Raw genomic sequence first — 56,003 nt, 5'->3', positions numbered from 1 at the left:
CGTGCGCGTCGCGATCGACGACGACACTTATGAGGATTCCTGGGCCAAGGGCATTGCCGTGATGCTGACGGCGCATCCGCGCATCATCCGCGCCGCGCTGCCTTACCTGCGCAAATCGAATTGCCCGCGCATCGTCAACATCGCCTCGACCGAGGCGCTCGGCGCCACCGCATTGCACAGCCCCTATTCCGCTGCGAAGGGCGGCGTTGCGAGCCTCACCCGCTCGCTCGCCGTCGAACTCGGCCGCGAGGGCATCACCGTCAACTGCATCTGCCCGGGTCCGATCCGCACCGCCATCACCGACCGCATCTCGGAAGAGCACAAGACGACCTATGCCAGACGCCGCACCGCACTCGGCCGCTACGGCGATCCCGAGGAGGTCGCGCATATGACGCTGAGCCTGTGCCTGCCGGCGGCCTCGTTCCTTACCGGCGCGGTGATCCCGGTCGACGGCGGGTTGATGGCGCGGAATGCGTAGCATGGGAGCGTAGCCCGGTCAGCCATGCGCGGCGAGCGTTGACAAGTACGAGCGCGGGAGTAGTTTTTTCGTCGACAGAGCGGGACCAACCGCTCGCGGCACGCGGGAGAAAACGTCATGACGATCGCCATCCGGCAGCTTCAGAAGCATTTTGTCGGCGAGGTTTCCGGCCTCGATTTGCGAAAGCCCCTCACCGAGGCCGAGGCGCGCGAGGTCGAGGCCGCGATGGACACATACGCGGTGCTTGTTTTCCACGACCAGGACATCACCGACGAGCAGCAGATGGCCTTCGCGCTGAACTTCGGTCAGCGTGAGGATGCCCGTGGCGGCAACATCACCAAGGCCAGCGAATACCGCCTCAGTTCGGGCTTGAACGATGTCTCCAACCTCGGCAAGGACGGCAAGCCGCTGCCGAAGGACAGCCGCGCCAATCTGTTCAATCTCGGCAATTGCCTGTGGCACTCCGACAGCTCGTTCCGGCCGATCCCTGCAAAATTCTCGCTGCTGTCGGCGCGCGTGGTGAACCCGAAGGGCGGCAACACCGAATTCGCCGACATGCGCGCCGCCTATGATGCGCTCGACGACGAGACCAAGGCGGAGATCGATGACCTCGTCTGCGAGCACTCGCTGATGTATTCGCGGGGATCGCTCGGCTTCACCGAATACACCGACGAAGAGAAGGAGATGTTCAAGCCGGTGCTGCAGCGGCTGGTGCGGACGCACCCCGTGCATCGCCGCAAGTCGCTGTATCTCTCATCCCATGCCGGCAAGATCGTCGGCATGAGCGTGCCCGAGGGCCGGCTGCTGCTGCGCGACCTCAACGAGCACGCGACGCAGCCAGAGTTCGTCTACGTCCACAAATGGAAGCTGCATGACCTCGTGATGTGGGACAACCGCCAGACCATGCACCGCGTCCGCCGCTACGACCAATCGCAGCCCCGCGACATGCGCCGTGCCACGGTAGCAGGGACGGAGCCGACGGTGCAGCAGCAGGCGGCGGAGTAGCCGGGGACAGGCTCCTCTGCAACCGGTCATCGCCCGGCTCGACCGGGCGATCCAGTAATCTGAGACGGTGTTGATTGTGTCGATCGGCTGCAGCCTACTGGATGCCCCGGTCAAGCCGGGGCATGACAGCGGTGGGTGCGGCGAAGACCGCCGCAGCCAACGCTACGCGTGCCCGGCCTCGTTCGAGAGCATGCCGGGATCGATGCCGATCTTGCGCAGGGCGCGTCCGTACTTGTCGTCGACGTCGTCACCGAAGATCAGATCCGCGTCCGCATCGCAGTGCAGCCAGCCGTTGCTCTGGATCTCGGTCTCGAGCTGGCCTGGCGCCCAGCCGGCATAGCCAAGCGCGAGGATGGCATGCTTGGGACCCGAGCCGTTGGCGATCGCGCGCAGGATATCGACCGTCGCCGTGAGACAGACACCGTCGTCGATCCGCAGCGTCGCGTTTTCGATATAGAAGTCGCTTGAATGGAGCACGAAGCCGCGGCCGGTATCGACGGGGCCGCCGCGCAGCACTTTCATGCTTTCGGCATTCTCAGGCAGCCTGATGTGCTCGCCCTTCTTGATGATGCCGAGCTGCTGCAACAGCTCGGGAAAATCAATGCTGCCGGCCGGATGGTTCACGATGATACCCATCGCCCCCTCCGCCGAATGGGCGCAGAGATAGATGACCGAACGTTCGAAGCGGGAGTCGCCCATGACGGGCATTGCGATCAGCAGCCGGCCGTCGAGATAACCGGCTGAACTGGGCAGCGCGGGCCCCTCGCCGCGGGTGCTTTCGCCCGTTCTTTTGCCTGTGGGAGCCATCGGTGAAGCACTCCGGTTTCAATTCCTATCCTGATGTCGGGCCGGGCTGCTGTCAAATCAAGGCTTGCAGGGGCGCGATTCAGATGGCTCCATCACAAGCAATTCAATGGTTTGCCCAGGGGTGACCCTGTAAAGACGTATCATGCTCACAAGAGTTCCCCTGCGTGCGGCGATTGGCGTCGCGACAACCCTGCTTGCGTCGTCGCTTGCCATCGCAGCTCGCGCCGATGACGCTTCGCCTTGGCAGCGCGACGGACATTCCGCGGTGCGATTGCTCGCGGGATCGCGCAGCGGCGCAGTCCTGCTCGGCGGTATTGCATTCCAGATCCAGCCAGGGTGGAAAACCTACTGGCGCATGCCCGGCGATTCCGGCGTCCCACCGCGGTTCGACTTCTCCAAATCGGACAACGTCGAGGCAGTGACGGTGATGTGGCCTGCACCGCAGAAATTCGACGACGGCGCCGGCGGTCATTCGATCGGCTATCACGACCAGATCGTGCTGCCCCTGCGCATCGTCGCCAAGGCGGCCGACAAGCCGGTGACGCTGCGCGCCGAAATCAATTATGCGGTGTGCGAAAAACTCTGCATTCCGGTCGAGGCCAGCGTCGAGCTCGGCTTCAACAGCGTTGCCTCGACCGAGGACGCGAATTTGCGTGCAGCACTCGACACGGTGCCCAAGCCCGCCAATATCGGCGATCCCAATCCGCTCACCATCCGCGACGTCAAGCGCGACGGGCCCAAGACCGTGCTGGTGGACGTCGTTGTGCCCGACAGCGGCAATGTCAATTTATACGTGGAAGGACCCACGCCCGATTGGGCACTGCCGATTCCGGAGCCGGTCAAGGACAGCCCGGCTGGCGTGAAGCGTTTCTCGTTCGAGCTTGACGGGCTGCCGCCGGGCGCCAAGCCCGATGGCGCCGCGCTAAAATTCACGCTGGTCGGGCCCGAGAAGTCGTACGAGTTCAATACGAATCTGGAGTGAGAGCGAGCCGTCGTTCCCGTGACTGTCAGGACGACGGCGAGTGAGTTGCGCTGCTGGTGCCTCACATTCAGCTGTCGTCCCGGGGCGCGCAAAGCGCGAGCCCGGGACCCATAGCCACCGGCCGCGGTTTGGCGAAGACTCGCGGTTACCAGCATGCGTTACGACTTCTCCTTGGGGTTATGGATCCCCGCCTTCGCGGGAGGACCCACTGAGTGTGGCGCGGCATTGCCGGCCCACCCAACCGAATCTTAACGAATGGTTGCTAATTCCCGAGTTGCCGCTGCCTGGGGATATTAGAATTGGCCGTGATGGATGCAGAACCCGCAACGCCCGGACCGGCCGCGCTGATCGCGCGGCTGCGGGCCAGGCTGACGGGCGGCTCGAGCGAGGCGTCACTGACGCGGCGACTGGCCGGCACAATCTTCATTATCCGCGTCATCAGCGCAGGCCTTGCCTATGTCTCGCAGGTGCTGCTGGCGCGCTGGATGGGCACGTCCGACTACGGCATCTATGTCTATGTCTGGACCTGGGTGCTGCTGCTCGGCAGCATGATGGATTTCGGCATCTCGGCCTCGGCGCAGAAAATCATTCCGGAATATCGCGCCAGCGGCGAGCAGGCGTTGCTGCGCGGCTTTCTCTCCGGCAGCCGCTGGCTGACTTTTGCGGTGTCGACACTGGTCTCGCTCGCCCTTGCCGGCATCGTCAGGCTGCTGTCGCTTTGGATCGACCCGGCCGAGGAGCTCCCGCTCTATATCGGCTGCATGACCCTGCCCGCCTTCGTCGTTGCCAACACCCAGGACGGCATCGCGCGCTCGCATGACTGGATGCAGCTCGGCCTGATGCCACAATTCATCATCCGCCAGGGACTGATCATCGGCATCACGGGCGCTGCCTTCCTGCTCGGCTACCATCTCGGCGCGGTCGCGGCGATGGTTGCGAGCGCCGGCGCGGTCTGGATCGCGATGTCCGGGCAGATGGTGGTGCTGAACCGCAAGCTCGCCAACCATATCGAGCCCGGTCCCAAGACCTATGACATCGGCGGCTGGCTCGCCGTCTCGCTGCCGATCCTGCTGGTCGAGAGCTTCTACCTGCTGCTGTCCTACACCGACGTGCTCGTGCTGCAGCAATTCCGCCCCTCCGACGAGGTCGGCGTCTACTTCGCGGTGGTGAAGACGCTGGCGCTGGTCTCGTTCATCCACTACGCGATGTCGGCGACCACGGCGCACCGCTTTGCCGAATACAACGCAAGCGGCGACAAGGCCCGGCTGTCGGCCTATGTCGCGCACGCCATCAACTGGACGTTCTGGCCGTCGCTGGCCGCGACCATCGTGCTGCTCGCGCTCGGCAAGCCGCTGCTCTGGCTGTTCGGGCCGCAATTCGTGACCGGCTACGACATCATGTTCGTCGCCGCGATCGGACTCGTGGTGCGCTCCGCGATCGGGCCGGTCGAGCGGCTGCTCAACATGCTCGGCCAGCAGAAGATCTGCGCGCTCGCTTATGCACTGGCCTTCGTCATGAACCTCGTGCTCTGCATCGCCCTGGTGCCGCGCTACGGCGGCCACGGTGCGGCGGCCGCGACCTCGATCTCGCTCAGCTTCGAGACGGTGCTCTTGTTCTGGATCGTGCGGCGGCGGCTTGGGCTGCACGTGCTGGCGTTTGGCAAATAGGCAAGTCGGATCGGCCCTTGCTTGTCCCCTTGGGGGAACGACTGTTTTGCAGCGCGCCCGGGAACAATCTGAAACACCTGTCCATTTCCGACGCGCAGTAGATTTTTTCTTATTCGGCACAAACGGTTGCGCCCGAGGGAAGGTTTATTCTACGTCGTATTGCCCAACCGACGAGATCAACCTAAGATTCCCCGGATATGTTCGATCCACTCTACGTCGCTTCCGGATTCGGCGTCGGCCTCCTTGTCGGGATGACCGGCGTGGGCGGCGGTTCGTTGATGACGCCGCTGCTGATCCTGCTGTTCGGTGTTCATCCCTCGACTGCGGTCGGCACCGATCTGCTCTATGCCGCCGCTACCAAGACCGGCGGCAGCGTGGTGCACGGCTGGGCGCGCAGCGTGTACTGGCCGGCGGTGCTGCGGCTCGCCTGCGGCAGCATTCCCGCGAGCGCGCTGACGCTGCTGGTGCTGTGGAAGCTCGATCTCAGAAGCGATTCCGAGCGCAGCCTGATCAATCTGGTGCTGTGCTTCGCGCTGCTGCTAACCGCGACCTCGCTGATCTTCCGCAAGTCCATCATGGAGCGCTATCGCGGCCGGCTCGAACAGGTCGACGCGCGCACCACAGGGATTGCGACGGTCGTCACCGGCATCGTGCTCGGCGTGCTGGTGTCGATTTCGTCCGTCGGCGCCGGTGCGGTTGGCGTCACGGTGCTGCTGCTGCTCTACCCGCGCCTGCCGATGGCAACCATCGTCGGCTCCGACATTGCCCATGCGGTGCCGTTGACGCTGGTCGCCGGCATCGGGCACTGGGCGCTCGGCGACGTCGATTGGGCGCTGATGGGCGTGCTGCTGATGGGCTCGCTGCCCGGCATCATCCTCGGCAGTTACAGCGCAACGCGGGTGCCGGAGACGGTGCTGCGGCTGACGCTCGCCAGCGTGCTGTTCGTGGTCGCCGGCAAGATCATGTTTGCGGAGCTGGACCTGTCGTCGGCGTTCGTGACCGCGCTGGCCTGGACGCATTGAGCGGAGCGGCCGGCGCCTCGGTCTCGGTCTCAGTCCCAGTCTCGGTGGGCACAGCGAAGCGTGCCCACGCCTTTCTCGTTTTGCAGGGAAGTGGTGGGCACGGCGCTTTCGCGTCTTTGCCCACCCGACCGCACCCCGTTTCCGGCCTCTACTCCGCCGTCCAGCCGCCGTCGATCGAGAGATTGGTGCCGGTGATCTGGGCGGCATCATCGCCGCACAGGAACAGTGCCAAGGCCGCCACCTGCTCGGATGTCACGAATTCCTTGGTCGGCTGCGCGTCGAGCAGCACGTCGTTAATGACCTGGTCGCGCGTCAGATTGCGCGCTTTCATCGTGTCGGGGATCTGCTTCTCCACCAGCGGCGTCCAGACGTAGCCGGGGCTGATGCAGTTGCAGGTGATCTTGTGGGTCGCAACCTCCAGCGCCACGGTCTTGGTGAGACCGGCGATGCCGTGCTTGGCCGAGACGTAGGCCGACTTGAAGGGCGAGGCGACCAGCGAATGCGCCGATGCGGTATTGATGATGCGGCCCCAACCCTTCTTCTTCATGCCGGGCACCGCTGCGCGGATGGCGTGAAAGGCCGAGGACAGGTTGATGGCAATGATCTGGTCCCACTTCTCGAGCGGAAACTCCTCGATCGGCGAGACGAACTGGATGCCGGCATTGTTGACGAGGATGTCGACCGAGCCGAACGTCTTCTCGCCGAGCGCGATCATGCCGGCGATTTCGGCCGGCTTGGTCATGTCGGCCGGCGAATAGATCGCCTTGACGCCGAACTCGGACTCGATCTTGGAGCGTTCCTTCTCGATGTCCTCCGGCGAGCCGAAGCCGTTGATGACGACATTGGCGCCGGCGGCGGCGAAGGCGCGTGCGTAAGCGAGCCCGATGCCACTGGTGGACCCGGTCACGACGGCGTTCTTGCCTGACAGACTACCCATTCTATTCGCTCCTTTTTGCCGGGGGCGCGGAGACGTCCCCCGTGAGATCGTAGGTCACCATGGTCTCGCCGGATTGCGGCCGTTCGAGCCAATCCTTGTGGCGCATCGACAGATGCACGTCGTGCACGCCGGCTTCCCAATGCTCGACCATGGCGACATGCGAGAAGTCGTAATCCTTGGACGAGGATTCGTAGTTCTTGCTGCGGTAGATCAGATGCACCACGGTGACGGTGCTTTCACGCGATACCTTCGCGAGGAATTCGACGGAAGGGTCGTTCTTCAGATAATCGGGCAGTTTGGAAATCAGGTCGCGCACGGCCCGGCGGGCATTGTGCAACTGCCTGTTCTTGTCGGTGTTCATCCGCGTACGGCTGGAGAAGCGAATGTCCTTTTCACGCTCGGTGGCCTCGAGCAGCGAGGTCGGCAGATCGCCACGGGCGGAGAACAGGTCGACTTGGAAGATCAGCATGTCGCGATCCACCTCGGCATCGAGCACATAGTCGAGCGGCGTGTTGGAGGCGATGCCGCCGTCCCAGTAATGCTCGCCGTCGATCACGACGGAGGGAAAGCCCGGCGGCAGCGCGCCGGAGGCCATGATGTGCTCGGGGCCTATGGTCTTGCCGAGCTTCTTGAACTCGTAGTTGTCGAAATATTTGAAGTTGCCAGAGGTGACGCTGACCGCGCCGACCGACAGACGCGTCTTGAGGTCATTGATGCGATCAAAATCGACCAGACGCTCCAGCGTCTTCTTCAGGGGCGCGGTGTCGTAATAGCTCTCGGCCTGCGGACTGCCGGGCGGCCAGAGCGGCGCCGGCGGTATCCGCGGCGTGAAGAAGCCGGGCACGCCGAAGGTCGCAATCAGCGCAGCGCTGGTGGAGTTGAACAGTTCGCGGCTGTGGTCGCTCTTGCCGATCGGTTTCCACGGCACCGGCGCGGAAACCATCTCCCAGAATTCCTTGAGCCGCTTGACGCGCGTCGGGCCATCATTGCCGGCGATGATGGCGGCGTTGACCGCGCCGATCGAGATGCCGGCGACCCATTCCGGCTCGAAGCCCTGGCCGCACAGCGCCTGATAGGCGCCGGCCTGATAGGAGCCAAGCGCGCCGCCGCCCTGCAGGACCAGGACGCGTTGGGCATTGGCGGGGATGCTGGCGAATTCCGGGCTATGATCAGTCATAAGGGAACAATAGCAAATGGCGCGCCACCGTGGCGACCCTCCGCCGCGGCGTCAATGCATGCCGGGATCAAGTCTGGCTTACCGTTCCGTCGAGGCCAGGATCATGGTCCAGAACACCTTGTATTTGGTGCCGGGAGCATAGCTCGCCGCGATGCCCAATTTTGTGACACCGCTCTTGAGCATATTGGCGCGGTGGGGCGGCGAGTCGCGCCAGCCTGAGAACGCTTCCGCCAGCGTATGATAGCCGGCCGAGATGTTCTCGACCGCCACGGTCGCGGGATAGCCGCCGGCGGCAAGGCGCTTGGCCAGCGGTGCGCGGACGTCGTGGTCCATTTTGTTGGCTGCCGCCATGGCATTGGACTGGGATTCGGCAAGCCGCATCAGGTCGGGGTCGATGACGACGGTGCCGAGCGCGTTGTTCTGGCGGTATTGCGAGATCATGATCGCGGCCGCCTGCGCATCGAGCTTGGAGCCCGGGACCGCCATATCGGCATACATGGACGGCTGCTGCTGGATCGGCGTCTCGTTGCCGGCACAGCTGGCGAGAAGCAAAGCAATGAGTATTGCGGCCGCAGCGCGCATAGAAGAGCCCCCGAATGAGGGGCCGTTGTTGCATACCAACCGTGGCTGAAAGGTGAATTTTGATGAAAATTCGACCTGCCCCGGCGGCTCAGGCGCCCGCAAATATCCGGTAACGACGGGGCTCGAGGCCGACAGTGTCGCCGGCGCGCAGTTCCTTGTCGCGGGGGGCGTCGATCTCGATGGTCTCGCCGCCGGACAATGCGACCTCGGCACGCTGCACGGGACCGAAATTGCGGACGTGTCGCACGGCGCCTTCAAAGGCGCCGCTGCCGGGGGGCCCGACCAGCATATCATGCCGCCGAACGAACAGCTTTGACGCGCCAGGCGCAAGCCCGTCCGCCGCCAGCCGAAGCGGCCGGTCGCCGAGCCTGATCACGCCGCCTTCGACCTGGACCGGCAGCTCGATGGATTCGCCGATGAAGCCGTGAACGAACGCGCTTGCCGGGCTTTCATAGACGTCGCCGGGCGAGCCGATCTGCTCGATCCTGCCCTTGTCCATGACGACGACGCGGTTGGCGACTTCGAGCGCCTCCTCCTGGTCGTGGGTGACGAAGATCGAGGTGACGTTGATCTCGTGATGCAGCGAGCGCAGCCATTTGCGCAATTCCTTGCGCACCTTGGCGTCGAGCGCGCCGAAGGGCTCGTCGAGCAGGAGGATGCGCGGCTCGATCGCGAGCGCACGGGCGAGCGCGATGCGCTGGCGCTGGCCACCGGAAAGCTGGCTCGGGTAGCGATCGGCGAGCCAGTCGAGCTGCACGAGGTCGAGCAACTCCTTCACCCGGGTACGTATCGCCGCCTCGTCTTTCCGGACCGCGCGCGGCTGCACGCGCAGGCCGAAGGCGACGTTCTCGAACACCGTCATGTGGCGGAACAGCGCGTAGTGCTGGAACACGAATCCGACATGCCGCTCGCGCGCGCCCTGCGCGAGCGCGTCCTCGCCGTTGATGAGGACCTCGCCGGAATCGGGCCAGTCGAGTCCCGCAACGATCCTGAGCAGCGTGGTCTTTCCCGACCCTGATGGCCCGAGCAGTGCCACCAGCTCGCCGCTCTCGACCTTGAGATCGACGCCGTCGAGCGCCTTGAAGCTGCCAAACGTCTTGACGAGATTTCTGACTTCAATGGTCATTTGCGTCTTGCCCCTCGTCCAGATGACGTTCCAGAACGGCTTTTGCGATCAGCGTGATCAGTGCCAGCATCGCCAGCAGCGAGGCGATCGCGAACGCGGCGACGAACTGGTATTCGTTGTAGAGGATCTCGACCAGCAGCGGCATCGTGTTGGTCTCGCCGCGGATATGGCCGGAGACCACGGAGACCGCGCCGAACTCGCCCATCGCGCGGGCGTTGCAGAGCAGGACGCCGTAGAGCACGCCCCATTTGATGTTGGGCAGCGTGACGCGGACAAAGGTCTGCAGGCCAGTAGCACCGAGCGAGATCGCGGCCTCCTCCTCCTGCGTGCCCTGCTCCTGCATCAAGGGGATCAGCGCGCGCGCTACGAACGGGAAGGTGACGAAGGTGGTGGCCAGCGCGATGCCGGGCACCGCGAACAGGATCTGGATGTCGTGATCCCTGAGCCAGCCGCCGAAATAGCCCTGCGCGCCAAACAGCAGCACGAAAACGAGGCCGGAGATCACCGGGCTCACCGAGAACGGCAGATCGATCAGCGTGATCAGGAAGGTTTTGCCCGGGAAATCGAATTTTGCAATCGCCCAGGCGGCGACGAGGCCGAAGACGAGGTTGAGACCGACTGAAATCGCAGCGACCAGCAGCGTCAGCCTGATCGCCGCCAGCGCCTCGGGCTCGGCGAGTGCGGCGAAATAGGCGGCGATCCCCTTCGAGAACGCGTGTGCAAACACCACGACCAGCGGCAACACGACGAAGACAGTGAGAAACGTGATCGCGATCGTGATGACGACGATGCGCACGGCCTTCGGCTCGGTGCGCAGATTGTCCCGCGCGAGGGCTTCACGTGCGCGGGCCCTTTCGTCGGATGAGGTGAGCGGGCCTGAATGAGCGATCTGCATCGTCATGGTCCGCCCTCAGCGCGCGGGAATCCGACTCTGCGCCCAGCGCTGGAGCCGGTTGACGGCAAAGATGATGACGAAGGAGACCACGAGCATGACGACCGCGATCGCAGTGGCATCGGCGTAGCGGAATTCGGAGAGACGGATCACGATCAGGAGCGGCGCGATCTCGGAGACGTTCGGCAGATTGCCGGCGATGAAGATCACCGAGCCGTATTCGCCGACCGCGCGCGCGAAGGCGAGCGCGAGGCCGGTGAGCAGGGCCGGCGCGAGCGAGGGCAGGATCACGCGGATGATGGTCTGCCAGCGGCTGGCGCCGAGGCTGCCCGCGGCTTCCTCGATCTCGGGGTCGAGATCCTGCAGCACCGGCTGTACCGTGCGCACCACGAAGGGGATGCCGATGAAGATCATGGCGACGAAGATGCCGACCGGCGTGAACGCCACCTTGATGCCGAGCGCCGCGAGCGGCGCGCCCAGCCAGCCCTTTTCGGCGAACAGAGCGGTCAGCGCGACGCCGGCGACCGCCGTGGGCAACGCGAACGGCACGTCGACGATCGCATCGAACAGGCGCCGGCCAGGGAAGCGGTAGCGCACCAGTGCCCAGACGATGATGCTGCCCATGACGAGATTGACGCAGGCTGCCGCGAAGGCGAGTCCGAAGGACACGCGCAACGCGTTCAGAGTGCGGCGGCTGGAGAGGATATTCCAGAATTGCTCGGGGCTGAGCTCGAGCGATTTCAGGAACAGGCCGGCGAGCGGGATCAGGATGATGATCGACAGCCAGGAAAGCGTCAGTCCCATGGTGAGACCGAAGCCCGGCAATGTCCGGCGTCGTGCTGCGAGTGCGCTCACCAGGCCCCCTGCTTAAACCTCCGAGGACAGCGCCCGATCAGTTCTTGTAAATCTGATCGAAGACGCCGCCATCGCCAAAATGTTGCTTCTGCGCCTTTGTCCAGCCGCCGAAAACGTCGTCGATCGTGAACAGCTCGACCTTTGCGAAGGAGTTTTCGTACTTCTTTGCAACCTCGGCATCGCGCGGACGATAGAAGTTGCGTGCGGCAATTTCCTGTCCTTCCTTGGAATACCAATACTGGAGGTAGGCATCGGCGGCGTTGCGGGTGCCTTTCTTGTCGGCAACCTTGTCGACGATTGCGACGGGCGGCTCGGCGAGGATCGAGAGCGGCGGCGCCACGATCTCGAACCTGCTGGCGCCGAACTCCTTCAGCGCAAGATACGCCTCGTTCTCCCAGGCGAGCAGCACGTCGCCGACGCCGCGCTCGACGAAGGTCACGGTCGCGCCGCGTGCACCGGTATCCAGGACCGGCACCTGCTGGTAGAGCTTTCCGATGAAATCTTTGGCCTTCTCGGCCGAGCCGTATTTCTTCTGCGCAAAGCCCCAGGCCGCAAGATAATTCCAGCGCGCACCGCCCGACGTCTTCGGGTTCGGCGTGATCACGGCGACGCCCGGCTTGATCAGATCGTCCCAATCCTTGATCGCCTTCGGATTGCCCTTGCGCACCAGGAACACGATGGTGGAGGTGTAGGGCGACGCATTCTGCGGCAACCGCTTCTGCCAATCCGTTGCCGTGAGGCCCTTGTTCGCGATCGCGTCGATGTCGTAGGCGAGCGCGAGCGTCACCACATCGGCCTGCAAACCATCGATCACGCTGCGGGCCTGCGAACCGCTGCCGCCATGAGACTGCTTGATCTCGACGCTCTTGCCGGTCTCCTTCTGATAGGCGCTCGCGAACGCCTTGTTGAATTCGGCATAAAGCTCGCGCGTCGGATCATACGAGACGTTGAGCAGATTGACGTCAGCCGCGAGAGCCGCGCTTGCCAAAAGACCTGCCGCGATGAGTCCTGCGGCGAGCGCAACGATACGACGCATCATGTCCATCTCCATTCACTTCATTGACGTCGGTGTCAGCGAAGGAAGGCGAAACTCGCGGCGAAACGCGCTCAAGTCAACGAAACCGGATTTTCTTGTTCGCGAGCCCGCAGCGTGGCTGTGCTACGAAATCTTCATCGTGTGGATGCCGCATTCTGTCTTGGTCCGGCCGCGCCAGCGACCGGCGCGTTCATCCTCGCCTTCGGCCGTTCGGCTCGTGCAAGGCATACACCCAACCGACAGAAAACCGGAGGCGGCCAGTGGATGACGCGGCAATTTGGCGCGGACGAAGATGGCCTCGAGTTCCTCGCGCGAGACGTTGGCGAAGGGATTGAACTTCAGCCGCACGCCATCGTCTTCGACCACGGGAATGTCGGCGCGCGCATTGCCTTGGAAGCGCTTGCGGCCATTGAGCCAGGCCGAGAACGGCTTCAGTGCCCGCGCCAGCGGCTCGACTTTACGAATGCGGCAGCAGGCATCGGGATCGGAGAACCAGAGATCGCGGTCTGCGTCCTCGCGCGCCAACGTCTCTTCCATAGGCTTGATCGAGCGGACGTCCTTCAGGCCAAGCGTCGCAATCAACGTGTCGCGATAGGCCAGCGTCTCCTCGAACAGCCAGCCGGTGTCAAGGAAGATCACGGGGATGGCGGGGTCGACATCCGCCATGACTTTCAGCAGCGTCCCCGATTCCGTTCCGAAGGACGACACCAACGCCAGCTTTTCGCGCCCGACCGTCTTCAGCGCCGCGGCGATGATCTCCGCGGGCGAAGCATCGCGCAACGCGCGATCAAGCTCCGCCACGGAGGGCAGCGCAGAAACGGACACTGACGAAACCTGAGGCGCGATCGCGTTCACGTGCCGACGCCTTCGGAATGACGCAGCTGCATGCGCCGGTGCAAGGCCGTGATGCGGCCGTCGCCGGTCGGCTGGTAGAACACCGAATAACGCTTCGCGGTCTGCATGAAGGCTTCCGCGTCGGCCTGCTTCTTCACCTCGAACGAGTCGAAGCCGGCGCGCAGCATGAACACGAACTGGTCGCGCAGCACCTGGCCGGTGGCGCGCAGTTCGCCGCGGTAATTGTAACGCTCGCGCAGCAGGCGGGCCTGGCTGTAGGCGCGGCCGTCTCGGAAGGTCGGGAACACCAGCGCGACCACCGCGAGCTTGCCGAGATAGGGCACGAGTTCGCTGATGTCTCGGTTGTTCGGCCAGATCACGCCGACCTTGCCGGCGCGCTTGAGCAGCACGTCGGCCTCGCCGATGAAGCGCTCGGCCGGCACCAGGATGTCGCCGCCCTCGGGCAGAGGCGTGTCGACGGCCAGCTTGGCGAAGCTGTCGTCGGCGATCTTTCCGCCGTTAACGAGTGGCATAAACGCGCTCCTTGAAGGGTTCGACGCCGAGGCGTCTCACTGTATCCATGAACAGCTCATCCGGCCGCTCGCGCAGCGCCAAATAGGCTTCCACGATGTCCTCGACGACGTCGGCGACCTCGTCGAACTTGACGCCCGGCCCGATCAGGTTCCCGAGCGCCGCGTTCTCGTCAGCACGGCCTCCGATGGTGATCTGATAGATCTCCTCGCCATTCTTCTCGACGCCGAGAATGCCGATATGGCCGACATGGTGATGACCGCAGGCATTGATGCAGCCTGAGATGTTGATGTGGAGCCTACCGATCAGGTTGGCGAGCTCGTGGTTGGCGAACCGCCGCGTCAATTCCTGCGCGATCGGGATCGACCGCGCATTGGCCAGCGAGCAATAATCGAGGCCGGGGCAGGCAATGATGTCGGTGATCAGGTTGACGTTCGGCGTCGCCAGGCCAAGCTTGTCGAGCGCCTTCCACAGCGCCGGCAAATCTCGCTTGGCGACGTGCGGCAGCGCCAGGTTCTGCTCGTGGCCGACGCGGATTTCGCCGAAGGAATATTTGTCGGCAAGGTCGGCCAGCGCATCCATCTGCTCGGCGGTCGCATCGCCGGGAGGGGCACCGATCGGCTTCAGCGAGACGGTGACGATGGAATAGCCCTGCACCTTGTGGGGAGCCACCGAGTTCTTGCGCCACGCCTCGAAATCGGGATCGGCGGCCGCCTGCCGCAGCTCGTCCGGCATGTGCGGCAGCTTTTCGTAGGCCGGATAGCTAAAGCGCGAGCGGATGTCCTCGATCACCTCGTCGTCGATCTGGAGCGAGGAGTTGCGGATGTGCTGCCACTCTTCCTCGACTTCGCGGGAGAACTTCTCGATGCCCAACTCGTGCACCAGGATCTTGATGCGCGCCTTGTAGATGTTGTCGCGGCGGCCGTACTGATTGTAGACCCGCAGAATCGCCTCGATGTAGCTGAGGATGTCGCGGCCATGGACGAAATGCTTGATCGTCTTGCCGATGAACGGGGTGCGGCCGAGACCGCCGCCGACCAGCACCTCGAAGCCGGTTTCGTCCTTCTCGTTCTTGATCAGGCGCAGACCAATGTCGTGGATCTTGATCGCGGCCCGGTCGTGATCGGATGCCGTGATAGCGATCTTGAACTTGCGCGGCAGGAACGAAAACTCCGGATGCAACGTGGTGTGCTGGCGGATCAGCTCGGACCAGATGCGGGGATCTTCGATCTCGCCGGGAGCGACGCCGGCCCACTGGTCCGACGTGACGTTGCGCATGTTGTTGCCGGAGGTCTGCATCGCATGGATGCCGACCTTGGCGAGGTCTTCCAGGGCGTCCGGCAACTCGGCGAGCTTGATCCAGTTGAACTGGATGTTCTGCCGCGTGGTGAAATGGCCGTAGCCGCGGTCGTATTTGCGCGCGACGTGGGCAAGCGCCCGCAGCTGGTTCGACGCCAGCGTCCCGTAGGGAATCGCGACGCGGAACATGTAGGCGTGCAGTTGCAGATAGACGCCGTTCTGCAGGCGCAGGATCTTGAATTCGTCCTCGGTGAGTTCGCCGGACAGGCGCCGTTTCACCTGGTCGCGGAACTCCGAGACGCGCTCGTTGACGAGCGTGCGGTCGATTTCGTCGTAAGCATACATAAGAAAGCGCCTTAAACCTGGGCCGACTGTCCGATGGTCACACCGGTGCGACGAATTTGTTCGCGCAGATTGCCGGGTTCGATCTTGCCGTCCGCGCCGACCTGCACAGGGGCGATATAGGGACCGATCGCGCCGACGTCATCGGCGACGGCCTCCGCTAGCAACGCCTTGGCCTCATCGGAGTTGCGCACGATCGCGGCTTCCGAAAGGTCCGCGGACCAGCTCTTCGCGGCGGTACGATACACCACGATGCCATCCCAGGTCCGGTTGGCGGTCACGACCGAGGGGCCGGCGATCTTGATCTTCTTCTGCTCGAGCGGGGAGGTCATTCGGCTGCATCCAATAGGTCAGAGATGATTTGTTTCGGAGTTTTTTCGAGAGTGTCGCCGCGAAGCGAGCCGGCATGCCGGACCACGTCGCCGATGATGAGAATGGCGGGACCGCCGCTGATCCGCTGCACCAGTTCGGGAAGGTCGCGCAGCGTGCCGATGGCGCCTTGCGCATCGGGACGCGTCACGCGCGCGAACACGCCGACCGGCGTCTCCGGCGAACGGCCTGCAGCGAACAGGCCGGCGCACACTGCAGGCGCGGCAGTCATGCCCATGTAGACCACCACGGTCATCTTGGTGTCGGTCAGGGTCGACCAGTCCACCGCTTCCGCATCGCTCGCCTTGTGGGCGGTCAGGAAGGTGATGCGGGTTGCCTCCTGGCGGTAGGTGAGCGGCACCTCGAAATGGGCTGCGCCGCCAAGGCCGGCGGTGATGCCGGGAATGATCGAATAGGCAACACCGGCCGCGCGCAGGGCTTCGACCTCTTCACCGCCACGACCGAACACGAAGGGATCGCCGCCCTTCAGACGCACGACGCGCTGACCGGCTTGCGCGGCCTCGATCATGCGCTGGTTGATGGCGTCCTGGCCGATGCCGGGCTTGCCGACACGACGGCCGACGGCAACGCGCGCGGTGTCGCGGCGGATGCGGTCGAGAATCTCAGGCGAAACCAGTTCGTCATGGAAGACGATGTCGGCGTCCTGCAATGTGCGCAGCGCCTTGATGGTGAGAAGATCGGGATCGCCGGGTCCGGCACCGACCAGCGCAACCGAGCCCTCCGGCTTGTCGGCACGCGCGAATTCGGTGGGATCGGCAATCGCCTTGAGCGCAGCATCCGCCTCGCTCCTGCGACCGCCGAGCACGGCGGCGCCAATCGAGCCGTCGATGACGCGCTCCCAGAACCGGCGGCGCAACGGAAACTCGGCGATGCGCTCGTTGACGGATTTACGAAAGCCGCCGATGAACTCGGCGAGCTCACCAATACGGGCGGGCAGCAATGCCTCGATCTTCTCACGTACGCGCCGTGCCACGACGGGCGACGTGCCGCCGGTGCCGATCGCGACCACGACATCGCCGCGATCGACGATCGCGGGAAAGATGAAGCTGGAATGTTCGAGATCATCCATGACGTTGACGGGCAGGCCGAGCGCCTTGGCGCGGACCGACATCGCGACGCCGACATCGCCTGCGCCGGCGCAGACGACCGCGATGACGCCTGCGAGTTCGGCCGTAAGCGGATCCCCCGTCGCGATCTCGGTGCGCGCCGCGTCCTCGGAGCTCAGACCCAAGTCTAGATTGCCATCGATCGCATGCACGCGGAGACGCGCACCGGCAGCAGAGAGCACGCGCAGCTTGGCGCGCAAAAGCTCTCCCGCGCCGATGAGAACCACCGGACCGGCCTTGAGATCGAGAAACACCGGCAAGAACCGCATGCGATACCCGCTTCCCCACATCCAGGGTTGACTGGAATTATTTTCTATATATGTGTCGTTTTGAGCGCGCAAAGAGAAAATTTTTCCTTCTCCTGCGCAACGCAACTATAGAATTTTCGCCTCCAGACGCAAAGTGGCAGAGATGCATCTTCTCAGGTCCGATTCCGGCGCAGATGGGCTGGGCTTCACCGTTCCCGTTTCCACGCAAATTCCCGTCACGCAGACCGCTCCCAGCATGGACCATCTCGACCAGTTGGAGGCACAGAGCATCTACATCTTCCGCGAGGCATTTGCCCGCTTGAAGAAGATCGCCCTGCTGTGGTCGCTCGGCAAGGACTCCAACGTCATGATCTGGCTGGCGCGGAAGGCGTTTTTCAGCCGGGTTCCATTCCCGGCGCTGCATGTCGACACCGGCAAGAAATTTCCGGAGATGTACCGCTTTCGCGATCACTACGGCAAAGAATGGGAACTCGATCTGCGCGTCGAACCCTGCCCGCCCATCGATGCCGTCGATCCGACGCTGCCACCGGCTGCGCGCTCCGCTGCGCGGAAGACCGAAGGCCTCAAGATGGCGCTCGCCAAATACGGCTTCGACGGCTTGATCGCCGGCATCCGCCGCGACGAGGAGGCAACGCGCGCCAAGGAGCGCGTGTTCTCGCCCCGCGGGCTCGAAGGCAATTGGGACGTGCGCGACCAACCGCCGGAATTCTGGGACCATTTCAACGCCTCGCCGCCGCAGGGCGCGCATTTGCGTATCCATCCGATCCTGCATTGGACCGAGGCCGACATCTGGGCCTACACCAAGCGGGAGAACATCCCGATCATCCCGCTGTATCTCGCCAAGGACGGCAAGCGTTATCGCTCGCTGGGGGATCAGGACATCACCAATCCGGTCGCGTCGACCGCGTCCAATATCGACGAGATCCTGATCGAACTCGAGCAGACCAAGGTGCCGGAGCGCGCCGGCCGTGCGCTCGACCACGAGACCGAGGACGCCTTCGAGCGCCTGCGCGTCGCCGGCTATCTCTGATCCCAGCACGCGAGCGCGACATGAACATGATCGTCACCCCCGCCCCGCCCGCCACCCCGAACGGCACGACGCGACCGCAGGTCCGCATCGTCATCGTGGGCCATGTCGACCACGGCAAATCGACGCTGGTCGGCCGCCTCTTGCACGAGACCGGCAGCCTGCCCGACGGCAAGCTGGAAATGCTCAAGGCCGTCAGCGCGCGGCGCGGCATGCCGTTCGAATGGTCGTTCCTGCTCGACGCCCTGCAGACCGAGCGCGACCAGGGTATCACCATCGACACCACGCAGATCCGCTTCCGCACCAATTCGCGCGACATCGTGCTGATCGACGCGCCCGGCCACGCCGAATTCCTGCGCAACATGATCACCGGCGCCTCGCAGGCCGACGGCGCGGTGCTGATCATCGACGCGCTCGAAGGCGTGCGCGACCAGACGCGGCGCCACGGCTATCTCCTGCATCTGCTCGGCGTGAAGCAGGTTGCGATCGTCGTCAACAAGATGGACCGCGTCGACTTCTCCGCAGAGCGTTTCGAGGAGATCAGCGACGAGATTTCCGCGCATCTGAACGGCCTCGGCGTGAAGCCCACGGCAGTGATCCCGATCTCGGCGCGCGACGGCGACGGCGTTGCTGATCGTACCGACCGGATCGGCTGGTACAAGGGTCCGACGGTGGTCGAAGCGCTCGACGCTCTCGAGCCGGCTCGGCCGCTGGAAGCGCTGGCGCTGCGACTGCCGGTGCAGGCGATCTACAAGTTCGACGACCGCCGCATCGTGGCCGGCCGGATCGAATCCGGCAGCCTCATTGCCGGCGACGAGATCGTAATCATGCCGGCCGGCAAGATCGCCAAAATCAAAAGCGTCGAGAGCTGGCCGGTTACGCCGGTGGCGGGACGGCAGGGCGCCGGCCGCTCGGTCGGCATCACGCTCGACCGCGAATTGTTCATCGAGCGCGGCGATATCATTTCGCATGTGAGCGCTGCGCCGCGCGAGACGCGGCGGCTGCGCGCCCGCATCTTCTGGCTGCACGACAAGCCGCTCGCCAAGGGCGACCAGCTGCTGGTTCGCTGCGGACCGAAGGAAAGCCGCGCCACGGTGGTGGCGATCGAAAAGGCGGTCGATCCGGGCGAGCTATCGAGCGTCGAGAACAAGGCGATCGGCCGCAACCACGTCGGCGAGATCGACATCTCGCTGTCGAATCCGATTGCCACGGATCCCTACACCGAGAATCCGCGCACCGGACGCCTTGTGATCGAAGTCTCGGGGCGCATCGCCGGCGGCGGCCTCGTGCTGTCGGTCGATGCCGGCCAGCGCGCCGTGCCGGTCGACATCGTGCCGGTGGAATCCGCGCTGCGTCCCGATGAACGCTCCGCGCGCTATCGGCACAATGGCGCCGTGGTCTGGCTCACCGGCCTGCCCGCCTCGGGCAAGTCGACACTCGCCAAGGCGCTGGAGCGGCGGCTGTTCAGCAATGGCGGCTCGCCGGTCCTGCTCGACGGGGACACGCTGCGCGCCGGGCTCAATAGCGATCTCGGTTTCTCTGCGGCCGATCGCAGCGAGAACATCCGCAGGCTTGCCGAAGTCGCCACCCATCTCGCACGCAACGGCCATATCGCTATCGTCGCGGCGGTCTCACCCGCCCGCGAGGACCGCGCCATCGCGCGGCGCATCGCCGACGCAGCGTTCCGCGAGATCCATGTCGCGACACCGGCAGAAGTCTGCGAGGATCGCGATCCCAAGGGACACTACAAGAAGGCCCGCGCCGGCGCGCTGGCGTCGTTCACCGGCATCGGCAACGACTACGAGCAGCCTGAGGCCGCCGAACTCGTGATTGATACCTCAACGCGGACGGTTGCCGAGGCGGCGGACGAGATCGAACAGATGCTGAAGACGACCGGTGTGCTGTTCGACGAGGTCGTGGACCTCGCGGCGAATATTTGAGGCCGTCCTACTCCGCTGTCATCGCCCGGCTTGACCGGGCGACCCAGTATTGCCGAGACAGTGTCGGGTTACAGAGAAGGCGCGGCGTCCTGAATTCCTTGCTTGCCGCCTACGCTGAAGCTTCGGCGCTCTTGGACTTCAACCCCGGCGAAGCCGTGGCGCAGCCGGGTCGCGGGGAATGACAGCGCCACGCCGACCTCCCCTCTCTCCTTGACATTTTGACAGACCTTTAGGGGTCTTCTCACCGCCCTGATTTTGAGGCTAATAAGGCCCCGAAAGCCGTCCTTCATGGGCGCATTTTGCTGCCTATCGGGTCAAAAGCAGCCAAAAACAGCCATTTCCAACAAGAAAGCCCATCATGAAACGCGTCGACGCCCACGGATTGAAGATCGCCCCTGTTCTGTTCGATTTCATCGCCAACGAAGCGGCCCCGAAAACGGGGATCGCGCCTGATACCTTCTGGGCGGGGCTTGCCGCCATCATCAAGGATCTGGGGCCGAAGAATCGCGCGTTGCTGGCGGTGCGCGACACGCTGCAGACCAAGATCGACGACTGGCACCGCGCCAACAAGGGCAAGGCGTTCGACCTCAATGCGTATACCGCCTTCCTGAAGGAGATCGGCTATCTCGTTCCGGAGCCGGCGACCCAGAAGGTCGAGACTGCCAATGTCGATGAGGAGATCGGCAAGATCTGCGGCCCGCAGCTCGTCGTGCCCCTCACCAACGCGCGCTACGCGCTCAACGCGGCGAATGCACGCTGGGGCTCGCTTTATGATGCCTTCTACGGCACCGACGCGATTCCGCATGACCCGTCCGAGAGCGGCAAGGGCTACAACAAGGCGCGCGGCGACAAGGTGATCGCAAAGGCCAAGGCCTTCCTCGACGCCGCCGCGCCGCTTGCAACCGGCAGCCACACCGACGTCACCGCCTACAGCGTCGTCGCGGGCCAGCTCGCGGTGAAGCTGAAGAGCGGCAACGCCACCGCGCTGAAGAATGCGGCGCAGTTCGCCGGCTTCCAGGGCGATGCGACAGCGCCGAGCGCCGTGCTGCTCGTCAACAACGGCCTGCATGTCGAGGTCAAGATCGACCGCAGCAGCGCGATCGGCAAGGACGATCCGGCCGGCGTCGCCGACATGATCATGGAGTCCGCGGTCTCCACCATCCTCGACATGGAAGACTCGGTCGCAGCGGTCGATGCCGAGGACAAGGTGCTGGTCTACCGCAACACGCTCGGCCTGATGAACGGCACGCTGTCGGCGGACTTCGAGAAGGGCGGCAAGACGCTGACCCGCTCGCTCAACGCCGACCGCAGCTACAAGACGCCTGACGGCAAGGGCGAGCTCAAGCTGCACGGCCGCAGCCTGCTGCTGATGCGCAATTGCGGTCACCACATGTTCACCGACGCGGTGCTGGACGAGAAGGGCGAGGAGATCCCGGAAGGCCTGCTCGACGCCGCCGTCTCGGGCCTGCTCGCCATCCACGACCTCAAGGGCAACTCCAAGGTCAAGAACAGCCGCACGGGATCTGCCTATATCGTCAAGCCGAAGATGCACGGTCCGGACGAGGTGTCGCTGACCTGCGAGATCTTCGACCGCGTCGAGAAGATGCTGTCGCTGCACGAGAACACCCTCAAGGTCGGCATCATGGACGAGGAGCGGCGCACTACCGTCAACCTCAAGGCCTGCATCCAGCGCGCCTCCAAGCGCATCATGTTCATCAACACCGGCTTCCTCGACCGTACCGGCGACGAGATCCACACCTCGATGGAAGCGGGCCCGATGATCCGCAAGAACGAGATGAAGGCGCAGGCCTGGATCAAGGCCTATGAGGACTGGAACGTCGACATGGGTCTGACCTGCGGCCTGCCCGGCCATGCCCAGATCGGCAAGGGAATGTGGGCGGCGCCGGACAAGATGGCTGACATGTTGCAGCAGAAGCTCGGCCATCCGCAGGCCGGCGCCACCACGGCGTGGGTGCCCTCACCGACCGCGGCAACGCTGCACGCCCTGCACTACCACCAGGTCAACGTCATCGCGCGTCAGCAGGAGCTGACCAAGGGCGGGCCGCGCGCGAAGCTCGAAGACATCCTCACCATTCCGGTGTCGAAGTCGAACTGGGCGCCCGACGACGTCAAGCAGGAAATCGACAACAACTGTCAGGGTATCCTGGGCTACGTCGTGCGCTGGATCGACCAGGGCGTCGGCTGCTCCAAGGTGCCTGACATCCACGATGTCGGCCTGATGGAAGACCGCGCCACCTTGCGCATCTCCAGCCAGCATCTCGCCAACTGGCTGCACCAGGGCGTGATCACCGAAGCGCAGGTGATGGAATCGCTCAAGCGCATGGCGGTCGTCGTCGACAAGCAGAACGCCAGCGATGCCATCTACAAGCCGATGGCGCCTGCCTTCGACGGCACAGCCTTCAAGGCTGCGTGCGACCTGATTTTCAAGGGCCGCGAGCAGCCGAACGGCTACACCGAATACATCCTCACCGCCCGTCGTCGCGAAGCGAAAGCGGCCGGCTGAGGCCCCGTTGTTCAGACATCAAAGCCCCGGCTCACACCGGGGCTTTTTTGTTTGACGCAGCCCGGATCAGCGAAGTGACATCCGAACAACTGTCCCTCGCTGCGCGCATGCGGGCTGACGCCCTAGAACACCGCGAGATACTTCAGCAGCGACACGATGCCGATGATGATGACCACCACGCGGGCGATCTGCTTGGCGCGGCCGTCCAGCGGCAGCATGTTGATGAGGTAAAGGACGAGAATGACGACGAGGAATGTGACGAGTACGCCGACCAGCATTGCAGAGCCCCCTTCAGGCTAGTGACCAACCAGGTGCTAACGCCGGCCTCGCACTCCGGTTCCATTGGGGCAACCCTTTGCAACCTTTAGTAAATACGTAATTCTACCGTCAAGCCGGCAGCCAAAAACTTTACCCTTTTCGTTTCAGATAGCGAAATCGTCCGCTGCCGCGAGCTGCGACGGTATTGAATTGCCGATTCACGCCCCTGTTTTCTCGGTTTTGCCGGGCGTCTGACGAACTTTGAAATGGGATTTTGGGGGACTTCGATGTTGAATCGCCTGACCGTATCTGCGCTGTTGAAGACAGTGATTGCGATTACGTCGATCTGCGTGGTGATCGCACTTTCGCTCACCGCCTACGAGTCCTGGCATCGCCTCAAGACCGCCAACCGCATCTCGCAGATCGCCGACGCCTCCGCCGATCTGTTCAAGGCAATGCACAATCTGCGCACCGATCGCTCCACCACCACGCGGCTTCTGAACGCGACCGAGCCGATGGATGCCGAGATCGAGAAATACCTGCGTGCGCTCCGGGATGCCCAGATGCCGGCGATGGCACGCGCACTCGAGCTGCTGCCGAGCATGGAATTCCCGCAGTCGGCAACGCTGGTGCCGGAGCTGTCGCGCCTCTACAAGCTGCTGGTCGAAGAGCAGAAGCAGTTCTGGGAGGATGTCGCCAAGCCCAGGGATCAGAGGCGCGCTGGCCTCTCCAAGGAGTATATGGAGACGACGCAGGGCCTGCTTGACGTGCTCGACAAGCTGTCGAACACGCTGGCCGCCACCGTTAACCACCAGGACGCCGAGATCGACCAGTTGCTGTCGATCAAGCAGAACGCCTGGCTGCTGCGCAACACCGCCGGCGAGGCCTCGCTGATCGTCTCGATGGGGCTCGCCGCCGGCAAGATCACCCCGGAGGGACGCTACAACTATACCCAATATGTCGGCGGCACGAGCGCGATGTGGAAGGCGCTCGAATTGTCGACCTCAGGCATGCAATTGCCGCCGGCGCTCGCGTCCGCCATGGCCGCCGCCAAGACCGCCTATTTCGATCCGCAGTATCTGGCGTTGCGTGACCGTCTCGCCGATGCCCTGCTCAAGGGCGACAAGACCGAGATGACGGCGAACCAGTGGAGCCCGATCACGGTCGGCCGTATGGCGAGCGCGGTTGCGGTTGCCGAAGCCGCCCTCGACGCTGCCAAGGTCCACACGCAGGATCAGCGTAGCGCCGCGGAGCGCGCGCTGAGCGTTCAGCTCGTGCTGCTGGCGCTTGCGATCGGGCTCGCCGTCGGCGCAATCATGCTGGTGAGCCGCCGCGTCATCATCCCGCTCAACACGATCCGCGACGCCATGCTCAAGGTCGCTGGCGGCGATCTCGCCGTCGACAGCGGCTATCTCGATCGCCAGGACGAGATCGGCGCGCTTGCCGGCGCGCTCGAGACCTTCAAGCAGCAGGCCTCCGACAAGCTCAAGATCGAAGAGCAGGAGCGCCAGCGCAACACAGGCGCGTCCGCACGCCAGCGCGCCGTCGAGGCCTATGTCGGCGAGTTCGAGGGCGCGGTACGCAAGACGCTGGGCGAATTGAGCGAAGCTTCCGGCGAGATGCGCAAGACCTCAGGTGACCTCTCCGCCGTCTCGCGCCAGACCAACGATCGCGTCCAGGTGGCCGGCAAGGCCTCCAACGACGCCTCGACCAGCGTCGATAGCGTTGCTGCGGCGGCTGAAGAGCTCTCGGCTTCCATCAACGACATCAGCCAGCAGGCCGCTCACGCCGCCGGCATCGCCGGCCGCGCCGTCACACAGGCGCGCGAGACCGACGGCACCGTGCAGGGCCTGCAGAAGTCCGCGGGACGCATCGGCGAGGTCGTCGGCCTCATCAACACCATCGCGCAGCAGACCAATCTGCTCGCGCTCAACGCCACGATCGAGGCCGCACGCGCGGGCGAGGCCGGACGCGGCTTTGCCGTGGTCGCCTCCGAGGTGAAGTCGCTGGCCAGCCAGACGGCGAAGGCGACCGAGGAGATCTCCGAACAGATCGCCGACATCCAGAAGGTCGCGGGCGACGCCATCAACGCGATCCAGACCATCGGCGGCATCATCGGCGAAGTGAACGAGGTGGCGACTGCCATTGCCGCCGCCGTGCAGGAGCAGGGCGCGGCGACCCAGGAGATCACCCGTAGCACGCAATTCGCCGCGCAAGGCACAAAGAACGTCTCGGACAACATCACCGGCGTCAAGGCCGATGCGGATGCGGCCGCGGCGGCCGCCGACCACGTGAAGCACGCCTCCGAGATGCTGGAGAGCCAGAGCCGCCAGCTCGGCCACGAGGTCAGCGACTTCCTCGGCAAGATCCGCGCAGCGTAGGCCGCGGCGGCGCCATGCTGTCGATATCGTCCTGGCGAAGCTTGGACGATGACGGAATGGCGCGCCTAAATCTCAGCCGATCGACAGCTCCGCAAACGCTGACGCATACGTAATTTTACAGCAGCAGTACTGTCTAAGTCTTTACCCTTTTCGGGCCAAATGCGCCCCTAAGCGCGCCGCAAGGAATCGGCGTTTGCTGCGCCCATTCCTTTGCTTCGAAGTTGGCGGGGGCTGCCGTCCGAAAACTTCAAACGCGTACCCAGGTGTCCGATGCTCAACCGCTTGTCCGTATCCACGCTGCTGAAGGCGGTGATCTTCACCACGGCGCTGGTCGTCGTCATCGGCTTCTCGATCAGCGCGTGGAGCTCGTGGATCCGGCTTCAGCAGGCCAGCCGGATCGTCGACATTGCAGCGGCCTCGGCCGATGTCTTCAAGGCCATGGCCAACATCCGGGCGGACCGGTCAACCACCAACCGCCAGTTGACCAGTGACATCCAGGTCGATCCCGCCACCGAGAAATACATTCGCGGCGTTCGCGACGAGCTGATGCCGGCCCTGGGGCGCGCTATCGACATCCTTCCCGCGATCGACATTCCGCAACGTGACACGATCGTTACCGATCTGGCGCGGCTGAACAAGACGCTACTGGCGCAGCAAGCCGAGTTCTGGACCGAAGTCGCCAAGCCCAAGGCCTCACGCAGGCTCGCGCTCGCCAAGGAATATCTCGAGAGCGAGGACGGGCTGATGACCATTCTCGAAAAGCTGTCGCCCGTGCTCGTAGCCAGCGTCAACCACCAGGACGCCACGATCGACCAGCTTCTGATGATCAAGCAGATGGCCTGGCTGTTGCGCCAGAACGCCGGCGAATCGTCGGTCATTGTTGGCAATGCCTTGACCAGCGGCAAGATCTCCCCGGAGGCCCAGCTCGCCTTTACGAAATTTGTCGGTGCCACCGATGCGGCCTGGAGTGCGATCGAGCTGGCCGCCACCGGCATGCAACTGCCCCCGGCGCTGTCCGCGTCCATGGCGGACACCAAGTCGGTCTATTTCGACCCGCAATATACCGGCACGCGTGACGGCATCATCGCCACGGTGGCCAAGGGCGAGAAGGCGTCGATGACCGCCAACCAGTGGAGCCCCTATTCGGTCGGCCGCATGGCAAGCGCGATCAGGCTCGCCGATGCCGCACTCGCCGCAGCCAGGGATCATGCCTCAGCCCAGCGCGCCGGCGCGCTGCAATCGCTGCTGATCCAACTGGCCCTGCTCGTCGCCGCCATCGTGTTCACGGGCGCCGCCATGCTCGCAGTCAGCCGCCGCGTCATCAGCCCGCTGCACCGGATTCGCGACGCAATGCTCAAGGTGGCCGGCGGCGATCTTGCCGTCGACAGCGGCTATCTCGACCGACGCGACGAGATCGGCTCGCTCGCCGGCGCGCTGGAAACCTTCAAACAGCAAGCGCTCGACAAGCTGAAGATCGAGGAGCAGGAGCGCGAGCGCAACGCCGGTGCGGCCGCGCGCCAGCGCGCGATCGAGGCCTATGTCGGTGAGTTCGAAGGCGAGGTGCGCAAGTCGCTGGGCGAGCTCAGCGAGGCTTCCGGCGAGATGCGCAAGACCTCGGGCGACTTGTCCGAAGTGTCCCGCCAGACCAATGAGCGTGTCGAGGTTGCAGGCAGAGCTTCAAACGAGGCCTCTTCCAGCGTCGAGAGCGTCGCGGCCGCCGCCGAAGAGCTCTCTGCCTCGATCAACGACATCAGCCAGCAGGCCGCGCATGCGGCAGGCATCGCCAGCCGCGCGGTCAACCAGGCCCGCGAGACCGACGGCACCGTGCAGGGATTGGCACAGTCCGCGGGGCGCATCGGCGAGGTCGTCGGTTTGATCAACACGATCGCGGCGCAGACCAACCTGCTCGCGCTCAATGCCACGATCGAAGCCGCCCGCGCCGGCGAGGCCGGGCGCGGCTTTGCCGTGGTCGCCTCGGAAGTAAAATCGCTGGCGAGCCAGACCGCCAAGGCAACGGAGGAGATTTCCGAACAAATCGCCGACATCCAGAAGGTCGCAGGCGATGCCATCAACGCGATCCAGGCCATCGGCGGCATCATCGGCGAAGTCAACGAGGTCGCAACCGCGATCGCCGCCGCCGTGCAGGAGCAGGGCGCGGCGACTCAGGAGATCACCCGGAGCACGCAATATGCGGCGCAGGGCACCAAGAATGTCTCGGATAACATCAGCGGCGTGAAGGCCGATGCCGACACTGCCGCCGGGGCTGCGGAGAACGTCAAGCAAGCCTCCGAAACGCTGGAAACCCAGAGCCGCCAGCTCGGCCACCAGGTCAGCGACTTCCTCGGCAAGATCAGGGCGGCGTAAAAGAGGCGCGGTGGAGGAGGGATAGCGGCGCCATCCTCGAACTTTGCGCGGCAGCGCTACAACCGCGTAAAGCCGCCTACTCCTTGGCGACCACGGGCACCTGACGGAATCTTGCGCGAACCGAGTCCGGCAGCGGCGAGAAATTCATTGCCACGCCGTGGCGGTCGTTTGCATTGCGGCTGGCGACCACGAGGCCATTCGCGCCAGCGACGATGTCACCCTTGCGCAGGGTGGGATCATCCTCGCTCTTGACGGACGCGAGCCCGACCGGATCCTTGCCGTTGCAGGTACAACCCGCCACGATTTCGTTGCGATAACGGAATGCATTGGGCAGTTCGGAATACGGTTTGCCCTTGTCGGTGGTGGCGTCGTCGATACCGCCGCCATAAACCAGCGAAGTCTCCGACGTAGGGCAGAAGCTCTTGCAGGATTGCGCCTTGCTCTCGGCATCGTTGCCCTGCGCCGGGAAGTAACGGCCGTCGCAGCCCCGCACGCAATAGGCCGTGCCGCCACCATAGGCGGCGCGCTGACGCGGGACCTCATAGCGCGGCATGTCATCGCGGGGAAATGGCGCCCGGATCTGCGGAGGCCGCGCTCCAAACCCACCGAACAGCGCCGAGAAGAAATCTTGCGCATGTGCCGATGGTGCGAATGCCAGACCGGCAGAAACAACGACCATGATAGCCGTCGTTCCGCCAGCCACTTTGCCAATCAGGCGTCTGGTCATTTGTCTCACTCTTAGTTCACAACGGTCGTGGGGACGTTCAGCGCCTGCCGGCCGGAGGGCAACGTCGTCACGGCGGGACGCTTGCGCACGGGGTCGCCACCTTTCGCCATCAGCGGAGCGTTCTTCGGCAGCACCACGACCTTGGCACCGACATTGACGCGGCCGAACAGGTCGGTGACGTCTTCGTTGGTCATGCGAATGCAGCCCGAAGAGACGAACTTGCCGATCGTGGAGGGATCGTTGGTGCCGTGGATGCGGTATTCGCTGGAGCCCAGATACATCGCGCGCGCGCCCAGCGGGTTGCCGGGGCCGCCGGCGACGAAGCGCGGCAGATAAGGCTGGCGCGCGATCATTTCGGCGGGCGGATGCCAGTCCGGCCACTCCGCCTTGCGGCTGACAGTCTGCACGCCTGACCAGGTGAAGCCTTCTCGGCCGACACCGACGCCGTAGCGAATGGCCCGGCCGTTGCCGAGCACGTAATAGAGATAGGTGTTGTTGGTGTCGATGACGATGGTGCCGGCCGGCTCGCTGCGGTCGAAGGCCACCATCTGCTTGCGCAGGCGATCAGGCAGCTGGGCATCCTCGCCAGCCGCCTGCGGCGCCTCGTTCACCTCGCCCTGCGCGTAACCCTGGCCCTGCGGATAGGCCTGCAGCTGCATCGACTGATAGCCGAAGGTCTGAGCGCTCGCGCCGCTGAACGGCACAACAAGCAAGGACGTGGCGAAGGCAAATGCAGTGAAAGCGCGCGGCGAAAAGCTGCGACGGGCTGGAGAGGACTTGGTCATGTGCTGCCCCGTGGATGTCTGCATCAGTGTGATGCGCTTTGCGGCTAACGCGGGAGGGACGACCCAAGTTCCGGCCTGGCGTGCGGCCGGCTTGTCACAGTCAAGAGAGGCATTGTTCACGAAGCCGCGATGGAACCGCTCGGTCGGTGCCGCGTTGTTAGTGCACATGGGCGTGCGGATTGAGGCCTCCGTGCGGGAGAGAAATAGTGCGCGTCCTTCCCGGTGAACGGCAGACGTCCGGCAATGGCGAAGGCGCCCCGTTGCCCGAGAGCCCCGCCGAGCTGCCGCCTGTCATCCGCCGTACCGAGTTCGTCGCTTTCGCGCTGGCCGGCCTCCTGCTGATCGCCATCGTCACCGTACTGTATGTCGGCAGGGCGTTCTTTCTCCCGGTGGTGATGGCCTTCGTAACCGGCACCATGCTGTCACCGGCGGCGACCTTACTTGAAAAACTCAGGATACCGCGCGGATTGGCCGCCGCGCTGATCGTCATCACCGTGACCGCCGTAGTTGCCTTCGTCATCGCGCTGATCGCGTCACCGGTGATGGAATGGAGCTCGCGCCTGCCCGAGCTCGGCGCGCAGTTGAAAGACAAGATGCACGTGTTCGACCGGCCGCTGGCGCTGTGGCGCGAGCTGCAAGTCATGGTCGGCGGCTCGGAAGGGCTGCCGAGCTTCCAGTTGCCGAAATTCGAGTGGGTGCAGCCGACACTGGAATTTCTGTCACCGACCTTTACCGAATTCCTGCTGTTCTTCGTCACCCTGATCCTGTTCATCGCGAGCTGGCGAGACCTGCGCCGGGCCCTCATCATGAACTTCAGCGATCATGATGCGCGGCTGCGCACGCTCCGCATCCTCAACGAGATCGAGGTCCATCTCGGCAACTACCTTTTGACCGTCACCCTCATCAATGTCGGCGTCGGTGTTGGCACCGGCCTCATTTGCGCAATCACCGGCATGCCAAACGCCGCCGGCCTCGGCGCACTCGCAGCGACCCTCAACTTCATTCCGATCATCGGGCCGATCGCCATGTTCGCGGTGCTGATCGTGGTGGGGCTGGTCGCCTTCCCGACCATCAGCGGCGGTCTGGTGGCGGCGCTCGCTTTCGGCGGCCTGACCTTCCTGGAGGGACATTTCGTCACGCCCATGATCATCGGGCGGCGTCTGGCGCTCAATGCACTCGCCGTACTGCTTGCGCTCGCGTTCTGGACCTGGCTGTGGGGCCCGATGGGTGCATTCCTGTCATCACCGCTCCTGATCGTCGCGCTGATCCTCAAGGAGCATCTGATGCCTACGGATGCGCCCCAGCTTCCGCAGGACTGACGGTTTCCATGAACGGAACTTACCCCACCACGAAACGTTCTCCGGCTGTCACAGTTCGGAGTTCCTGATGTCCACGACCAATGCCGAAGCCGGGATGAGCGACTGGACGGACAAAGCCACCAAAGAACGCCTCGAGAAGGATGTAGCAGCCGTGAAAAGCGATATCGCCGCCCTCACCGACCAGATCACCGACGCCATCAACACCTTCGCCAATTCCACCAGCAAGCAGGCCCGCCGCGGCTACCGCCAGGCCCGCGAGAACATGGACACCGCGATCGACGACGTGTCGGAGCGCAGCAGTGCAATGATGGGTGCCGCCCAGGAAGCCTATGGCTCGATCGAGGAATCGCTCGAAGACGCGATCACACAGCGGCCGCTCGCGACCGTTGGCCTCGCGCTCGGAATCGGTTTCCTGATTGGTGCCGCCTGGCGCCGCTGACATTTAAGAACACGTGCTGACACGGCGGCGCCAGTGCGCCGCCGGCATCTGCCCGTGACGGTTCGGCTTGGGGAATTGAGGAGCGAGGGCCATGTTTCAGCGCATCATCGACGGGATCAGTGCATCTACCGGTACGACGGTGCGGCTGACCTCGCTCGCCGCAGCCGCGGCGTTCGCGCTGCTCGTGACGACAGGCTTCCTGTGTGCCGCCGCCTTCATCTCGGTTCTTCAGAAGTACGGACCGGTGCAAGCCTGTCTTGCCGGCGCCGGCATCTTCTTCCTGCTGACGCTGGCGGCCGCGGGCTCCTATTGGGGCTACAAGCGGGAAATGCGGAAGCGCGCCTGGATTGCGGCCGAACGCGCCGCCAAGTCGCCGGCACCAAGCATGCTCGCGGACCCCATGCTGCTTGCCACCGGGCTGCAGATCGTTCGTGCCATCGGGGTCAAGCGACTGTTGCCGATCCTGGCGATCGGGGGCGTTGCCCTCGGCATCATGGCGAGCCGCGCCGTCGCTCCTGATGAGGCGTCGGCCGAGCCCGCCGAATAGCGGAAAGAGCGGGCGGAAATATTTCCTTGTGAATTTTAGAGCATCTACAGGAATTGGGCTTGGGGAAGCTCGGCTTCTTGCGCCAAGTCGGTGCGGACATGGCCGCCATCACGCAAATGCTACTCGGATAAGCAGGCGGTTGCCGCTAAAAGCGTCATCCTGATTCCCAAAGCTATTTTAGTCAATGAAACCGTCCGTCAAGGCGAACCTCGCTGCATACCATCACGACGCCAGACTGTATCTGACACTCGGCATCGCCAACTGGTCGGTGTTCGTCGACCACATCCCGAACAACGTCGTCAATCTGCTGACGCTGCGCAATTTCGGCTTCAGCGGCGCGGCCGACCTGTTCGTGTTCGTCGTGGGCTACGGCGTTGCCATCATCCACGGCCGGATGGCGCTTGAGCGGGGCTATCTCGTGGCGGCGACGCGTATCTTCCGCCGCGTCTGGCGACTCTACGCCGCCTATGTCGTTCTGTTCGTGATCTACATCGACACCATCGCCTACGTCGCCTCGCAATCAATGGCGCCGGAGATCATCCACGAATACAACATCTCGGGCATTCTCGAGCACCCGCTGCGGATCCTGGTCCGCGGCCTCGTGCTCCAGGAGGAGCCGCTGAACCTCGACCTCCTGCAATTGATGATCCCGTTGATGGCGTTCTTTCCCTTCGCGCTGTGGGGCCTGTTGCGACGGCCGAACCTGACCCTGGCGGCATCGGTCGCGCTGTACGTTGCGGCACGCTGGTTCGACTGGAATTTTCGCGTCTATCCGGACCAGGAATGGACCTTCAATCCGCTGTGCTGGCAGATGCTGATGGTGCTCGGGGGCTGGTTCGCTGTGACGGGCGCGCCCGGGCGGGCGCTACGCGACATGCCCTGGCTGCGGATCCTTGCCGGCGCATACCTCGTCTTCGCGATGGCCATCACTTTGCTGCGCCATTTGCCGGCAGTGTCGGCTTATCTGCCGGACCTTCTCCTCGACAGCATCGCGCCGAGCGACAAGGAAAACCTCGCACCCTATCGCGTGGTTCATTTCCTCGCGCTTGCCTTTCTGGCGACCTATCTCGTTCCAGCCGATCATCCCGGCCTGCGGTTGAAACCGCTCCAGGCAGTGATCCGGTGCGGCGAGGAATGGCTCGCCGTGTTCTGCGTCGGCGTGTTCCTGTCGTTCGCCGGTCACCTCATCCTCATCACCAGCGCCAATCTGGTGACGATGCAGATCGTCGTCAGCCTCGTCGGGTTCGCCGCGATGACCGCGGTGGCTTACTATGTCGCCTGGTCGAAGTGGCAGGATCTGCCAACCGCCTTGCGGCAGCAGGCCTAGGAATTTCGTCGTGCGTTAACGCATACGCCTGGTGATTTCCCCTAGGCCGACCGAGAGGGCTGCGCTATCCCGGCAGGAGCGATTGGGCGAGGAGACCGGGCGTGGTGACGGCGAAAGGCGGGGATGACGGGGCCGACAGCGCCCCGCGGCGCGGCCGGCCGCGATCGATCGAGACCAGCAATGCCATTCTCGAGAGTGCCTATGCGCTGATGGCTTCCACAGGCCTTGCCGCCACCACCATCGACGCAGTCGCCCGCCATTCCCGCGTCTCGAAGATGACGATCTACAAATGGTGGCAGTCCCGCGAGGCGCTCTTGATCGACGCTTTTCTTCAACATGCCTCGCAGATGCTGCCGCTGCCCCCGGTGAGTGCCGGCAACCCCGTGGCGCGCGCCCGCCGCCATGCCGCGGCCTACGCCGAAGCGCTCCAGGGCCAGTTCGGCAAGGTTCAGCTCGCCGTCATCTCCGAATGCATTTCCAAGACCGGCTCTGCCGAGCTGTTCTACGCCCGCTATCTGAAATTCCGTCGCGACGCGCTGGTCGAGATGATTGCGGCGGGCCAGAACGACGGCAGCATCCTGGCCGACGGGCCGGCTGAGGATCTCTACGACGCGATCTATGGCAGCTTGTTCTACCGCTACGTCTTCGGCATCGCGCCGATCACGCCGGCCTATGCCCGCAATCTGGTCGACATGGTGCTACGGCCCAAGGGCTAGCTAACGCGTGGGCCGCACCGGCGCCGAGAGCTTGTCCGTGCGATCACGCTCGGTCATGTCGACGACCGTCTCCATCGGCGCGGTCAGCTCGTAGACGTAGGACGCGTCGGTGAAGTAGCGCTTGGCGGTGCCGCCGAGCGCCTCGGGGGCGACACGGTCGAGCAGGATCAGGCCGAAATCGGAATCAGGGCGTCGCGTCGCCTCGCTGGTGTTGAGCTCCTCCCAGCGGAAATGGAAGACCTCGTCGGCCCCCTCGCCCGTCACCGTCCAGCTGGCCGTGATGTGCGGGTGCTTTCCAACCAGCGACAGGCCCTCGTCGGAATGCGAGGCGAGTTCGAAGAATAGCAGCGAGAGGCTTTGCGCGGCGCGCGCGCTGACCGCGATATCAGGACCCGTGACGGCAATGCGGTCGGCGTGCGGGATGGCGCGCGCTTCGAACAGGCCCTTCAGCTTGACGCCCTGCCACTGGCTCTCGCTCAGCAGCGAGACCACGTTGGACATGGCGTGAATACGCCCGATCAGGAGCTCGCGCGCGCCGTCGATGTCCGCGCCGTGACGCAAGGTGCGCGTCACGATCGACTGGATCACCGCGAGGATATTCTTGACCCGATGGTTGAGTTCGTCGATGACCGCGGTCAGCCGGCGCTCGAAGCCGATTCTGACCTGGATTTCCCGGCTGAGCCGCAGATTGTTGTAAGCGACATAGCCAAACAGGCCGCACACCATCGCAGTGATCGCAAAACCGATCGCAGCCACGATGATCGCGGTTTGCTCAGCGCGACGCGCCGAGTTGGCCTTGGCGTAATAGCCAAGCTGCCAGTCCCGGCCCCCGAAGCTCACCGTGCGCGTTGCCGATGGCGTCGCCCCCTCCGTCGTCGTCATGCGCGTCGAGACGATGCCCTGGTCATTGGCAACGAGTTCGCCACCTTCCTTGCGCGGATCCCTGAGCGCGACCGAGAACAACGACATGTCGTCATTGGTCAGCATCAGCGAGGCGAGCTCGTAGGAGAACGTCACGAACCCGGCCGGCTCGGTCGCACCCTCGGGAATGACGGGCGCTGCCACGATGATCCCGACCGGCCCGTTGCGACGCAACAGCGGAATCGGATCCGAGGCCACCGACCTTTTCTCGATCCGGGCCCGCGTCAGCATGGCGCCGCGAACCGGATCCTGGTCGTAACTTCGGCCCGGCAGAGCCTTGGTCTCATCGCTGCGAGGCTCCAGATCCAGCAGCACGTCGATCGGCTGGGTGATCTCCGGATTGATCGGCTTGTCGTCATAAGTGCGGATGGTGGGATTCGGAAAGCCGGCGCCGGCAATTGCCGTCTGAGCCGCCGTGAGCTCGTCCGGCTTCAGCCGGGCGATCCAGCCGGCCACCACGAAATCGGTCTTGAAGGCGTAGATGGCCGAGCGCAGCGGCTCCAGCATATCCGGCTTGATCACCGATGGCGCGCGGAACAGGCCTGAGGCGACACGAGCGAGCAGTTCGCGCTCGGTGAGCCGGTCCTGCACCAGGCTGGCATGCACGTCGATCGCTCGCGCGAGTGCGATCCGATCCAGCGCCAGCTCCTGGTCGTGGACGCGATAGGCTGCAAGCCCGGAGAGCAACGCTCCGAGCAGAGCAATGAAACCGATGATGAAACCCAGCCGGACCACGCGACTACTCAGGCGAAAGCGGGAGGTCGGCAATAAACAAGGAGCATATCAACGCCGCTCGAACGGCCACCTGCGGGATCGGGGTAAACCCCGCTGGCAGAGATAATGAATGAGGACACATCGGTACGCAACGTGGGTCGCCTGAAAAGCTTAATCCGTCCGGCCGATGGTCTGACCGGGTGACTTGCCCGGGCTCCGGAGGTAGTCAATCGCGGTGTCCGAAATTTGTTCCGCGGTTGCGGCCTCGGCCCCTTGGTTAACGCCGAAATGGGCATGCGCCAAGTCGTCGCGCGCTGTCAGCCCGCCCGCTTCAGGCCGCCTTTGGCCTCGATGAAGCCGACAATGCGGTCAAGGCCCTCGCTCTTCTTCAAGTTTGTCATGACGAAGGGGCGCTCGCCGCGCATGCGCCTGGCGTCGGTATCCATCTTCTCCAGGGAGGCTCCGACATGGGGGGCGAGGTCGATCTTGTTGATGACCAGAAGGTCGGACCGGGTGATGCCGGGACCGCCCTTGGACGGGATCTTGTCGCCGGCAGCGACGTCGATGACGTAGATGGTCAAGTCGGCCAGCTCCGGGGAAAAAGTGGCAGCGAGATTGTCGCCGCCGGACTCGATGAGCACGAGGTCGAGCCCGGGAAATTTCGCCCGCATGTCCGCAACGGCGGCGAGATTCATCGAGGCGTCCTCGCGGATTGCGGTGTGCGGGCAGCCGCCGGTCTCGACGCCGGCGATGCGATCCGGCGTCAGCGAGCCGGAACGCACCAGGAATTCCGCGTCCCATTTGGTGTAGATGTCGTTGGTGATCGCGGCGATGTCATAGCGCTCGCGCATGGTCTTGCAGAGCAGGTCCATCAGCGCCGTCTTGCCCGATCCGACCGGGCCGCCGACGCCGACACGCAAGGGGCCGTGAGATTTCGACATGTGATTTGCTCTTTCTCGATTGGAAGGCCGCACCCGCTCACGATCGGAACAGTCGCGTATATTGCGTCTCGTGCCGGAGGCTGGCGAGATCGGCACGGAAGGTCGCGCCGCCGAGATCGTTCAACGTCGCATTCAGCGCACGATTGGCGGTGGAGGCGACGGCCGCTTCCAGCCTCACCAGCACGCGCTGGCTGTCGGTCTGACCGAGCGGAATGAGCCGGCTGGCCGCAGATATCCAGTTCGAGACCAGCGCATGCAGGAAAGCGTGCAGTGTCGGCGCCAGCGGTACGCCGTGCATGGCTGCGACAACGCCGACGGCGAGAGGATACACCAGCGGCGTGCGGCATGCCGCAACAATGGCATCCAGGCCGTCTGCATCCCATGCTGCCCGCGAGATGTCGATGAAGGCGCGGCCCTGCGAGCTCGTCTCCAGCTGCCGCTCGCGCGACGGCACCATGGCCGCAGCGAGCTCGGCGATATCGCTGAAAGTGGCCTCCTCGCCCGCCTCGGCGGCACGATAGGCGTGGACCAAAAAGGTCGCGTCGCAAAAGCCGGAGCCGTCGCCGAGCATCGCTTCGAGCCAGTCGGCCAGCGTGGCGGTATCGACGATGTCGCCGACCTCGACCGCCCATTCGATGCCGCTGGAATAGGAGAAACCGCCGACCGGGAATGCCGGCGACAGCCAGGTCATCAGCCGGTACAGCGCCGCGGCCTCGCGCTCGGCGAGGTCGCCGGCACCGCCCCGCTCACTTGTGGTCATGAGCATGCTTGTGGCCGTGGTGGTGGTCGGGATGGTCGCAATGCTCGTCGTGGTGATGGTGGCCATGATCATGCGCGGCATGATCGTGATTGTGGTGGTCGTGAGCGTGATGATCGTGGCCATGATGATCTTGGCCATCGTGACCATGGTCATGATGATGTCCGTGATCATGATGCGCATGGTCGTCGTGTCCATGCGCATGGCCTGCGTCGGCATAGGCGCCGCCTTCAGGATCGAACGGCGCTTCGATCTCGATGACGCGCGCGCCGAGCCCTTTCACCATGGCCTCGATGACGTGATCGCGGCGGATACGCAAGGCCTTGGCCATGATCTGCGTCGGCAGATGGCGGTTACCGAGATGCCAGCCGACGCGGACGAGGTGGTGCGGATCGCGGCCGCGGATTTCGAGTAGCGGCTCGGGCGCGGCGACCACCTCGACGAGCCGGCCATCCTCCAGCACCAGCGCATCGCCGCCGCGCAGTGCAACGGCATTCTCGAGGTCGAGCAGGAATTCGAGGCCGCGCGTCCCCGTCATGGCCATGCGGCGGCGGTGCCGATCGTCGAAATCGAGCACGACCGTATCCGCTGCCGCGTCCGTGAAGCGGTGTTGTCCCCTGACCTGCGTCGCCCGGATCATGCGCTTTTACTCCGTTATCGTGTCTCGACCTTCTCGGGCGTGATCACTTCGATCTTCGGCGGTGCCGTGAAGCACTTCACCGCGACGCGGCCGAACGTCTTCATGTGCTCCTGGCCGCGATGCGGCACCAGCGCCTCGGCGTTCTCCCATTGCTCGACAAACACCATCTTGGCAGGGTCGGTGACGCTCTCATGCATATCATAGGCGATATTGCCGGGCTCTTTTCGCGTTTCCTTGATGCAGGCGGTGGCGGCTGCAATGAATTCGGCGCGCGTCTCGGGCTTGATGGTCAGGGTGGCAACGACGTAGATCACGAGAATCCTCCCGGCTTTTCTTCTAGGGTTCGATAGCGGGCGGGACATTAGACCAGCCGGCATCGAACGCAAAACCGGAAAAGCCGCCCCCCGGGCAAGCGCCCGGGACATGCGTTGAGGCGCTATTTCAGTACATGAAATATCGCTGTGCCATCGGCAGCACCTCGGCAGGGGCGCAGGTGAGCAATTCGCCATCGGCGCGCACCTCATAGGTCTCCGGATCGACCTCGATATTGGGCGTGGCGTCGTTGTGGATCATGCTCTTTTTCGAGATCTTGCCGCGGGTGTTCTGGACGGCATAGAGCTTCTTCTCGATGCCGAGCTTGCGTGCCAGACCGCCGGTGATGGCGGCCTTCGAGGTGAACACCACGGACGACGCCGTGCGTGCCTTGCCGAAGGCGCCGAACATCGGCTGGTAATGCACCGGCTGCGGTGTCGGGATCGAGGCGTTGGGATCGCCCATCGGCGCCGCAACGATCGTCCCGCCCTTGACGATGCAGTCCGGCTTCACGCCGAAGAAGGCCGGCGACCACAGCACGAGATCGGCGAGCTTGCCCTTCTCGACCGAGCCGATCAGCTTCGACACGCCATGCGCGATCGCCGGATTGATGGTGTATTTGGCGATGTAGCGCTTGACGCGGAAATTGTCGTTGTCCTTGCCCTTGTCCTGCGGCAACGAGCCCCGCTGCTTCTTCATCTTGTCGGCGGTCTGCCAGGTCCGGATGATGACCTCGCCGAGGCGGCCCATCGCCTGGGAGTCCGACGACATCATCGAGAGCGCGCCGAGATCGTGCAGGATGTCTTCGGCGGCGATCGTCTCTTTCCGGATGCGGCTTTCCGCGAACGCGAGGTCTTCAGCGATCGAGGGATCGAGATGGTGGCACACCATCAGCATGTCCAGATGCTCGTCGATGGTGTTGCGCGTGAACGGCCGCGTCGGGTTGGTCGAGGACGGCAGCACGTTCTTGAGCCCTGCGACCTTGATGATATCCGGAGCGTGGCCGCCGCCGGCACCCTCGGTGTGGAAGGCATGGATCGTGCGGCCCTTGAAGGCCTTGATCGTGTCCTCGACGAAGCCGGATTCGTTCAGCGTATCGGTATGGATCATCACCTGGATATCGTGGGCGTCGGCCACCGACAGGCAGTTGTCGATCGCCGCCGGCGTGGTGCCCCAGTCCTCGTGCAGCTTCAGCGCACAGGCGCCGGCCTTGATCATCTCGACCAGGGCTGCGGGACGCGAGGCGTTGCCTTTGCCGGAGATGCCGAGATTGACCGGGAAGGCGTCGAACGACTGGATCATCCGCCCCATGTGCCACGGCCCCGGCGTACAGGTGGTCGCGAACGTCCCGTGCGACGGGCCGGTGCCGCCGCCCAGCATCGAGGTGACGCCGGACATCAGTGCGTGCTCGATCTGCTGCGGGCAGATGAAATGGATGTGGCTGTCGAAGCCACCCGCGGTGAGGATTTTCCCTTCGCCCGCGATCACGTCCGTGCCAGGGCCGATGATGATCGTGACGCCGGGCTGGATGTCGGGATTGCCGGCCTTGCCGATGCCGGCGATCATGCCGTCCTTGATCGCGACGTCGGCCTTCACGATGCCCCAGTGGTCGACGATCAGCGCATTGGTGATGACCGTGTCGGCCGCGCCCTGCTTGTTGGTGACCTGCGACTGCCCCATGCCGTCGCGGATCACTTTGCCGCCGCCGAACTTCACCTCCTCGCCATAGGTGGTGAAGTCCTTCTCGACCTCGATGATGAGGTCGGTGTCGGCCAGCCGCACCCTGTCGCCGGTGGTGGGACCGAACATGTCGGCGTAGACGGAACGCTTTATTTTGACGGACATCACAAGCCCCGTTTTCGTTTGAATTCTTGATTGGTGCTCATAGCGAGGCTCTCGCTCGTCGCACCACGTCATCGAATGTTTCGTCGAGGTAGGCATTACCGCCGCGGCAGCCCGCGACGACCTGCACGGCCCAATCGGTGTACTCGATCAGATCAGCACGCTGCTCGGCGGTCGGATTGGAACGAATACGAGCCCCGATATTGCTGATCTTGTCGGCAATTTTGATTAGCTTTGCGTCAGCCGACTTGTTCGGCGCATCGACAATCTGTCGCTTCCGTTGCTCGGCCTTTGGCAAGCTCACGTCATCTGTGCATTCAACGACCAGGGAAGCCACACGATCGGAGAATCTTGCCGAGAGCTCTTCGGTAGTCGTCTCAGTGTCCTCGAGCGTATCGTGCAACCAGCCAGCTGCAACCAATTCGGCATCGGCGCCGTTCGTTGCGATAGCAAGGAAATTTGCGACTTCGGCAAGATGATTTGCGTAGGGCTCGTTATCTCGCCCCTTACGCAACATACTTTTGTGCCGGCGAGCGGCCACTTCGGCAGCTTCGGAAATGAGGCGGACGGCGGGCAGCATGCGTCACAGCTTCCCCATGACGTCGCCGCGGAAGCCGTAGATCATCTTCTTCCCCGCCACTGCGACGAGTTGCACGTCGCGGGTCTGGCCCGGCTCGAAGCGGACGGCGGTACCGGCGGCGATGTCGAGGCGCATGCCGCGGGCCTTCTTGCGATCGAACTTCAGCGCCGGATTGGTTTCGAAGAAATGGTAGTGCGAGCCGACCTGGATCGGGCGGTCGCCAGTGTTGGCGACAGTGATCGTCACGGTCTTGCGGCCGGCATTGAGTTCGATCTCGCCGTCCTGGATGAAGAGTTCGCCGGGGATCATGCGTCTTGCTCCTACCTGATCGGCTCGTGCACGGTGACGAGCTTGGTGCCGTCCGGAAAGGTCGCCTCGACCTGGATGTCGTGAATCATCTCGGGGATGCCCGGCATCACCTGATCGCGGGTCAGGACCTGCGCGCCGGATTGCATCAGCTCGGCGACGGTGCGGCCGTCACGGGCGCCTTCGAGGATGAAATCGGAGATGATCGCGATCGCCTCGGGATGATTGAGCTTGACGCCGCGGTCCAGCCTTCGGCGGGCGACGATCGCCGCCATCGAGATCAGAAGCTTGTCCTTTTCGCGGGGAGACAGATTCATGCGAAATCTCTTCCGTTCAACACGTCGATTCAACCGGTCAATTCAGCCAGAGCCGCGGCAGTGCGGCACCGGTACGCGCCAGCACGGCCATCATGTCGGCGCGCAAGCGCGCCGCATCTTGGGCACAGAACCGCGCCATTGCAAAGCCATTCCACGAGGAGATTCCGACCTCGCCGCAGAACGAGTCCGAGGCTTCGCGGATGCGCTCGACCAGGGCCTCGTCGCCTGGGACGATCAGCGCCGTGCCGATCGCCGCGCCGCCCTTCGCCACCGCCGGTCGCCGAAGTTTTGCGCCGATATTGCCGTCGAGCCTGACGGTCTCGGCGAACACCAGCTTGCCACCAAGCCGCAGCCGCCAGCGGTCGACGAACTCGCCCTGCTCCATTCGCTCGCCCATGGCGGTGCGGCCGAACACGACGATCTCGCACAGCACGAGCGAGGCGGTCTCGTCGAGTTCGATATCGAAGCGGCGATGGACCCGGGCGCGATCGAACAGGATCGTCTCCTGCGGCAGCCAGCCGAGATGCGCACCAGCGGCAATTTTCAAGGAAATAGCGAGCTGTGCTGCCGCTCCCGGCGCACGATAGACCTTTTCGGCCGCCGCCGTCGTCAAGGTCAGGCGCGAACGCTCGCCCACTGCGATGTCGATCTCGAAACCGTCCCCTCCCGCGACGCCGCCGGCCGTGTTGACGAACACGCCGGACAACCCCTCGCCTTCCGGCGAGGGAAAACGCACGCGCAGCGAACCGGATTCATGCAAGACGCCGCGCCGTGTCACGCCATCTCGCGCATGGACGTCGAAGCGCACCGCGCCGCGGGCACGGTTCGCCTCGAAAACCCCCGACGTGACCGAAACGTCGCTGCGCATCCGCCTCCCCCAGCCGGTCGCGGCAGAATGCTTACAGCGCCATCTGGCGGCTGATCTCGCTCGCGTCCAAATTGGCGCGATCGCAGGTGAACTTCACCGCGCCGCGATCCATCACGGCAAAACTGTCGCCGAGTTCGCAGGCAAAGTCGAGATATTGTTCGACCAGCACGATGGCGATGTTGCCGAGGTTTCGCAAATAGGAGATGGCGCGGCCGATGTCCTTGATGATCGAGGGCTGAATGCCCTCGGTCGGCTCGTCGAGCAGCAGCAATTTCGGACGCATCACCAGCGCCCGACCGATCGCGAGTTGCTGCTGCTGGCCACCTGACAGATCGCCGCCGCGCCGGCCGAGCATGGATTGCAGCACCGGAAACAGCGAGAATACATCATCCGGAATGTTCTTGTCCTGGCGCTTGAGCGGACCGAAGCCGGTCTTGAGGTTCTCCTCGACCGTCAGCAGCGGGAATATCTCGCGGCCCTGCGGTACGAAGCCGATACCCTTGCGCGCACGCTCGTAGGGCTTCAGGCCGGTGATATCGCTGCCATCGAACTCGATCGCGCCTGAGGAGATCGGATATTGCCCGACCATGGCGCGCAAGAGCGAGGTCTTGCCAACGCCGTTGCGCCCGAGCACGCAAGTGACCTTGCCCGGCTCAGCCGCAATCGAGACGCCGCGCAGCGCCTGCGCCGCGCCGTAGAACAGGTTGATGTCCTTGACCTCAAGCATTTGCTCAGCGCCCCAGATAGACTTCGATGACCCGCTCGTTGGACGAGACCTGGTCGATGGTTCCTTCCGCGAGCACGGTGCCCTCGTGCAGGCAGGTGACCTTGACCCCGAGCTCGCGCACGAATGTCATGTCGTGCTCGACCACCACCACGGTGTGGGTCTTGTTGATCTCTTTGAGCAGCTCGGCGGTCAAATGCGTCTCGACGTCGGTCATCCCCGCAACGGGCTCATCGACCAGGAGCAGTTTTGGGTCCTGCGCGAGCAGCATGCCGATCTCCAGCCACTGCTTCTGGCCGTGGCTGAGGCTGCCGGCCAGGCGGTTGCGCGCCTCGGTGAGGCGGATCGTCTCGAGCACCCTGTCGATGCGTTCTGCCTCGTCCCTGCTGCCGCGCCAGAACAGCGTGCCGCGGACCGAGTGATCGACATTGAGCGCGAGCAGGAGATTATCCTGCACGGTCTGGCTCTCGAACACCGTCGGCTTCTGGAACTTGCGGCCGATGCCGAGCTCGGCGATGCGGGTCTCGTCCAGCCGCGTCAGATCGGTGACGCCATCGAACAGCACCGTGCCCTCGTCCGGCTTGGTCTTGCCGGTGATGATGTCCATCATCGTGGTCTTGCCGGCGCCGTTCGGGCCGATGATGGCGCGCATCTCGCCGGGCTCGAGCGTCAGCGACAGATTGTTGATGGCGTGAAAGCCGTCGAACGAGACGTGCACGCCGTCGAGATAGAGCATCGCGGATGTCGCGCGGGTGTCCATGACGTTCATTGCCGCCTACTCCGCCATCTTCGGTTCGGCGACGCCGTCTTCGGCCGCGGCACTCGCCATCGTCGCGGCGCGCTTCTCCTTCGAGGAGTCCCACCATGCATTGAAGGTGCCGACGATGCCCTTCGGCAGCAGCAGCGTCACCAGGATGAACAATGCGCCCAGCATGAACAGCCAGTACGGCGCCAGCACGCCCGAGGTGAAAAACGTCTTGGCGTAGTTGACGACGACGGCGCCGAGCGCTGCACCGACCAGTGTGCCGCGGCCACCGACTGCAACCCAGATCACCGCCTCGATCGAATTGCCGGGCGCGAATTCCGATGGATTGATGATGCCGACCTGCGGCACGTAGAGCGCGCCGGCGACCCCGGCCATGCAGGCCGACACCGTGAACACGAACAGCTTGTAGGATTCGACGCGGTAGCCGAGGAAGCGCGTGCGCGACTCCGCGTCACGGACTGCGATCAGCACCTTGCCGAGCTTCGAGGAGACGATCGCACGGCAGATCAGGAAGCCTGCGATCAACGCCAGGCAGCTCAGCGCGAACAGCGCCGCGCGGGTGCCCTCGGCCTGCACGTTGAAGCCGAGGATGTCCTTGAAGTCGGTCAGGCCGTTGTTGCCGCCAAAGCCGAAATCGTTGCGGAAGAAGGCAAGCAGCAGCGCATAGGTCATCGCCTGCGTGATGATCGAGAGATAGACGCCGGTGACGCGTGAGCGGAACGCGAGCCAGCCGAAGCAGAAGGCGAGCAGGCCGGGCACGACCAGCACCATCAGCGCGGCGAACCAGAACATGTCGAAGCCGTACCATGTCCAGGGCAGCTTCGAATAGTTCAGGAACACCATGAAGTCGGGCAGAACAGGGTTGCCGTAGACGCCGCGGGTGCCGATCTGCCGCATCAGGTACATGCCCATCGCATAGCCGCCGAGCGCGAAGAAGGCGCCGTGGCCGAGCGAGAGAATGCCGCAATAACCCCAGATCAAATCGATCGAAAGCGCGAGGATCGCGTAACAGACATACTTGCCCCAGAGCGCGACGAGATAGGTCGGCACCTGCAGGAACGAGCCGGCGGGCAGCAGCAAATTGGAGAGCGGGATCAGGATGCCGCAGGCCGCGACGACGGCCAAGAAGATCGTCGCACTGCGGTCGAGCGAACGCGTCAGCATGTGAGGGGTCATGCTTCCACCGCACGGCCCTTGAGCGCGAACAGGCCGCGCGGGCGCTTTTGAATGAACAGGATGATGAGAACGAGGATCGCGATCTTGCCGAGAACGGCGCCGGCGACCGGCTCCAGGAACTTGTTGGCGATGCCGAGCGTGAAGGCGCCGACCAGCGTGCCCCAGAGATTGCCGACGCCGCCGAACACCACGACCATGAAGCTGTCGATGATGTAGCTCTGGCCGAGATTGGGGCTGACATTGTCGATCTGCGACAGCGCCACGCCGGCGATGCCGGCAATGCCCGAGCCGAGCCCGAAAGTGAGCGCGTCGACCCGCGAGGTCGCGATGCCCATCGACGCCGCCATGCGTCGGTTCTGCGTCACCGCGCGCATCTCCAGGCCGAGCGCGGTGTAACGCAGCATCGCGAGCAGGATCGCGAACACGGCCAACGTGAAGACGAGGATCCAGAGCCGGTTGTAGGTGATGGTGATCTGGCCGAGTTCGAAGGCGCCGCTCATCCAGGAGGGATTGCCGACCTCACGGTTGGTCGGACCGAACATGGTGCGCACCGCCTGCTGCAGGACCAGCGACAGGCCCCAGGTCGCAAGCAGCGTCTCCAGCGGACGGCCGTAGAGGAAGCGAATGATGCTGCGTTCGATCAGCACGCCGATGGCGCCGGCGACGACAAAGGCCAATGGCACCGCGATCAGCAGCGAATAGTCGAACAGGCCGGGGTAACGGGTGCGGATCACCTCCTGCACCACGAAGGTGGTGTAGGCTCCGATCATCACCATCTCGCCATGGGCCATGTTGATCACGCCCATCACGCCGAAGGTGATGGCAAGCCCGATCGCAGCGAGCAGCAGCACCGAGCCGAGCGAGAGGCCGTACCAGGCATTCTGCACCATGGACCAGATCGCGAGCGAGTTCTGGATGGAGCCGATCGCGCTCGCGGCTGCTTTGGTCACCGAGGCCGGCTGGTCGCCCATGCCTGTAAGCAGCGCCAGCGCCTCCTGATCGCCACGCGCCTTGAGGGTGGCCACCGCCTCCAGCTTCTCGACCTCGGTCGCGTCCGGCTTGAACAGCAGGATCGCCGCGCGAGCGTCGCCGAGCGCAGCCTTGACTGACTTGTTGGTTTCTTTCGCAAGCGCGCCATCGACAGCCTCGAGCGCGGTCTCCTCATGCGACTTGAAGACGGATTGCGCGGCCTGGAGGCGCGTCCCGACGTCCGGCGACTGCAGCGTCAGGCTGCCGATCGCAGCGTCGACGCTGCGGCGCAGGCGGTTGTTGAGACGGACGGCGCTCGCGCTGTCGGGAACGGTAGCGACGGGCTGGCCGGTCACGGCATCGATCGACTTGCCGTCGGTACCGGTGACGTAGACCTTCTTGCTGTCGGGGTCGGCCATCAGGCGGCCGTCCTGAAGCGCACTGATGATGGGGAAAGCCAGCGGATTGCCGCTGCTCGCGACCACGCCGATCGCCTCGTCCGTATCGGAATAGTCATCGTTGGCGAATTTGGCGACCGCATCCTCGAACGGACCGGCGAGAGCCGGCAGCGCAAACGCGATCAGGAAAAACGAGAGCGCAAGCGAGCAGAGGCGCGCGGACAAATGGGCTGGCACTGTGAATGACCCCGGCAGAAATGAGTGGAGAAGGCGGCGGGATCGCCGCCTTCTCCGGTCGTGCAATGGCGTGTCAGATCCGGATCAGGAGCCCGAACCGAGGCACTTGTTGGTCTTGGTGTTGAAGTTGCCGCACTTCTTGCCAACCCAGTCGCCGATCAGGTCCTTGGAGCCGTCGAGCTCCTTCGACCAGGCATCGCCCGCAACGAGACCCGGGGTCTTCCAGACCACGTCGAACTGGCCGTTCGCCTTGATCTCGCCGATGAACACCGGCTTGGTGATGTGGTGGTTCGGAAGCATCTTGGAGGTACCGCCGGTCAGGTTCTTGGCTTCGATGCCCGGGAGGGCGTCGATGACCTTGTCGGGATCGGTCGACTTCACCTTCTCGACCGCCTTGACCCACATGTCGAAGCCGATCACGTGCGCTTCCATCGGATCGTTGGTCACGCGCTTCGGATTCTTGGTGTAGGCCTGCCACGCCTTGATGAACTTCTCGTTCTCCGGCGACTTGATCGACTGGAAGTAGTTCCAGGCGGCGAGATGGCCGAGCAGCGGCTTGGTGTCGATGCCGGCGAGCTCTTCCTCACCCACCGAGAACGCGACGACCGGGATGTCCTTGGCCTTGATGCCCTGGTTGCCGAGCTCCTTGTAGAAGGGAACGTTGGCGTCGCCGTTGATGGTCGAAACCACAGCGGTCTTCTTGCCGGCCGAGCCGAACTTCTTGATGTCGGCCACGATCGTCTGCCAGTCGGAATGACCGAACGGCGTGTAGTTGATCATGATGTCTTCCTGGGCGACACCCTTGGACTTCAGATAGGCTTCCAGGATCTTGTTGGTGGTGCGCGGATAGACGTAGTCGGTGCCCGCGAGCACCCAGCGCTTCACCTTCTCGTCCTTCATGAGATAGTCGACGGCGGGGATCGCCTGCTGGTTCGGCGCAGCACCCGTGTAGAACACGTTGCGCTCGCTCTCCTCACCCTCGTACTGCACGGGGTAGAACAGGATGTTGTTCAGCTCCTTGAAAACGGGCAGCACCGACTTGCGGGACACCGAAGTCCAGCAGCCGAACACGACCGAAACCTTGTCCTTGGTGATCAGCTCGCGCGCCTTTTCGGCGAACAGCGGCCAATTCGACGCGGGGTCGACGACGACGGCTTCGAGCTTCTTGCCGAGAACGCCGCCCTTCTTGTTCTGCTCGTCGATCAGGAAAAGGATGGTGTCCTTCAGAGTGGTTTCGCTGATGGCCATGGTGCCGGAAAGGGAGTGCAGGACGCCGACCTTAATGGTGTCGTCCGCGGCCTTTGCGCCAGTCAATGAAGCCAGACCGAGCATCAGGCCGGCGGTCGCGGCGAGCACGCCGCGGCGGCTAAATGACGCCGCTATATCGTGAGTAGATTTGCTAAACATGAGTGTCTCATCTCCCTGACGCAGACGTGAAAAACGCTGCGAAACGGCCCCACGGCCGCCTGCGATTAATGGAATCGCAAGAACCGTGCCATGGCTTGAGCACCTGCCAACTCATTGGTCAGGTTAGACAATTCTGTTGCAATCCAAGTTTAGCCGCAGTTCGGCTGCTCATAATTTGGGCGAATAAAATGTATGCTTATGCGTCACTCAGTTTGTTTTTTGAGCACATGCCGACTTGTGGCTAAAATTCCGGCATAACTATTTTTGCACCGCAATAACCATTTCAGGCTGCTCCGCCTTGAAAGCGCCCTCTCAATGTTCCATATGACGTCCAGAGACCTCTTGCGAATCAAGGGGTCGTCGCGAGCCGCGTGTTCTTAAGCCCTTACGGGCCTCTGGCTTGCCCCATATCTCCCAAGCCATCCGACACCCCAAACACGCAGGTGTCTTCTCGACACCCTTCTGCGTGCGCCGCGCTGAATGCGCCGGGCGCCCGTTTTTGACATGGAAAGAACCCCCCTTTTGACTTCGTTTCAGGACTTCGGCCTCGCCGAACCGATCGCGCGCGCTCTTCAAGAAGAGAACTACGTCACCCCCACCCCCATCCAGGTCCAGACCATTCCCACGGCGCTAACCGGCCGCGACGTCGTCGGCATCGCCCAGACCGGCACCGGCAAGACCGCGTCCTTCGCGCTGCCGATCCTGCACCGCCTGCTCGAGCATCGGATCAAGCCGCAGCCCAAGACCACCCGCGTCCTGGTGTTGTCGCCGACCCGCGAGCTGTCCGGCCAGATCCTCGACAGCTTCAACGCCTATGGCCGCCACATTCGCCTGTCCTCGACGCTCGCCATCGGCGGCGTTCCGATGGGCCGTCAGGTCCGCTCGCTGATGCAGGGCGTCGAAGTGCTGGTCGCCACCCCCGGTCGCCTGCTCGACCTCGTGCAGAGCAACGGGCTGAAACTGGGAAGCGTCGAATTCCTCGTGCTCGACGAGGCCGACCGCATGCTCGACATGGGCTTCATCAACGACATCCGCAAAATCGTCGCCAAGCTGCCGATCAAGCGGCAGACGCTGTTCTTCTCGGCCACCATGCCGAAGGATATCGCCGAGCTCGCCGACGCCATGCTGCGTGATCCCGCCCGCGTCGCGGTAACCCCGGTCTCCTCGACCGTGGAGCGCATCCAGCAGCGCATCATCCAGGTCGATTTCTCCGCGAAGCCGGCGTTCCTCGCCAAGCTGTTGAAGCAGGAGCAGGTCAACCGCGCCCTGGTTTTCACGCGCACCAAGCACGGCGCCGACAAGGTGGTGAAAACCCTCGAAAAGGCAGGCATCGCGGCCAGCGCCATCCACGGCAACAAGTCGCAGAACCATCGCGAACGGACGCTCGCCCAGTTCCGCTCCGGCGAAATCCGTACACTGGTTGCCACCGATATCGCCGCCCGCGGCATCGATGTCGACGGTATCACTCACGTCATCAATTTCGACCTGCCCAACGTGCCCGAGACTTACGTGCACCGCATCGGCCGCACCGCGCGCGCCGGCGCCGAGGGCACCGCGATCTCGCTGGTCGCAGGTGGCGAGGAGCTCAGCTATCTCCGCGACATCGAACGGCTGATCAAGGTGGCACTGCGCCGCGAAGATCTCCGCACCGACGCCGGCCGCCGCGATGCGGGCGCTCCCGCGCCGCAGCAACGGCAGGGCCGCGGAGGTCGCCCGGGCCAGCGTCCGCAAGGCGCAAGGCATGGCGAGGCACGCCACGGTGACGGACGTCGTAGCGACGAACGACATTCCGACGGACGCCACCATACCGCCAAGCAGGGCGATGGACGCTCCGGCGAAGGCCGACATGGCGGCGAAGCGCGGCATGCCGACGGGCGGCCCGGCAACGGCCCGAACGCCTCGAAGGGGTCTCGTCGTCCGCGCTCTGGTGGGAAGGCGCATTCTTCCCCAAACGGCCGTCCGGAACAGCGTTCCGTGCATAGCGCCGGCGCGGCTGATGGGATACAAGGCGTGGCCTTTTTGCGCCGTGAGAGTCGGCCGAACGGCCAACCAAACCGCAAACCCCACTCGCACTAGCCGTCCACGACCTGGAGAAATTCATGGCTAAGGAAGAGCTGATCCAGTTCGAAGGACTGGTCACCGAAATCCTCCCCGACGCACGCTACCGCGTGCAGCTCGATGCCGGACACGAGATCGTCGCCTATACCGCCGGCAAGATGAAGAAGAACCGCATCAAGACGCTGGCGGGCGACCGCGTGACGGTGGAGATGTCGCCCTATGATCTCGAAAAGGGCCGGCTGATTTTCCGCCATAAGGACGAACGTCCCAGTGGCATGGGTGGACCGCCCCGCCCGGGCCAGCGCGGCGGACAGTTCCGCCGGCGCTAGGCATCTGCGGGCGGCCTTGGATCAAAAGTTCCGGCTTCAACGTCGATCCGCCGCGGACCTCGCGTCGGATCAAAAAATCGTGCGCGCCCGGATTGTTTTGGGGTGCCAATTCCGATAAAATGAATTCATCGATTTTCGGCCGGACGACATTAGCATCCACCGGTACAGCCGGTTCAGACACGCTGACGACCCTTCCAAAAATTCGATCTAACTGGCCTGCGCAAGCGGGCTCCAACATTGTATTATCTGAGAAGGGACTATCCCCGTGAGCATGGGAACCGTGAAGTGGTTTAACGCGACCAAAGGCTTCGGCTTTATTCAGCCCGACGATGGCGGCCAGGACGTGTTCGTCCACATCAGCGCTGTGGAACGTGCGGGCCTCGGCACGCTGCGTGAAGGCCAGAAGCTCTCCTACGAGATCGTGGCCGACCGCCGTTCCGGCAAGTCGGCAGCGGACAACCTCCGCTCCGAAGGCTGAGCCGACGAGCGCGTGGCCTGATCGGCTCGCGCAAGCAAGGAAAGCAAAAAGGCCGTGCGCGATGCACGGCCTTTTTCATTGGCATCTACCCTTCGATGTCAGCACGTCGATTTGTTGTTGTTGTCCGGATAGGGATAGGGAACGCAGGCAACCTGGCGCGGTCGGGTGTAGGAGACATCGCCCAGTCCGATGTTCGACTTCAACACATAACCGACCGAAGGCGTGTAGGTGTAGCTCGCCTCGCTGAGGATGAGGTAGGTCGACGGTATCAACAGCGAAGCGGGAATGTTGCTGGTGATGTCGTCGCCGGGCTTGCGTGTCGAGTTCGCCAGCGTCGCTTGCGTCGCGCCGCTCGTAATGATGCCGGCCCTGCTCCACTGGACCGTGGCGACTTTGTTGGCATCGATCTGGATCTGAGTAATCGTGCCCTTCACCAGGGTAGGGTCGTAGGGCATGATGACCGAGATGCTCGCCGTGAAGGTATCCTTCATGTCGGCATCGGTCAGCTTGAGGGACTGCGATGTCAAATCGGACAGAGCCCGCGCGATCAACGTGACCTTGCGATCAATCGCCACCGCCGACGAGAATTCGACGGTGCCGAAAAACATCACCAGCATCAGCGGGACGATGACCGCAAACTCGGTGGCCGCGAGCGCGCGCTTGTCGGCGACGAAGTCGCGCACGGACCAACATGCATTCCGCCAGATATTCGCAATCGCCTGCATCGGTCCTCCCGGATCCATCTGTCTCAGAAGGGTTCGTTCTTGAAAGCCGTGGTCGCCACCATCAGCCTTTTGTTACTGCATCCGATGTTGTAACCGAGGCCGGTGACGATGAGCGGCCACTGATAGAACAGCCGCACCACGACCACCTGGCCCGAGGTCCCGGCATTGTATTGCATGCCGGCCGGGTTGAAATTGCAGGAATCGCCGTAGTTCGTCAGGCTTAGCGACCCGAAGGATCCGGTGCTCACGACGTCGACGTAAAGCTTGTTGCAATCGAACAGCGCCGGGATCTGCGTGCACACATAGGCCTTGAACGTCGTCTGGTCGCACGCCATGACCACGCCGGGCGTGGTCTGGCAGGCCGCCACCGAACCGCCCTGCGCTTGCGCCTGGCCGGTGAGGATCGCGCGCGCAGAACTTTGCGTGATTGTCTCGAGCACCTGGCTCGCGAAGAACATGAGCGCCGTTTCGATGATGGCGAACAGCAGCCCAAAGAACATCGGGGCGACCAGGGCGAACTCGACGGCCGCGGAGCCGCGACGGTTGCCGCGAAACCGGCCCAGCGCTTTCCGGAGCGTGAACCTCGTAGGTGCAGGCAATGGCATCACGTCAAATTCCCCAACAACGGGCGATCAACTGTTCCGTTCAATAGCGGAAACTGATTGTCTAAGTGTTTCAGGCGGTCCGCACCCGGCGGCACGCGCCGTTAAGGATGCGTTAACCAGCCGCGACCTAAAGCCCAGCGAGAGCCGCCCGCGAAGACCTGCCTCGTATCCGCACGCGACCTGAGGCGATCCTGCCCGGGCAAACCCCGCCGCTCGCTTCTGCTAGTTGGACTTGGCCGGACCGGCGCCGCCACCACCGCTGGCGCTGGCGCTCAGCGAGCCGGCCTGGTTCATCGTGTTGTTGAAGTAGGTGTCGCTGTCGCCGAGCGTCACGCGACGCTGGCAAAGCGGCACGCAGCTATAGGACTCGCGCTCGATCCCGCGATAGACGGTGACCAGCCGGTCGCTCGGACCTTCGACCTGGATCTGGCGGTCGACCAAAATCTCGCCGGCCCGGTCGAGCGCGATGAAATTGGTGGCTCCATAGCCCTTGCCGGTCACGACGATCATGCCGCCGGGCTGGAGCGTGACGTCGGCAATGAGGGGATTGCCGACCACCAGGGTCGCCACCTTGCCGGGGAGCCGCACCAGCTTGGCCTGGTCGACATTGACGGCGATGGTGTCGGCCGTCGGATCGGCAAGACCGGCAGCCGGCGATGCCAGCACAGCGGCCGCAACCAGAAGACAGACGCGCGCACGACGGCGCAGCAATTCTTTACGCATACTCTTACCCCCGGGACGTCACAAACCGGCAGAAGCGAACAGATAACAGCGGAGCCGGTGCCCGACCCCGCTAACCTGCCCTTAATTCGTGAACGTTCCGCAAACTCGCCGACTATTGTTTGAACAGACTGGCGTCTTGCCGCCATCGAATCTAGCGGCGGAACGGATAGGCGAGCTGACCTGCGATCTCCTTCGGCATGGTCGCTTCGTCCTTGCCGTATTCCTGCGGCAGTTCACCCTCGGGCATGCGGAAGGTGCCGAACAGGACATCCCAGATCGGGAACGTGCCGGCAAAATTGGTGTTGCCGCCCTCCTCGAGCGAGGTGTGGTGCCAGCGGTGGAACACCGGCGTCGCCAGCAGATATTTGAACGGCCCGAAGCTCCAGTTCAGGTTGGCGTGCACGAAGGCCGAATGGAAGGTCGTGAACGGGGCGAGCCAGACCATCGCATTCGGGGAAATGCCGGCCATCAGCAGCACGACGTCGACGCCGATCGAGCCGAGCACGAGATTGATGGGATGGAAGCGGGCCGCCGAAATCCAGCTGATCTCCTCCGAGGAGTGATGGATCGCGTGGTACTTCCAGAACCCGCCGCCGTGAAACATCCGGTGCAGCCAGTACAGCATGAAATCGGACAGGACCAGGAACAGCGCGGTCTGGGCCCAGAGCGGCATCAACGACAGCGGGCCGTGGCCGTTGTCGTAGAAGGCGATGAGTTCGTCGGCATCGTGGATGTTGAAGACGAGGCTCGCGCCGACGATCAGAAGTCCGATCCGCACGGTGCGGGCGAACACCGGAACGAAGAACCAGTAGCAGATGTCGGTGACGATCTCGCGCTTGCGCCACCACGGCGCGCCGGCATTGCAGGCCCAGAGATGTTCGAGCACGGTGAAGACCGCTGCGAGCGCGAAGGTGATGGGAATCACCTTGACGATGGTCTCGCCGAGCATCAGGGCGACTTGCATGGGCAGGCTCGACATCGTCGCCTCTCTTGCGAATTCCAGCTCCGTTACGCCTACGCCGCGAAATTTAAGGGAGCGTGAAGCCGGCGCCGCGCTGGCGGTACATCCAGAACCGCAACGAATGACAGCGGCCGCCTTAAGACGAAATTTACTCTGGGTTAAAGCATCGCGCCGCAAGCGGGTTTGCCCGATCGAATTAACTCTACCGAAAGAGCTCGGCTCTCATGTTCATCACGTCAATGACGACGCCGAACGAGGCGATCCCCACCCCAGTTGGAGTTATGTTCATGAAGAACCTGATTGCGCGTTTCGCGAAGGATGAATCCGGCGCCACCGCCATCGAATACGGCCTGATCGCCGCCGGCATCGCGCTGGCCATCATCACCGTCGTCAACAACCTCGGCACCACGCTGAACACCAAGTTCACCGCGATCTCGACCGGCCTGAAGTAAGACCGGACGAACGACGGCAAAAGCCCCGGGCTTCCGGGGCCTTTGTTTTTCTGAAGACGGCGAGTTCCAGTGGCGTTGCTTAAGTACAGAACCGATGCCGCGATCGCGGCAAACGCGACGGCGCAGGAACAGGCCGGCTCTCCGGTCTATTGGGTCTGCGTCGCCCTGCTGCTTGCCACGGCTGCGCTCGCCGCGCGCATTGCCAGCCTGTGGTGACGACCCGTTTTGCGGCTTCAGGCCTCCATGGCCTTTGGCGTTTTCGGTTTGTTTAGCACTGCCGGATAGCATCGCGCGACGCCATTTCCGCGGCAATCCCAGGCCTCAAGACGCAGCCCATGATCCTCGACCTCGCGCGCCTTATGCTCTTCCCGGCCCTGATGGCGTTCGCCGCCGCGAGCGATCTATTCACGATGACGATCTCGAACCGCGTGTCGCTGGCGCTGGTCGCCGGCTTCTTCGCGCTCGCCTTCGCCGGCAGCATGGCACCTTATGAGATGCTCAGTCATGTCGGCGCAGGCGCTCTTCTCCTGGTCGTCGCCTTCACCTGCTTTGCGATGGGCTGGGTCGGCGGCGGCGACGCCAAGGTCGCGGCCTCCGTCGCGCTCTGGTTCGGCTTCGCACCGCTGATGAACTTCCTGCTCTACGCCTCCCTGTTCGGCGGCGCGCTGACTCTGCTCCTGCTCCAGTTCCGGCAATGGCCGCTGCCCTACGGCTTGGCAGGCCAGGCCTGGCTCGCCCGGCTGCACGCCAAGGAGAGCGGCATCCCCTACGGCATCGCGCTCGCGCTGAGTGCGTTGATGGTCTACCCGGAGACCGAATGGGTGAAGGCGATTGATCTCGCTCACCTCGCGCTGCGCTGAACGCACTGGGTAAACCCGGCGTTAAGGCGATTTAGATACGCCTCATTAACCATGCTTTGACGAATAGCTGGTCAACTGCCGATCAAGGCGGCGGCAGCGTCGCGGCGTTTTGTGGAAAGTGAAGCGTATGAATAGGGCACGCATTGTCGTCCTGACGGTCGCCATCTGCGCCGGCGGTGTCGCCGCGTACCTGGCGAGCGGCTCTGACAATTCTGCGCCGCCTGCGGCCCCGGTCGCGCAGCTTCCGACCGTGGACGTCCTCGTGGCCAAGAACGACATCGGCCTCGGCCAGACCGTGAAGCCGGAAGATCTGCAATGGCAGACCTGGCCGGCCGCGACCGCCAGCGCCACCTTCATCCGCCGCAACGAGCGTCCCGAGGGCGTGAGCCAGGTGACCGGTTCGATCGCGCGCGCCCCCTTCATTCAAGGCGAGCCGATCCGCGACCAGAAGCTGGTCAAGGCCGAGGGCTCCGGCTTCATGGCGGCCATCCTGCCCAGCGGCATGCGGGCCATCTCGACCGAAATCTCGCCGGAGACCGGCGCAGGCGGCTTCATCCTGCCCAATGACCGTGTCGACGTCCTGCTCACGCGTCGCCTCAAGAACCCGGACCAGGCCGCCGGCGGCCAGGACGTCGTCACGTCCGAGATCATCCTGGTCAATGTGCGCGTGCTCGCCATCGACCAGGCTCCGAAGGAGAAGGACGGCCAGAACGCCGTGGTCGGCAAGACCGTGACCCTGGAACTCACTTCCGCACAGACCCAGGCGCTTTCTTCGGCCCGTCAGGCCGGAACGCTGTCGCTGGCGCTGCGCAGCATTGCCGACGTCAAGATGAGCGAGATCACGCTCGACGAATCCGCCCAGAAGCGCGACGGCATCTCGATCATTCGCTACGGCATCCCGAGCTCGACGGCGAAGGCACGATGAGGACAGGCGACATGAAATGCAGGGCAGAACAGGCGACGATGCGAACCTCCATGGTCCGCGCCTTGTCGTTCTCGGCCGCCTTCGCACTGGCACTCAACCCGGTGCTGACCCCCGTGGTCGCCGCCGACTATCGTCCCGGCGCGCCTGCCTCCGCCGACGGACAGATGAACGCCCGCTTCCTCTCGCTCGGCGTCGGCAAGTCGATCGTGATCGACCTCCCGCGCGACATCAAGGACGTGCTGGTCGCTGACCCCAAGATCGCCAATGCGGTGGTCCGCTCGGCACAGCGTGCCTACATCATCGGCGCCGCGATCGGCCAGA

General features: G+C 63.8%; 58 protein-coding genes (2 of these 58 cut by a window edge). 23 read left to right on the top strand and 35 right to left on the bottom strand.

Annotated features, from left to right (window positions below; all coding sequences use genetic code 11):
* Window positions 1-478: the 3' portion of an SDR family NAD(P)-dependent oxidoreductase gene (locus JQ580_RS02410; RefSeq protein WP_212278141.1), read on the top strand. The gene continues 302 nt to the left of window position 1, outside the view; 478 of the gene's 780 nt are visible here — the last part of the coding sequence; its start codon lies beyond the left edge, outside the window; its stop codon occupies window positions 476-478.
* A gap of 117 nt (window positions 479-595) precedes the next feature.
* Window positions 596-1,483 (top strand): TauD/TfdA dioxygenase family protein, encoded by an 888-nt coding sequence (locus JQ580_RS02405; RefSeq protein WP_212278140.1) that lies wholly within the window; start codon window positions 596-598, stop codon window positions 1,481-1,483.
* Between the two features lie 162 nt (window positions 1,484-1,645).
* Here JQ580_RS02405 and JQ580_RS02400 read toward each other — a convergent pair whose 3' ends face one another.
* Window positions 1,646-2,290, bottom strand: a complete 645-nt coding sequence (locus tag JQ580_RS02400) for a YqgE/AlgH family protein (RefSeq protein WP_212278139.1) — start codon at window positions 2,288-2,290, stop codon at window positions 1,646-1,648.
* A gap of 142 nt (window positions 2,291-2,432) precedes the next feature.
* Here JQ580_RS02400 and JQ580_RS02395 point away from each other — a divergent pair, with 142 nt between their 5' ends.
* The 3 genes from JQ580_RS02395 to JQ580_RS02385 all read left to right on the top strand — a co-directional run bounded on the left by JQ580_RS02395 (window position 2,433) and on the right by JQ580_RS02385 (window position 5,961).
* Entirely contained in the window at window positions 2,433-3,272 is an 840-nt protein-coding gene (locus JQ580_RS02395; protein ID WP_212278138.1) for a protein-disulfide reductase DsbD domain-containing protein, read from the top strand.
* A gap of 299 nt (window positions 3,273-3,571) precedes the next feature.
* Window positions 3,572-4,939 carry a flippase gene (locus JQ580_RS02390; protein WP_212278137.1) on the top strand — a complete coding sequence of 456 codons (1,368 nt, stop codon included), beginning with the start codon at window positions 3,572-3,574 and terminating at the stop codon, window positions 4,937-4,939.
* A gap of 197 nt (window positions 4,940-5,136) precedes the next feature.
* Window positions 5,137-5,961, top strand: coding sequence for a sulfite exporter TauE/SafE family protein (locus JQ580_RS02385; protein ID WP_212278136.1), 825 nt, complete (start codon window positions 5,137-5,139; stop codon window positions 5,959-5,961).
* A 148-nt stretch (window positions 5,962-6,109) separates the two neighbouring features.
* Here the strand turns inward: JQ580_RS02385 and JQ580_RS02380 are convergent, their stop codons facing one another.
* The 12 genes from JQ580_RS02380 to cysG all read right to left on the bottom strand — a co-directional run bounded on the left by JQ580_RS02380 (window position 6,110) and on the right by cysG (window position 17,337).
* Window positions 6,110-6,898 carry a 3-hydroxybutyrate dehydrogenase gene (locus tag JQ580_RS02380; RefSeq protein ID WP_106948062.1) on the bottom strand — a complete coding sequence of 263 codons (789 nt, stop codon included), beginning with the start codon at window positions 6,896-6,898 and terminating at the stop codon, window positions 6,110-6,112.
* 1 nt (window position 6,899) lies between these two features.
* Window positions 6,900-8,075 (bottom strand): DUF3734 domain-containing protein, encoded by a 1,176-nt coding sequence (locus JQ580_RS02375; RefSeq protein WP_212278135.1) that lies wholly within the window; start codon window positions 8,073-8,075, stop codon window positions 6,900-6,902.
* Between the two features lie 78 nt (window positions 8,076-8,153).
* Window positions 8,154-8,657: a CAP domain-containing protein gene (locus JQ580_RS02370; protein ID WP_212278134.1), complete on the bottom strand. Its 504-nt coding sequence runs from the start codon at window positions 8,655-8,657 to the stop codon at window positions 8,154-8,156.
* 88 nt (window positions 8,658-8,745) lie between these two features.
* Window positions 8,746-9,783, bottom strand: a complete 1,038-nt coding sequence (locus JQ580_RS02365) for a sulfate/molybdate ABC transporter ATP-binding protein (RefSeq protein WP_212278133.1) — start codon at window positions 9,781-9,783, stop codon at window positions 8,746-8,748.
* The gene (gene cysW, locus JQ580_RS02360) at window positions 9,773-10,684 is read right to left on the bottom strand and encodes a sulfate ABC transporter permease subunit CysW (protein ID WP_212278132.1); all 912 of its coding nucleotides are present in this window, start codon (window positions 10,682-10,684) and stop codon (window positions 9,773-9,775) included. The genes JQ580_RS02365 and cysW overlap by 11 nt, the downstream gene beginning before the upstream one ends.
* A gap of 9 nt (window positions 10,685-10,693) precedes the next feature.
* Window positions 10,694-11,530 (bottom strand): sulfate ABC transporter permease subunit CysT, encoded by an 837-nt coding sequence (cysT, locus tag JQ580_RS02355; RefSeq protein WP_212278131.1) that lies wholly within the window; start codon window positions 11,528-11,530, stop codon window positions 10,694-10,696.
* A 37-nt stretch (window positions 11,531-11,567) separates the two neighbouring features.
* Entirely contained in the window at window positions 11,568-12,581 is a 1,014-nt protein-coding gene (locus JQ580_RS02350; protein ID WP_212278130.1) for a sulfate ABC transporter substrate-binding protein, read from the bottom strand.
* A gap of 108 nt (window positions 12,582-12,689) precedes the next feature.
* Window positions 12,690-13,421 carry a phosphoadenylyl-sulfate reductase gene (locus JQ580_RS02345; RefSeq protein ID WP_212278129.1) on the bottom strand — a complete coding sequence of 244 codons (732 nt, stop codon included), beginning with the start codon at window positions 13,419-13,421 and terminating at the stop codon, window positions 12,690-12,692.
* The gene (locus tag JQ580_RS02340; RefSeq protein ID WP_212278128.1) at window positions 13,418-13,933 is read right to left on the bottom strand and encodes a DUF934 domain-containing protein; all 516 of its coding nucleotides are present in this window, start codon (window positions 13,931-13,933) and stop codon (window positions 13,418-13,420) included. The genes JQ580_RS02345 and JQ580_RS02340 overlap by 4 nt, the downstream gene beginning before the upstream one ends.
* Complete coding sequence (locus tag JQ580_RS02335; protein ID WP_212278127.1) at window positions 13,920-15,575, bottom strand: nitrite/sulfite reductase; 1,656 nt, start codon at window positions 15,573-15,575, stop codon at window positions 13,920-13,922. The genes JQ580_RS02340 and JQ580_RS02335 overlap by 14 nt, the downstream gene beginning before the upstream one ends.
* 11 nt (window positions 15,576-15,586) lie before the next feature.
* Window positions 15,587-15,904: a DUF2849 domain-containing protein gene (locus JQ580_RS02330; RefSeq protein ID WP_212278126.1), complete on the bottom strand. Its 318-nt coding sequence runs from the start codon at window positions 15,902-15,904 to the stop codon at window positions 15,587-15,589.
* Complete coding sequence (gene cysG / locus JQ580_RS02325) at window positions 15,901-17,337, bottom strand: siroheme synthase CysG (protein WP_212278125.1); 1,437 nt, start codon at window positions 17,335-17,337, stop codon at window positions 15,901-15,903. The genes JQ580_RS02330 and cysG overlap by 4 nt, the downstream gene beginning before the upstream one ends.
* A gap of 235 nt (window positions 17,338-17,572) precedes the next feature.
* Here cysG and cysD point away from each other — a divergent pair, with 235 nt between their 5' ends.
* From cysD to JQ580_RS02310, 3 genes are all read left to right on the top strand, one after another.
* On the top strand, window positions 17,573-18,367 hold the full coding sequence (gene cysD / locus JQ580_RS02320) for a sulfate adenylyltransferase subunit CysD (RefSeq protein ID WP_212279179.1): 795 nt from the start codon (window positions 17,573-17,575) through the stop codon (window positions 18,365-18,367).
* 20 nt (window positions 18,368-18,387) lie between these two features.
* On the top strand, window positions 18,388-20,304 hold the full coding sequence (cysC, locus tag JQ580_RS02315; RefSeq protein ID WP_212278124.1) for an adenylyl-sulfate kinase: 1,917 nt from the start codon (window positions 18,388-18,390) through the stop codon (window positions 20,302-20,304).
* Between the two features lie 358 nt (window positions 20,305-20,662).
* Window positions 20,663-22,828, top strand: coding sequence for a malate synthase G (locus JQ580_RS02310; protein WP_212278123.1), 2,166 nt, complete (start codon window positions 20,663-20,665; stop codon window positions 22,826-22,828).
* A gap of 122 nt (window positions 22,829-22,950) precedes the next feature.
* Here JQ580_RS02310 and JQ580_RS02305 read toward each other — a convergent pair whose 3' ends face one another.
* Window positions 22,951-23,106 carry a Thivi_2564 family membrane protein gene (locus JQ580_RS02305; RefSeq protein ID WP_061880958.1) on the bottom strand — a complete coding sequence of 52 codons (156 nt, stop codon included), beginning with the start codon at window positions 23,104-23,106 and terminating at the stop codon, window positions 22,951-22,953.
* 267 nt (window positions 23,107-23,373) lie between these two features.
* On the opposite strand from JQ580_RS02305, the gene JQ580_RS02300 reads away from it, so the two are divergent.
* On the top strand, window positions 23,374-25,467 hold the full coding sequence (locus JQ580_RS02300; protein WP_212278122.1) for a methyl-accepting chemotaxis protein: 2,094 nt from the start codon (window positions 23,374-23,376) through the stop codon (window positions 25,465-25,467).
* Window positions 25,468-25,737: 270 nt separating this feature from the next.
* A complete protein-coding gene (locus JQ580_RS02295) occupies window positions 25,738-27,831 on the top strand; it encodes a methyl-accepting chemotaxis protein (protein ID WP_212278121.1) in 2,094 nt (697 codons plus the stop codon).
* Between the two features lie 76 nt (window positions 27,832-27,907).
* On the opposite strand, the gene JQ580_RS02290 is transcribed toward JQ580_RS02295, so the two are convergent.
* Both JQ580_RS02290 and JQ580_RS02285 read right to left on the bottom strand, forming a co-directional pair.
* Window positions 27,908-28,558 (bottom strand): DUF2865 domain-containing protein, encoded by a 651-nt coding sequence (locus JQ580_RS02290; protein WP_212278120.1) that lies wholly within the window; start codon window positions 28,556-28,558, stop codon window positions 27,908-27,910.
* A gap of 11 nt (window positions 28,559-28,569) precedes the next feature.
* The gene (locus JQ580_RS02285) at window positions 28,570-29,343 is read right to left on the bottom strand and encodes a L,D-transpeptidase (protein WP_212278119.1); all 774 of its coding nucleotides are present in this window, start codon (window positions 29,341-29,343) and stop codon (window positions 28,570-28,572) included.
* Window positions 29,344-29,549: 206 nt separating this feature from the next.
* On the opposite strand from JQ580_RS02285, the gene JQ580_RS02280 reads away from it, so the two are divergent.
* From JQ580_RS02280 to JQ580_RS02260, 5 genes are all read left to right on the top strand, one after another.
* Complete coding sequence (locus JQ580_RS02280) at window positions 29,550-30,662, top strand: AI-2E family transporter (RefSeq protein WP_212278118.1); 1,113 nt, start codon at window positions 29,550-29,552, stop codon at window positions 30,660-30,662.
* A 67-nt stretch (window positions 30,663-30,729) separates the two neighbouring features.
* Window positions 30,730-31,101 carry an ElaB/YgaM/YqjD family protein gene (locus tag JQ580_RS02275; protein WP_212278117.1) on the top strand — a complete coding sequence of 124 codons (372 nt, stop codon included), beginning with the start codon at window positions 30,730-30,732 and terminating at the stop codon, window positions 31,099-31,101.
* 91 nt (window positions 31,102-31,192) lie between these two features.
* Entirely contained in the window at window positions 31,193-31,648 is a 456-nt protein-coding gene (locus JQ580_RS02270) for a hypothetical protein (RefSeq protein ID WP_212278116.1), read from the top strand.
* 184 nt (window positions 31,649-31,832) lie between these two features.
* Entirely contained in the window at window positions 31,833-32,975 is a 1,143-nt protein-coding gene (locus JQ580_RS02265) for an OpgC domain-containing protein (RefSeq protein WP_212278115.1), read from the top strand.
* Window positions 32,976-33,076: 101 nt separating this feature from the next.
* A complete protein-coding gene (locus JQ580_RS02260; RefSeq protein ID WP_212278114.1) occupies window positions 33,077-33,691 on the top strand; it encodes a TetR/AcrR family transcriptional regulator in 615 nt (204 codons plus the stop codon).
* Here JQ580_RS02260 and JQ580_RS02255 read toward each other — a convergent pair whose 3' ends face one another.
* The 15 genes from JQ580_RS02255 to urtA all read right to left on the bottom strand — a co-directional run bounded on the left by JQ580_RS02255 (window position 33,692) and on the right by urtA (window position 47,566).
* Window positions 33,692-35,347: a CHASE domain-containing protein gene (locus JQ580_RS02255; RefSeq protein ID WP_212278113.1), complete on the bottom strand. Its 1,656-nt coding sequence runs from the start codon at window positions 35,345-35,347 to the stop codon at window positions 33,692-33,694.
* A 296-nt stretch (window positions 35,348-35,643) separates the two neighbouring features.
* Window positions 35,644-36,267 (bottom strand): urease accessory protein UreG, encoded by a 624-nt coding sequence (gene ureG, locus JQ580_RS02250; protein ID WP_008131868.1) that lies wholly within the window; start codon window positions 36,265-36,267, stop codon window positions 35,644-35,646.
* Between the two features lie 37 nt (window positions 36,268-36,304).
* A complete protein-coding gene (locus tag JQ580_RS02245) occupies window positions 36,305-37,033 on the bottom strand; it encodes an urease accessory protein UreF (protein ID WP_212279178.1) in 729 nt (242 codons plus the stop codon).
* Window positions 37,014-37,664: an urease accessory protein UreE gene (ureE, locus tag JQ580_RS02240; RefSeq protein WP_212278112.1), complete on the bottom strand. Its 651-nt coding sequence runs from the start codon at window positions 37,662-37,664 to the stop codon at window positions 37,014-37,016. Before ureE ends, JQ580_RS02245 begins: the two co-directional genes overlap by 20 nt.
* A gap of 14 nt (window positions 37,665-37,678) precedes the next feature.
* On the bottom strand, window positions 37,679-37,978 hold the full coding sequence (locus tag JQ580_RS02235) for a putative quinol monooxygenase (protein ID WP_212278111.1): 300 nt from the start codon (window positions 37,976-37,978) through the stop codon (window positions 37,679-37,681).
* Window positions 37,979-38,105: 127 nt separating this feature from the next.
* The gene (ureC, locus tag JQ580_RS02230; protein WP_212278110.1) at window positions 38,106-39,821 is read right to left on the bottom strand and encodes an urease subunit alpha; all 1,716 of its coding nucleotides are present in this window, start codon (window positions 39,819-39,821) and stop codon (window positions 38,106-38,108) included.
* A gap of 37 nt (window positions 39,822-39,858) precedes the next feature.
* The gene (locus JQ580_RS02225) at window positions 39,859-40,398 is read right to left on the bottom strand and encodes an HD domain-containing protein (protein ID WP_212278109.1); all 540 of its coding nucleotides are present in this window, start codon (window positions 40,396-40,398) and stop codon (window positions 39,859-39,861) included.
* A gap of 3 nt (window positions 40,399-40,401) precedes the next feature.
* Complete coding sequence (locus tag JQ580_RS02220) at window positions 40,402-40,707, bottom strand: urease subunit beta (protein ID WP_212278108.1); 306 nt, start codon at window positions 40,705-40,707, stop codon at window positions 40,402-40,404.
* 11 nt (window positions 40,708-40,718) lie between these two features.
* Window positions 40,719-41,021 (bottom strand): urease subunit gamma, encoded by a 303-nt coding sequence (locus tag JQ580_RS02215; RefSeq protein ID WP_007605424.1) that lies wholly within the window; start codon window positions 41,019-41,021, stop codon window positions 40,719-40,721.
* 37 nt (window positions 41,022-41,058) lie between these two features.
* Window positions 41,059-41,889 (bottom strand): urease accessory protein UreD, encoded by an 831-nt coding sequence (locus JQ580_RS02210; protein WP_212278107.1) that lies wholly within the window; start codon window positions 41,887-41,889, stop codon window positions 41,059-41,061.
* 31 nt (window positions 41,890-41,920) lie between these two features.
* Complete coding sequence (gene urtE, locus JQ580_RS02205; RefSeq protein ID WP_212278106.1) at window positions 41,921-42,616, bottom strand: urea ABC transporter ATP-binding subunit UrtE; 696 nt, start codon at window positions 42,614-42,616, stop codon at window positions 41,921-41,923.
* Window positions 42,617-42,620: 4 nt separating this feature from the next.
* Window positions 42,621-43,382, bottom strand: coding sequence for an urea ABC transporter ATP-binding protein UrtD (gene urtD / locus JQ580_RS02200; protein WP_212278105.1), 762 nt, complete (start codon window positions 43,380-43,382; stop codon window positions 42,621-42,623).
* A gap of 6 nt (window positions 43,383-43,388) precedes the next feature.
* Complete coding sequence (gene urtC, locus JQ580_RS02195; RefSeq protein WP_212278104.1) at window positions 43,389-44,555, bottom strand: urea ABC transporter permease subunit UrtC; 1,167 nt, start codon at window positions 44,553-44,555, stop codon at window positions 43,389-43,391.
* Window positions 44,552-46,159, bottom strand: coding sequence for an urea ABC transporter permease subunit UrtB (gene urtB, locus JQ580_RS02190; protein ID WP_212278103.1), 1,608 nt, complete (start codon window positions 46,157-46,159; stop codon window positions 44,552-44,554). Before urtB ends, urtC begins: the two co-directional genes overlap by 4 nt.
* Before the next feature lie 84 nt (window positions 46,160-46,243).
* Complete coding sequence (urtA, locus tag JQ580_RS02185; protein WP_212278102.1) at window positions 46,244-47,566, bottom strand: urea ABC transporter substrate-binding protein; 1,323 nt, start codon at window positions 47,564-47,566, stop codon at window positions 46,244-46,246.
* Between the two features lie 480 nt (window positions 47,567-48,046).
* On the opposite strand from urtA, the gene JQ580_RS02180 reads away from it, so the two are divergent.
* The 3 genes from JQ580_RS02180 (at window position 48,047) to JQ580_RS02170 (ending at window position 50,431) form a co-directional block, all read left to right on the top strand.
* Window positions 48,047-49,642 (top strand): DEAD/DEAH box helicase, encoded by a 1,596-nt coding sequence (locus JQ580_RS02180; protein WP_212278101.1) that lies wholly within the window; start codon window positions 48,047-48,049, stop codon window positions 49,640-49,642.
* Window positions 49,643-49,665: 23 nt separating this feature from the next.
* Window positions 49,666-49,953, top strand: a complete 288-nt coding sequence (infA, locus tag JQ580_RS02175) for a translation initiation factor IF-1 (protein WP_007599789.1) — start codon at window positions 49,666-49,668, stop codon at window positions 49,951-49,953.
* A 265-nt stretch (window positions 49,954-50,218) separates the two neighbouring features.
* Window positions 50,219-50,431, top strand: coding sequence for a cold-shock protein (locus tag JQ580_RS02170; RefSeq protein WP_028142093.1), 213 nt, complete (start codon window positions 50,219-50,221; stop codon window positions 50,429-50,431).
* 98 nt (window positions 50,432-50,529) lie between these two features.
* On the opposite strand, the gene JQ580_RS02165 is transcribed toward JQ580_RS02170, so the two are convergent.
* The 4 genes from JQ580_RS02165 to JQ580_RS02150 all read right to left on the bottom strand — a co-directional run bounded on the left by JQ580_RS02165 (window position 50,530) and on the right by JQ580_RS02150 (window position 53,463).
* Complete coding sequence (locus tag JQ580_RS02165) at window positions 50,530-51,156, bottom strand: TadE/TadG family type IV pilus assembly protein (protein ID WP_249133895.1); 627 nt, start codon at window positions 51,154-51,156, stop codon at window positions 50,530-50,532.
* Between the two features lie 23 nt (window positions 51,157-51,179).
* Window positions 51,180-51,761 (bottom strand): TadE/TadG family type IV pilus assembly protein, encoded by a 582-nt coding sequence (locus JQ580_RS02160; RefSeq protein ID WP_212278099.1) that lies wholly within the window; start codon window positions 51,759-51,761, stop codon window positions 51,180-51,182.
* Between the two features lie 222 nt (window positions 51,762-51,983).
* Window positions 51,984-52,484, bottom strand: a complete 501-nt coding sequence (locus JQ580_RS02155; RefSeq protein ID WP_212278098.1) for a pilus assembly protein N-terminal domain-containing protein — start codon at window positions 52,482-52,484, stop codon at window positions 51,984-51,986.
* Between the two features lie 151 nt (window positions 52,485-52,635).
* Complete coding sequence (locus tag JQ580_RS02150) at window positions 52,636-53,463, bottom strand: sterol desaturase family protein (protein ID WP_212278097.1); 828 nt, start codon at window positions 53,461-53,463, stop codon at window positions 52,636-52,638.
* Between the two features lie 269 nt (window positions 53,464-53,732).
* Between JQ580_RS02150 and JQ580_RS02145 the strand changes: the two genes are divergently transcribed.
* The 5 genes from JQ580_RS02145 to JQ580_RS02125 form a co-directional block, all read left to right on the top strand.
* Window positions 53,733-53,897 carry a Flp family type IVb pilin gene (locus JQ580_RS02145; protein WP_094977073.1) on the top strand — a complete coding sequence of 55 codons (165 nt, stop codon included), beginning with the start codon at window positions 53,733-53,735 and terminating at the stop codon, window positions 53,895-53,897.
* A gap of 69 nt (window positions 53,898-53,966) precedes the next feature.
* Complete coding sequence (locus JQ580_RS02140) at window positions 53,967-54,113, top strand: hypothetical protein (RefSeq protein ID WP_212278096.1); 147 nt, start codon at window positions 53,967-53,969, stop codon at window positions 54,111-54,113.
* A gap of 119 nt (window positions 54,114-54,232) precedes the next feature.
* Window positions 54,233-54,757: an A24 family peptidase gene (locus JQ580_RS02135; protein WP_212278095.1), complete on the top strand. Its 525-nt coding sequence runs from the start codon at window positions 54,233-54,235 to the stop codon at window positions 54,755-54,757.
* Window positions 54,758-54,884: 127 nt separating this feature from the next.
* Window positions 54,885-55,682 carry a Flp pilus assembly protein CpaB gene (gene cpaB, locus JQ580_RS02130; protein WP_212278094.1) on the top strand — a complete coding sequence of 266 codons (798 nt, stop codon included), beginning with the start codon at window positions 54,885-54,887 and terminating at the stop codon, window positions 55,680-55,682.
* A gap of 11 nt (window positions 55,683-55,693) precedes the next feature.
* Window positions 55,694-56,003, top strand: the 5' end (the start) of a protein-coding gene (locus JQ580_RS02125; RefSeq protein WP_212278093.1) for a type II and III secretion system protein family protein. 1,166 nt of this gene lie beyond the right edge of the window; only the first 310 of its 1,476 coding nucleotides appear in the window; it begins with the start codon at window positions 55,694-55,696; its stop codon lies off the right edge, out of view.

The organism is Bradyrhizobium sp. SZCCT0148 (assembly GCF_018129985.1).
In the GTDB taxonomy this organism is placed as follows: Bacteria; Pseudomonadota; Alphaproteobacteria; order Rhizobiales; family Xanthobacteraceae; genus Bradyrhizobium; species Bradyrhizobium japonicum_H.
This window is presented reverse-complemented; position numbering and strand designations above follow the sequence as displayed.

Coding starts and splice junctions, on each gene's coding strand:
- JQ580_RS02405 (WP_212278140.1), top strand. CDS start 596: ATGACGATCGCCATCCGGCAGCTTCAGAAGCATTTTGTCGGCGAGGTT.
- JQ580_RS02400 (WP_212278139.1), bottom strand. CDS start 2,290: ATGGCTCCCACAGGCAAAAGAACGGGCGAAAGCACCCGCGGCGAGGGG.
- JQ580_RS02395 (WP_212278138.1), top strand. CDS start 2,433: ATGCTCACAAGAGTTCCCCTGCGTGCGGCGATTGGCGTCGCGACAACC.
- JQ580_RS02385 (WP_212278136.1), top strand. CDS start 5,137: ATGTTCGATCCACTCTACGTCGCTTCCGGATTCGGCGTCGGCCTCCTT.
- JQ580_RS02380 (WP_106948062.1), bottom strand. CDS start 6,898: ATGGGTAGTCTGTCAGGCAAGAACGCCGTCGTGACCGGGTCCACCAGT.
- JQ580_RS02375 (WP_212278135.1), bottom strand. CDS start 8,075: ATGACTGATCATAGCCCGGAATTCGCCAGCATCCCCGCCAATGCCCAA.
- JQ580_RS02370 (WP_212278134.1), bottom strand. CDS start 8,657: ATGCGCGCTGCGGCCGCAATACTCATTGCTTTGCTTCTCGCCAGCTGT.
- JQ580_RS02365 (WP_212278133.1), bottom strand. CDS start 9,783: ATGACCATTGAAGTCAGAAATCTCGTCAAGACGTTTGGCAGCTTCAAG.
- cysW (WP_212278132.1), bottom strand. CDS start 10,684: ATGACGATGCAGATCGCTCATTCAGGCCCGCTCACCTCATCCGACGAA.
- JQ580_RS02350 (WP_212278130.1), bottom strand. CDS start 12,581: ATGGAGATGGACATGATGCGTCGTATCGTTGCGCTCGCCGCAGGACTC.
- JQ580_RS02340 (WP_212278128.1), bottom strand. CDS start 13,933: ATGCCACTCGTTAACGGCGGAAAGATCGCCGACGACAGCTTCGCCAAG.
- JQ580_RS02335 (WP_212278127.1), bottom strand. CDS start 15,575: ATGTATGCTTACGACGAAATCGACCGCACGCTCGTCAACGAGCGCGTC.
- JQ580_RS02330 (WP_212278126.1), bottom strand. CDS start 15,904: ATGACCTCCCCGCTCGAGCAGAAGAAGATCAAGATCGCCGGCCCCTCG.
- cysG (WP_212278125.1), bottom strand. CDS start 17,337: ATGCGGTTCTTGCCGGTGTTTCTCGATCTCAAGGCCGGTCCGGTGGTT.
- cysD (WP_212279179.1), top strand. CDS start 17,573: ATGGACCATCTCGACCAGTTGGAGGCACAGAGCATCTACATCTTCCGC.
- cysC (WP_212278124.1), top strand. CDS start 18,388: ATGAACATGATCGTCACCCCCGCCCCGCCCGCCACCCCGAACGGCACG.
- JQ580_RS02310 (WP_212278123.1), top strand. CDS start 20,663: ATGAAACGCGTCGACGCCCACGGATTGAAGATCGCCCCTGTTCTGTTC.
- JQ580_RS02305 (WP_061880958.1), bottom strand. CDS start 23,106: ATGCTGGTCGGCGTACTCGTCACATTCCTCGTCGTCATTCTCGTCCTT.
- JQ580_RS02300 (WP_212278122.1), top strand. CDS start 23,374: ATGTTGAATCGCCTGACCGTATCTGCGCTGTTGAAGACAGTGATTGCG.
- JQ580_RS02295 (WP_212278121.1), top strand. CDS start 25,738: ATGCTCAACCGCTTGTCCGTATCCACGCTGCTGAAGGCGGTGATCTTC.
- JQ580_RS02290 (WP_212278120.1), bottom strand. CDS start 28,558: ATGACCAGACGCCTGATTGGCAAAGTGGCTGGCGGAACGACGGCTATC.
- JQ580_RS02285 (WP_212278119.1), bottom strand. CDS start 29,343: ATGACCAAGTCCTCTCCAGCCCGTCGCAGCTTTTCGCCGCGCGCTTTC.
- JQ580_RS02275 (WP_212278117.1), top strand. CDS start 30,730: ATGTCCACGACCAATGCCGAAGCCGGGATGAGCGACTGGACGGACAAA.
- JQ580_RS02270 (WP_212278116.1), top strand. CDS start 31,193: ATGTTTCAGCGCATCATCGACGGGATCAGTGCATCTACCGGTACGACG.
- JQ580_RS02265 (WP_212278115.1), top strand. CDS start 31,833: ATGAAACCGTCCGTCAAGGCGAACCTCGCTGCATACCATCACGACGCC.
- ureG (WP_008131868.1), bottom strand. CDS start 36,267: ATGTCGAAATCTCACGGCCCCTTGCGTGTCGGCGTCGGCGGCCCGGTC.
- JQ580_RS02245 (WP_212279178.1), bottom strand. CDS start 37,033: ATGCTCATGACCACAAGTGAGCGGGGCGGTGCCGGCGACCTCGCCGAG.
- ureE (WP_212278112.1), bottom strand. CDS start 37,664: ATGATCCGGGCGACGCAGGTCAGGGGACAACACCGCTTCACGGACGCG.
- ureC (WP_212278110.1), bottom strand. CDS start 39,821: ATGTCCGTCAAAATAAAGCGTTCCGTCTACGCCGACATGTTCGGTCCC.
- JQ580_RS02225 (WP_212278109.1), bottom strand. CDS start 40,398: ATGCTGCCCGCCGTCCGCCTCATTTCCGAAGCTGCCGAAGTGGCCGCT.
- JQ580_RS02220 (WP_212278108.1), bottom strand. CDS start 40,707: ATGATCCCCGGCGAACTCTTCATCCAGGACGGCGAGATCGAACTCAAT.
- JQ580_RS02215 (WP_007605424.1), bottom strand. CDS start 41,021: ATGAATCTGTCTCCCCGCGAAAAGGACAAGCTTCTGATCTCGATGGCG.
- JQ580_RS02210 (WP_212278107.1), bottom strand. CDS start 41,889: ATGCGCAGCGACGTTTCGGTCACGTCGGGGGTTTTCGAGGCGAACCGT.
- urtE (WP_212278106.1), bottom strand. CDS start 42,616: ATGCTTGAGGTCAAGGACATCAACCTGTTCTACGGCGCGGCGCAGGCG.
- urtD (WP_212278105.1), bottom strand. CDS start 43,382: ATGAACGTCATGGACACCCGCGCGACATCCGCGATGCTCTATCTCGAC.
- urtC (WP_212278104.1), bottom strand. CDS start 44,555: ATGACCCCTCACATGCTGACGCGTTCGCTCGACCGCAGTGCGACGATC.
- urtA (WP_212278102.1), bottom strand. CDS start 47,566: ATGTTTAGCAAATCTACTCACGATATAGCGGCGTCATTTAGCCGCCGC.
- JQ580_RS02180 (WP_212278101.1), top strand. CDS start 48,047: ATGCGCCGGGCGCCCGTTTTTGACATGGAAAGAACCCCCCTTTTGACT.
- infA (WP_007599789.1), top strand. CDS start 49,666: ATGGCTAAGGAAGAGCTGATCCAGTTCGAAGGACTGGTCACCGAAATC.
- JQ580_RS02165 (WP_249133895.1), bottom strand. CDS start 51,156: ATGCAGGCGATTGCGAATATCTGGCGGAATGCATGTTGGTCCGTGCGC.
- JQ580_RS02160 (WP_212278099.1), bottom strand. CDS start 51,761: ATGCCATTGCCTGCACCTACGAGGTTCACGCTCCGGAAAGCGCTGGGC.
- JQ580_RS02155 (WP_212278098.1), bottom strand. CDS start 52,484: ATGCGTAAAGAATTGCTGCGCCGTCGTGCGCGCGTCTGTCTTCTGGTT.
- JQ580_RS02150 (WP_212278097.1), bottom strand. CDS start 53,463: ATGTCGAGCCTGCCCATGCAAGTCGCCCTGATGCTCGGCGAGACCATC.
- JQ580_RS02145 (WP_094977073.1), top strand. CDS start 53,733: ATGAAGAACCTGATTGCGCGTTTCGCGAAGGATGAATCCGGCGCCACC.
- JQ580_RS02135 (WP_212278095.1), top strand. CDS start 54,233: ATGATCCTCGACCTCGCGCGCCTTATGCTCTTCCCGGCCCTGATGGCG.
- cpaB (WP_212278094.1), top strand. CDS start 54,885: ATGAATAGGGCACGCATTGTCGTCCTGACGGTCGCCATCTGCGCCGGC.